A 56,481-nucleotide genomic window follows, 5' to 3' on the forward strand; every position below is an offset into this window, starting at 1 on the left:
ATCGCCGCCGCCACCAGTGCGGCGCCCAGGGCGTACGCGGCACCCTCCAGAGGGCCGAAGATGGCACCCGCGGCGAGTGTGATGAAGGTCCGGGGGACCAGCACGACCAGCAGCAGCGCGCCGCCGAGGACCGCCGCCACCGGGGCGAGGTCGCCCAGCCGGTCGGCCAGCAGCGGCAGCTGCGCCGGATCCGGCCGGGGCACCAGGAGCAGCAGCAGCCCGCAGGAGCCGATCAGCAGCACGAGCAGGGCGAACCGGGCGGCCGACGGCTGCCGGAGCAGCCGCCGGACGGCACGGATCATGCCCGGGCGGCGGCCACTGCGGAGCGGCGCTCGTTGCGGAGCCGGTCGGACCAGGTGTCGTCCAGCGGTGGGAGCTGGTGCGCCCCGGTGGCCCAGCGCAGCAGCAGGTCGGCCAGGGCCGGATTGCGGGCCAGCGCCGGGCCGTGCGAGTAGGTGCCCAACAGCTTGCCGCGCCACGCGCCCTCGGTGGCACCGTCGTTGCCCACGCCTGCGGTGATCCGAGCCAGCGGGGAGACCTCCGGGCCGAGGTGGGTGCGGCCGCCGTGGTTCTCGAAGCCGGTCAGCGGGGGCAGACCCAGCCGGGGGTCGATCTCGCCGGCCAGCTCGCCGACAGCCCGGCTCTCGCCCCGGTCGGACTGCAGGTCCAGCAGCTCCAGGCCTCGGCACTGCACGCCCTTGGCGAAGAAGGAGGTGCCGAGCAGTTGGTAGCCGGCGCAGACGCCGAACACCACCGAACCCTGGGCGACCGCCCGGTGCAGACCACCGTCGGCGAGCAGCCGCTGCGCGCCCAACGCCTGCGGGCCGTCCTCGCCGCCGCCGACCAGGTAGATGTCGGCGGTCGCGGGCAGCCGCTGGTCGGAGCGGACCTCCACGACCTCGACCGGCATGCCGCGCTGGCGGGCCCGCCGGGCGAGGATCAGCGCGTTGCCCCGGTCGCCATAGGTGGAGAGCAGGTCGGGGTAGATCCAGACGATGCGCAGACTCTCAGATGACACGGTCCAACTCCCCTCGGATGTCCTGGAACGCGGTGTAGTTCGCGATGACCTCCAGCCGCCCGGGCGGGACCGACCGGATCGCGTCGTCGAACGTGCGTACGTGCTGGAACGGCACGTCGTTGATGTCCAGTCGGACCGCCAGGTCGTACGCCCGGTCGCCGGTGATCAGCACCTGCCGGCCGCGGAGCGGTGCGAAGTCGACGTCGAAGAGCCAGGAGGTGTCGAGACCGTCGGGGTCGCGCGCGTTGATGGAGAGCAGGGTCGGCGCGTCATCGGCCATGTCGAAGGCCTCCAGCCAACTGGCCGGGTTCTTGGCCAGCAGCAGCCGGATGTTGCGCCCGTCCTTGTCGACCTGCGCGTAGCGGCCGGCGACCGAGGTGACGATGCCCAGGCGCGACACCGCGTCGACCGGCCGAACCCCGAACTCCGCGGCCACGGCCAAGGCGGTCGCCGCGTTGCCGAGGTTGACCTTGCCGGGCAGCTGGAGGGAGACCTTGTGCCAGGCGCCGGTGGGGTCGAGCACCCCCTCGTCCTCGACGACCCACTGCGGCTCCGGTCGGCGCAGCGGACAGCCGGTGCACCACCACTGGTCCCCGGAGCGCTGGATGGTGGAGCCGCACTCCGGGCAGACCCAGGAGTCGTCGTGCCAGCGCTGGCCGGCGCTGAACCAGGTGACGTGCGGCGGGTTGATGCCGCGGGCGGGGTCAGCCGGAGGGGTGGCGGCCCAGACCACCAACGGGTCGTCGGCGTTGGCCACCACCCGTACGTTGGTGTGCCGGACCAGTGCCGCGCGCCAGAGCTGCGCCATCATGGCGACCTCCTTGGCGCGGTCGAGCTGGTCGCGGGAGAGGTTGAGCAGCGCGACGACGTGCGGCTCGGTCGCCTCCAGCACCTGGGCGAGGTAGTGCTCGTCGACCTCCAGCACCGCGTACGGGGTGCTGCCGGCCTTGGCCAGTGCCGAGGTGTGCCCGCTGGGCATGTTGGCGCCGAACGAGTTGGTGGCGACCCGGCCGAGCACGCCGACCGCGGCGGAGGTCAACCGGGTGGTGGTGGTCTTGCCGTTGGTGCCGGAGACGAGCGCGATCGCACGCCCGGCCGACAGGTGGGCCAGCAGGTCCGGGTCGATCTTCAGGCCGATCCACCCGCCGATCACCGAACCGTCGCCACGGCCGGCGGCCCGGGAGAGCGCCGCGGCGGTCCGTGACACGGAGCTGGCCACCTTGGCCCGTAGGGGCATTTTCGCGTCCGTCACGCGAGCGAGGTTACCGGACCGCCCGCCCCTCCAGATCGCCGCCGACGGTGAACCGTTCGGCCGTGGTGGCCGCGCGGGTGGCCGGGTGGGCGTCCACCGGACGGAGTCGATCTATGTCGGAAAGCGGACCACGCCGGAGGGGTGCCGTGCCCCTCCACTGCGCTCCACCCCTTGTGACGTGCGGTTTTGCCGTCCGATCGGGCGCGCCACGCGGGCGAATCTGGTTGCAGGTGGAGGGAAGTGGAGTAGAGTGGGGACCAATGGTGAGGCCGGGAGGGCTCACCGGCCCGGGGGGTCAGCGGCGCCGCGAACGCCGCTCAGGGGCAAGGGGGGTAGGGCCGTGTTTCTCGGCACCCACACTCCGCGCCTGGACGAAAAGGGCCGGTTGATCCTTCCGGCCAAGTTTCGGGATGAGCTGGCGGGGGGTGTCGTGGTCACCAAAGGGCAGGAGCGCTGTCTCTACGTTTTCCCGACCCCTGAGTTCCAGCGAATCGCGGAGCAGTTGCGCGCGCAGCCAATGACGCACAAGGCGTCCCGGGCCTACAGCCGGGTCTTCTTCGCCAGCGCGCACGACGAGGTTCCGGACAAGCAGGGTCGGGTGACCATTCCGGCCCACTTGCGGGCGTACGCCGCGTTGGACCGCGAGCTGGTGGTCATCGGCGCGAGCACGCGGGTGGAGATCTGGGACAAGGTCGCCTGGGAGACCTACCTCGCCGAGAGCGAAGACGACTTCGCCGACATCGAGGAGGGGGTGCTGCCCGGCGGTCTGTAGGGCGGAACTGCGCCCGACGTACTGCGAGATCTCCAGCCGCTTTCGAGTTCCTGGCATCCCTTCCCCGGTGCCAGGCGCACGATCCAGTCATCGGGCGAGAGCCCGGTGCCCGGCGGGAGCGGATGGGGATCTGGCAGTACGACGGCAGCGCCGTCCGACGGCAGGCGCACGAACGAGAACGGACGTTTCAACCAGTGGGGGTCAACATGGGGGAGTTGCGCGGCACGCACGTGCCGGTGCTGCTCGAGCGGTGTCTCGAGCTGCTGGCCCCCGCGCTGGGTCGAGGCGGCCGAACGGTCCACGTCGACGCCACGCTCGGCCTGGCCGGGCACGCGGAGGCGGTGCTGGAGGCGCACCCGGAGACGGTCCTGATCGGGCTCGACCGGGACACCGAGGCGCTCGCCCACGCGCGGGTCCGACTGGCCCGGTTCGCCGATCGGGTGCATCTGGAGCACGCCGTCTACGACGAGTTGCCCGATGTGCTCGACCGGCTGGGCTATCCGGGCATCGACGGGATCCTGTTCGACCTGGGTGTCTCGTCGCTGCAGTTGGACGCGCCCGACCGCGGGTTCGCGTACGCCCAGGACGCGCCACTGGACATGCGGATGGACCAGACCCGGGGGGTGACCGCCGAAGAGGTGGTCAACACCTACGCACATCCGGACCTGGCCCGGGTGCTGCGGGTCTACGGCGAGGAGAAGTTCGCCGGCCGGATCGCCTCGGCGATCATCCGGGAGCGGGAACGCGCCCGGATCACCTCGTCCGCGCTGTTGGCGGAGTTGGTTCGGGACTCGATCCCGGCGCCAGCCCGACGAACGGGTGGGCACCCGGCAAAGAGAACGTTTCAGGCTTTACGGATCGAGGTAAACAGAGAGCTGGCAGCGCTGGAGACAGCGCTGCCGTCCGCACTCGACGCACTGACCGTGGGCGGTCGCATGGTGGTCCTGTCCTACCACTCCCTGGAGGACCGGCTCACCAAGGCGGCGCTCGCGGACCGGGTCCGCAACAAGGGCCCGATCGACCTCCCGGTCGAGCTTCCCGGGTCGGGTCCGACGTTCCGGCTGCTCAGCCGGGGCGCCGAACTGGCCGGGGAAGTGGAGGTCACTGCGAACCCGCGCGCCGCCTCGGTGCGGCTGCGGGCAGCGGAACGGCTCGACCCGAACGCGACTGAGCAAGGGCGGACCGACCGCGAACGGTCTCGCCGAAGGGTGAAGGGAATGCACCAGCCGGGCACGGGGTCCGCCTGATCCGTGGGGGTCAGGGGGCATCGGGACGGTAGAGGGACGGATGTTGAGGGGGAGGGGACATGAACATTGACAAGCGCGACCGCCGGGACGTCACCGGCGGCGGGCAGCGCACACCGCGGTCGGGGGGCCGGACCGCGGCGGAGCGGGCTCCGCGCGTGGAGAACCGTACGCCACGCATCGATCCAGTGAACCGGCAGGGGGAGACTCGCGCCCGGGGGGCGCGCGAGTTCCCGACTCAGGGCACCGCCGCGCTGCGGCCGGCCGAGAAGGCCGCCAGCGTCGTCAGCGCCCGCCCGCCCCGGCTGCGGGTGGCGCCGCCGCCGCCGGTATCGGTGCCGCGCGCGCCGTTCGCGGCGCTGATCGTGGTGCTGGTGGTCGGTGGGGTGCTGGGCATCCTGGCGGTCAACACCAAGATCAATGAGAACGCGTTCCGGCTGGAGCGGCTGCAGCAGCAGCAGGCTCGACTGGACCTGGAGAAGCAGCAGTTGGACAAGCAGATCGCCGATGCCGAGGCGCCGGGCAACCTGACCGCCGAGGCGCGGCGGCTGGGCCTGGTCGACGCCGGCGAGCCGGGATACATCCGGCTGCCGGACGGCAAGACCATCGGCGTGCCGCAGCCGGCGACCGGCCAGCCGTCGGTGACCAGCCAGGGTGCAGGAGGCTGACCCGTGCCACCAAGGTCGGACGAGCCGCGCCGGGACCCCAAGGGGACCCGGCGCGGTTCTTCGCGTGACACCAGCCCCACCGACGGGGAGCCGCGCGCCGGCGAGCCGGGTATCGGGGGCATTTCCGGCGCTCGGGCGTACACCCCGAGGGGCCGGACCGTCCGCGAGGAGCGCGGCACGCCGACGCGGAGCGGGGGCGCCGAGCAGCGGCGTACACCGCGCAGCACCCGTTCCGGCGACCCGTTCCGGCCCGCGTTGCAGGTGCTCGACGGCGGTCGGGCCGCTGCCCGCGCCGGTCGGCGCGACGCCCCGGCCGCCGGACGTGGCGGCGTGGTGCGCACCGTCGCGCCGCGCAAACCCCGTGGCCCAGGCGTCGACGAGCCGCCGCCGCGCCGCCGGACCACACCGCGCGCGCCGCGCCGTACCGACCGCCCGGCGGCCCGTCGGCCGTCCCGCAAGCCACCGCGGCCACCGAAGCTGGCCGACTCGCGGCTGCGGCTGCGGCTGGGCACCGCGCTCGCCCTGACGCTGTTCGCCACCATCGGGATCCGGCTGATCTTCCTTCAGGCGGTCGACGCTCCGGCGTACGCCGGGGGCGGCGTCGCCGATCGCACCCGCACGGTCGAGCTGCCCGCGCCGCGGGGTGCGATCTACGACAGCACCGGCGCCCCGCTGGCCCGTAGCGTCGAGGCGCGGTACGTGTTCGCCGACCCGACCAAGGTGAAGGACCCGCCCGCCACCGCGAAGGCCCTCTCCCCGCTGCTCGGGATCCCGGCGTCGAAGCTCGTCGAGCAGATGAAGCCTCGCAAGCTGGAGAACGGCATCGCGTCCACGTTCGCCTACCTGGCCCGGGGCGTGGAAATTCCGACAGCCAAGCGGGTGCAGGCGCTGGAGCTGCCGGGGATCGGGGTGCACCGTGACGAGCGCCGGGACGTGCCCGGTGGTGACCTGGCGGCCAATCTGATCGGCTTCACCAGCCAGGACATGGCCGGGCTGGAAGGGCTGGAGGCCCGCTACGACGACCTGCTCGCCGGGCAGGACGGCAAGCGGGTGTACGAGGCCGGCCTCGGTGACCTCGCCGCACCGATCCCGGGCGGTTTCAGCCGGACGACTCCCGCCAAGCCGGGTAGCTCGCTGGCCCTCACCATCAACCGTGACCTGCAGTTCCGGACGCAGCAGATCCTCAGCACGGCGATGGCGCAGCAGCGCGGCGGCACCGGCGTGGCCGTGATCATCGAGATTCCCTCCGGTGCGGTGCTGGCGCAGGCCAGCAATCCCACCTACGACGCCGCGAAGCCGCTGCCCAGCGATCCGGTCGCCCGCGAGGACGCGGCGACCAGCTTCGTCGTCGACCCCGGCTCGATCCACAAGGCGATCACCTACGGCGCGGCGTTGCAGGAGGGGGTGATCACCCCGGACACCACGCTGCCCATCGCCAACAGCATCAAGATGGGCGACACCTGGTTCTCCGACACGCACCCGGCCAACGGCAAGCGGATGAGCGTGCCGGGAATGCTCGCCTACTCGTCGAACGTCGGCACCATCACCATCGCCGAGAAGCTCGGCCGGGACCGGTTGATCGACTACCAGAAGCGGTTCGGGCTGGGTAAGCCCACCGGCGAGGGGATGCCGGGAGAGGCCAGCGGGCGGCTGTTGCCGGCCGACGAGTGGAGCGGATCGTCGCACGGGTCGGTGCCGATCGGGCACAGCGTCGACGCCACGCCGCTGCAGATGGCCGCCGCGTACGCCGCCATCGCCAACAACGGCACGTACGTGCAGCCGCACCTGGTCAAGGAGGTGATCGGCCCGGACGGCAAGCACACGCCCGCGCCGGCCCCGGTGACCCGGTCAGTGCTCAGCCCGCAGAACGCGGCGGCCCTGCGCACCATGCTGGAGGCGGTCACCACCGTCGACCGTGCCACCGGCCTGGCCGCCGCCGTCCCCGGCTACCGGGTCGCGGGCAAGACCGGCACCGGGTGGCGGCTGGTGGACGGCAAGAAGCAGCCCGGCGAGGTGTCCTCCTTCATCGGCATGGCGCCCGCCGAGAACCCCCGGTACGTGATCGCGGTCTTCGTGTACGCGCCCGGTGGCGGGGGCGCGGCGATCACCGGGCCGGCGTTCCGCGACATGATGCAGTTCACTCTGCGTCACTACCGCGTACCGCCGTCCGCGGGCGGTTCCGCACCCAAGTTCGTGGTCTATCCGCGCTGAGCAGCGACGGCGGGACATCATCGGTGAGTGCCGACGAACCACCGGGGCGGCTGTGCGGCCAGAACCGGACGACCGGGTAGGGTCTGACGCCGTGCCCGGCAATCCACGTCCACGTACCGTGACCGGAGTCCGGCTCGGTGATCTCGCCGTCCGCCTCGCCGTCGACCTCCCGGCGGACGCCGCCGGGGTGATCGTCACCGGGGCTACCCACGCCAGCCAGGAGGTCCATCCCGGCGACCTGTACGCGGCGCTGCCCGGTGCCCGTCGGCACGGCGCGGAGTTCGCCGCCGGCGCCGCCGAGGCGGGTGCCGTGGCCCTGCTGACCGACCCGGCGGGTGCGGAGCTGGCGGCGGGGATCGGCCTGCCCGTCCTGGTGGTGCCCGACCCGCGCGCCGTGCTCGGCGAGCTGGCCTCGGCCGTGTACGGCGACCCGACCGCCGGTCTCACCATGATCGGGGTGACCGGCACCGCCGGAAAGACCTCCACCGCGTATCTGGTCGAGTCGGGGCTGCGGGCCGCCGGCCACACCACCGGGTTGATCGGCACGGTGGAGACCAGGCTCGGTGATCTGGTGATCGACAGTGTGCGCACCACCCCCGAGGCGACCGACCTGCACGCCATGCTGGCCACCGCCCGTGAGCGTGGGGTCACCGCGGTGGTCATGGAGGTCTCCAGCCATGCGCTGGCCATGGGCCGGGTGGGCGGTGTCCGGTTCGCCGTCGGGGGTTACACCAACTTCGGTTCCGATCACCTGGACTTCCACGCCGACAGCGACGACTACTTCGCCGCGAAGGCCCAGCTCTTCGACGGGCGCTGCGCGATCGAGGTGCTCAACCATGACGACCCGGCGTTGCGGCCGCTGCTCAAGCCGGCGACGGTCACCTACTCGGCGGCCGGTGACCAGGACGCGACCTGGTGGGCCGACGGCGTGAGCGGCGAGGGGTACGCCCAGCGCTTCACCGCGCACGGCCCGGACGGGGTGGTCCTGTCCACCGGGGTTGCGCTGCCCGGCCGACACAACGTGGCCAACGCGCTGTTGGCCATCGCCGCGCTGGTCGGTGCCGGGGTGGACCCGGCTACCGCGGCGACCGGGGTGGCCGCCTGCGGTGGCGTACCGGGCCGGCTGGAGTTGGTCGACGTCGCCGCTCCGGTGCGCGGGGTGGTCGACTACGCGCACAAGTCGGACGCGATCGTGGCCGCGCTGGCCGCGCTGCGCGAGCTGAGCGCCGGCCGGTTGATCTGTGTGATCGGCGCCGGCGGAGACCGGGACCGGGGTAAGCGGCCGGTGATGGGCGCCGCAGCGGCGGAGGGAGCCGACGTGGTGCTGGTTACCGACGACAACCCGCGTACCGAGGAGCCGTCGGAGATTCGCGCCGAGGTGCTCGCCGGGGCGTACCGGGCCGGCACGGCCGCCCGGATCATCGAGGTGGCCGGCCGTCGTGCCGCGATCGACGAGGCGGTTCGGCTGGCCGAGCCGGGTGACGTGATCGCGCTGCTCGGCAAGGGGCACGAGCGGGGCCAGGAGGTGGCGGGCGAGGTGTTTCCCTTCGACGACAGCATCGAACTGGCCGACGCGCTGCGGGCCCGCTTCGGGGATCTGGCGGGTCAGCGGTGATCGCGCTGAGCCTGGCCGAGGTGGCCGCGGCGGTCGACGGGCGGCTGGTGGCCGTCGACCCGGACACCACCGTCACCGGTTCGGTGGAGTTCGACTCGCGAAAGGTGGGGCCCGGTTCGCTCTTCGTGGCCTTCCCGGGGGAGAAGGTCGACGGGCACGACTACGCGGCGACGGCGGTCCAGGCCGGCGCGGTGGCGGTGCTCGGCAGCCGTGAGGCGCCCGGCGTGCCGATGGTGCTGGTGAACGACGCCCTGACCGCGATGGGTCGGTTGGCCCGCGCTGCGGTGGACCGACTGCCCGGGTTGACCGTGATCGGCGTGACCGGCTCCTCCGGCAAGACCACCACGAAGGACCTGATCGGTCAGCTCACCGCCCGACTGGGGGCCACGGTGGCGCCGCCCGGCTCGTTCAACAACGAGCTGGGGCACCCGTACACCGCCCTGCAGGCCGGGCCGGACACCCGTTACCTGGTGATGGAGAAGGGCGCGCGGGGGGTGGGGCACGTGCGTTACCTGTGCGAGCTGGTGCCGCCCCGGATCTCCGTGGTGCTCAACGTCGGCACGTCGCACATCGGCGAGTTCGGTTCGCAGGAGGCGATCGCCGTGGCCAAGGGGGAGCTGGTCGAGGCCCTGCCACCGGACGGGTTGGCCGTGCTGAACGCCGACGACCCACGGGTGGACGCGATGGCGAGTCGCACCGAGGCCCGGGTGGTCCGCTACGGCGAGGCGCCGGACGCCGACGTGCGGGCCGAGGACGTCACGCTGGACGAGCGGGGGCACGCGTCGTACACCCTGGTCACCCCGGAGGGGCGCGCGCCGGTGCGGCTCGGGCTGACCGGCCGTCACCAGGTCTGGAACACGCTCGCCGCGGCGGCGGTCGCCCGGGAGCTGGGCATGCCGCTGGCCGAGCTGGCCACGGCGCTCGGCGAGCTGGGGCTGGTCTCGACCCGCCGCATGGACGTCTTCGATCGGCCCGACGGCGTGACCGTCATCGACGACTCGTACAACGCCAACCCGGCCTCGATGGCGGTCGCGGTGCGGGCGCTGGCCAGCCTCGGCGAGGGGCGGCGTACCGTCGCGGTGCTCGGTTACATGGCCGAGCTGGGCCCGTTCGAGTCCGACGGCCACGCCGAGGTCGGCCAACTCGTGGCCGAGCTGGGTGTCGACCGGCTGCTCGTGGTGGGCGAGCCGGCCGCGCCGATTCACGAAGGCGCGACAGCGGTAGCGAACTGGGGAGGAGAGTCGGTGCTGCTCACCGATCAGGCGGCGGCCATCGAGGTGCTGCGGGGCGAACTACGACCAGGTGACGTCGTCCTGGTCAAGGGCTCCCGGTACCGGACGTGGGAGGTGGCCGACGCCCTGCGCGCCGACGCCGCTGGGGAGTCAACCCGATGAGGGCTGTCATCGTCGCCGTCGGGGTGGCCTTCATCGTCTCGCTCTTCGGCACCCCCATCGCGATCAAGGTGTTCACCCGGCTCAAGGCCGGCCAGCCGATCCGGTCCGACGGCCCCGCCATGCACCAGACCAAGAAGGGCACGCCCACGATGGGTGGCGTGGTCTTCATCCTGGCCACGGTGATCGCGTACGTGGCCGGCCACCTGGCCCTGACCACCCTGCCGGACGCGCAGATCGCCCAGGTCGAGCCGACCATCACCGCGCTGGTGCTGCTCGGGCTGATGGTCTTCTCCGGCGCGGTCGGCTTCCTCGACGACTTCCTCAAGGTGCGCAAGCGCAACAGCGCCGGTCTGAACAAGCGCGGCAAGCTGTTCGGCCAGATCCTGGTCGGCGCGGTCTTCGGTGTGGTCGCGCTGTACTTCCCGAGCACGATGACCGACGCGACGGGCCTGGCGACCAACACCGAGACGGTGGGCAGCACCACGCTGAGCTTCATCCGGGACATCAACGTCCTGGAGGTCAGCAAGGTCGGCGCGGTGATCATCTTCATCTTCGTGGTGATGGGCGCGACGAACGGCGTCAACCTCACCGACGGCCTGGACGGTCTGGCCACCGGCGCCTCGGTGATGGTGCTCGCCGCGTACGCGCTGATCGCGTTCTGGCAGTACCGGCACTGGTGCGCCGACCCGAGCTACACGCAGGACTACTGCTACGCCGTGCGCGACCCGTTGGAGATCGCGCTGATAGCCGGAGCGGCGGCCGGGGCCTGTGTGGGCTTCCTGTGGTGGAACACGTCCCCGGCGCGGATCTTCATGGGCGACACCGGGGCGCTGGGGCTGGGCGGCCTGATCGCCGGCATGGCGATGTCCACCCGTACCATCCTGCTGCTGCCGATCATCGGCGGGCTCTTCGTGATCATCACGATGTCCGTGGTGATCCAGATCATCTCCTTCAAGACCACCGGTAAACGTGTGTTCCGGATGTCGCCCCTGCAGCACCACTTCGAGTTGGCCGGCTGGAGCGAGGTCAACATCGTGGTGCGCTTCTGGATCATCGCCGGCATCGGCGTAGCCATCGCCCTGGGCCTCTTCTACAGCGAGTTCCTCGCCAACATGACCTGACCCGTTACCCCACCCCCGCGCCCTCCACCCCCCACCCCCGCGCCCTCCACCCCCTGCCCCCGCGCCCTCCACCCCCTGAGCGCGTCGATCTAGGGCAAGTTGCAGTGGTTGAAGATCAGCTAGCAGCAATTCTCCCTAGATCGGCGCGGGCCAGGACGGGCGAGCGTGGGGCGACGGCGACACGCCGAGAGGGGCGTTGCGGTGGGCGCATCCGGGCAGAGCGGTGATGATGGGCAGATGGGGGAGGAACAGCGCACCAACGCGGCCGACGCGACACGATCGGTGCGTGATCCGGTGGCGGAGGCCAAGGCCAGCCCGCGGCCCGGCGGGTCCGCCCAGCCGGGATCCGAACCACCACCGCAGGAGCCCACGACCGGTGGCTTGACCGCCGTGCGCGGGATGGACGCGGCCGGCGGGCTCGCCGCACTACGCGGCCTGTTGGACCGGCCGCTGGCCTCCTACTACCTGCTGATGTCCAGCGCCGGCCTGCTGCTGCTGATCGGGCTGACCATGGTCTTCTCGGCGACCAGCGTGAAGGACTACGCCGAGGACGGCAACGCCTCGGCCTCGGTGACCAAGCAGGCCATCTTCGCGGTGATCGGCATCGGGGCGTTCTGGGTCTGCCAGCGCCTGCCCGCCAGCACCTACCGATCGCTGGGCCGGCCGCTGCTGTTCACCTCGATCGCGCTGTTGCTGCTGCTCAACCTCCTGCTGGCCTACGCCCGGCTGACCAACCAGAAGTCGGCACAGATCGGCCCGATCGAGGCGCGGCTGCTCTGGCTGTTCATCGGCGGGATCCAGGTGCAGCCCTCCGAGTTGGCCAAGTTCGCGCTGGTGTTGTGGGGCGCGCACCTGATCGCCCGCAAGGGTGCCGCGCTGGGTTGGTGGCGGGAGTTGGCCACCCCGCTCTTCCCCGTGATGGGTCTGCTCTTCGTCCTGGTCGGCTACAACGACGTGGGCACGATGCTCTGCCTGTTGGCCCTGGTGGTGGGTCTGCTCTGGGCCGCCGGCGTACGGATGCGGGTCTTCGGCGCGCTGACGGTGGTCGGTCTGCTCGGCGTCGGCCTGCTCATCGCGGTGGCCTCGCTGGGTGCCGGCTCCGGCGAGAGCGGCGAGGAGAACTACCGCTTCGCCCGGCTGGCCAATTTCCTCAGCCCGCCGGACCCGGAGACGTGCAAGCTCGACGGCTGCCTCCAGTTCTACCAGGGTCGACTGGCCATCGAGCACGGCGGCTGGTTCGGCGTCGGGCTGGGCAAGGGCAGCCTGAAGTGGGACTGGCTGCCCGAGGCGCACAACGACTTCATCTTCGCGATCATCGCCGAGGAGTTGGGCGTGATCGGGTGCGTCGTGGTGCTCAGCCTCTTCGCGGTCCTCGCGTACACCGGGTTGCGGATCGCCCGGCGGGTCGACGACCCGTTCCGCCGGCTCGCCGCCGCCGCCGTGACCACCTGGCTGGTCAGCCAGGCCGTGATCAACATCGGTGGGGTGGTCGGGCTGCTGCCGATCACCGGCCTGCCGCTGCCGTTCATCTCCGACGGCGGAAGTGCCCTGGTCGTGACGTTGGCCGGGATCGGGATGCTGGCGTCCTTCGCCCGCGCCGAACCCGATGCGGCCAGAGCACTGCATGCCCGTCCGCCGGCCCGGTGGGTCCGACTACTCTGGGCCCCGTTGCCGCCGCTTCCCGGCCGGCGCCGCCGAGCGGCGACGCCGCCCGCTGGCCGAGGGTCCGTGCCCCGGTCCCGCGAGCGGCGCCACGACGATCAGGCCGTGCCGCGCGGGGTCCGACAGGACCGGAGCCGCAGGGGTACGGCGAGCGAGAGGAGACGCTGATGGGTCCGCTGCGTTCGGTGGTGCTCGCGGGAGGTGGCACCGGGGGACACATCTACCCGCTGCTCGCCTTCGCCGACTGCCTGCGCCGACACGACCCGGGCGTCCGGATCACCTGCCTCGGCACACCCAAGGGCATGGAGAACGAGCTGATCCCGCCGCAGGGCTACGAGCTGCGGCAGATCCCGGCGTACCAGCTGCCCCGGTCGGTCAACATGAACCTGGTCCGTACCCCGGGCCGGATGTGGACCGCGGCCCGCGCCGCGGGCAAGGTGATCGACGAGGTACGCGCCGACGTGGTCGTCGGCTTCGGCGGGTACGTCTCGGTGCCGGCCTACCTGGCAGCCTGGCGCCGCGAGCTGCCCATGGTGATCCACGAGGTGAACGTGCCGCCGGGCGTGGCCAACCGGCTGGGCATGAAGTTCACCAAGAACATCGCCGTCGGCTTCCCGCACCAGCCCAGCCAGGCCGAGGCGCTGCGCGACGCCACCGTGGTCGGGGTGCCGCTGCGCCGCTCCATCGCCGCGCTGGACCGCTACGCGCTGCGCAACGCCGCCCGCGCCCACTTCGGGCTCCGCCCGGACCTGCCGGTGCTCTTCGTCGCCGGTGGCTCGTCAGGCGCCCGGTCGATCAACCTGGCGGTCTCCGGGGCGGCCAAGGAGCTGGCCCGCAACGGCGTGCAGGTGCTGCACGTGATGGGCGCCCGCAACGAGCCGGTGCCGATCCCCACCGATCTGCCGGTGCCGTACGTGACGCTGCCGTACCTGTCCGAGATGGAGCTGGGCTACGCCGCAGCCGACCTGATGCTGGCCCGGGGCGGGGCGATGACCGTGGCCGAGGTGGCCGCGATCGGGCTGCCCACGATCTTCGTGCCGTATCCGCACAGCAACCAGGAGCAGAAGCGCAACGCGCTGCCCGTGGTGGAGGCCGGCGGCGGGCTGCTGGTCGACGACGCGGAGCTCACCCCGGACTGGTTGGAGCGCACCGTCATTCCGCTGATCCGCGACCCGCAGAGGCTGTACGCGATGGGTGCCGCGGCGTCGGCGTACGGGCGGCGCGACGGTGACGAGGCGCTGCGCTCCTTCGTGATCGAGGCGGTGGCCCGATGACCGCGCAGTTCACCCCGGCCGGCACGCTCACCGCCGAGGACCTGGGTGCGGTTCACCTGATCGGGGTGGGTGGGGTGGGCATGCTCGGCGTGGCCCGGCTGCTGCTCACCCGGGGCATCCGGGTTTCCGGCAGCGATCTGCGTGAGTGGCCCTCGCTGGCGGGGCTGCGGGCGCTCGGCGGCACCATCTACCTCAGCCACGAGGCGACCAACCTCGACGGTGTGGACACGGTCGTCTACTCCTCGGCCATTCCGCAGGACCACCTGGAGCTGGTCGAGGCGCGTCGGCGCGGCCTGCGGGTGCTGCACCGCTCGGAGGCGCTCGCCGCGGCGATGACCGGCCGTCGGGCGGTGGCGGTCGCCGGCACGCATGGCAAGACCACCACCACCTCGATGGTGACGATGGTGCTCCAGCAGGCCGGTGTGGATCCGTCCTTCGTGATTGGCGGGGAGATCTCCGAGGTCGGCTCGGGCGCCCACCACGGCACCGGCGAGCACTTCGTGGTCGAGGCGGACGAGAGCGACCGCTCGTTCCTCATCTACCGCCCGTACGTCTCGATCATCACCAACGTCGAGGCGGACCACCTGAACACCTACGGCGACTACGCGACGCTGGAGGCGGCGTTCGTGGAGTTCGCTCGCCTCACCGACCCGGACGGGTTCATCATCACCTGCGCCGACGACCCGGGCAGTCGGCGGCTGGCCGAGACCCTGCGTGCCGAGGGGCGGCGGGTGTTCACGTACGGCGAGGCGGCCGACGCCGACCTGCGGCTGACCGAGGTCGTCTCCTCCGCGCGTGGTGTGCGCTACCTGGCCGCGATCGACGGCCGGTCGCTGGGCGAGTTCCGGCTGCCGGTGCCGGGGCGGCACATGGGTCTGAACAGCGCCTCCGCGGTGCTGACCGCGTACCTGCTGCAACTGCCGCTGGAGGCGGCGGAGGCCGCGCTGGCGGTCTTCCCCGGTGTGCGACGGCGCTTCGAGCGCAAGGGCACCGCGGACGGTGTGTTGGTCTACGACGAGTACGCCTACCACCCGACCTCGATGACGTTGGCGATGCAGACGCTGCGCGAGGTGGCCGGGGAGGGGCGGCTGATCGTCGTCTTCCAGCCGTACCGGCTGTACCGCACCCGCGACTCACAGGCGGACATCGCCGAGGCGCTGGCCATCGCCGACGAGGTGGTGCTGCTGGAGGTCTTCGGGCCGGGTGAGCTGCGCCAGCCCGGCGAGGGCTCGGCGGCGCTGATCGAGGCGGTTGCCCTGCCCGCGGACCGCAAGGTCTTCGTCGACTCGTGGGAGGCGGCGCCGGTCGAGGTGGCCCGTCGGGCCTGCCCGGGGGACGTGGTGGTGACCATGGGCGCCCCGCCGATCTCGCTGATGGGTGACGAACTGCTGGCCGCCCTGGGTGGGCGTACCGCCGGGTCCGCACCGACCGGGACCGTCGACCCGGTGGCCACCGCCCCGGCGATCGGTGATCCGGTGCCCGGTGGGGCCACGGCCGGCGGCGACGGAGCGGCCCTCGGTGGCACCGCCGCACCCGGCGGCACGGCGCCCACGGCCGGATGAGTCCCGGCCCGGCCCGAGGGCGGACCAGCGCCGCCGACGGCGGCGCACCGCGCCGCGGTCCGGCCCGGCGTTGGCAGCTGGTCCGGGCGGGACGGGACGCGGTACCGCCCTCGACCCGCCGGTTCATGGCGCGTGCCCGGCAGCGTCGCATGCGTGCGGCGCTGCCGTGGGCGGTGGCCGCCGGTGTGCTCGCGCTGGCCGGGCTGATCGCCTGGACGGTGCTCGGCACCGGGCTGTTCGGCGTCCGTGAGGTGACGGTGGACGGCGCCAAGCTGGTCACTCCGGTGCAGGTGCGCGACGCGGTGGGGGTGCCCGACGGGGTGCCACTGGCCCGGGTGGACCTGGCCGCCGCCGCCCGCCGGGTCGGCGCGCTGCCGCCGGTGGAGCGGGCCACGGTGTCCCGGGACTGGCCCGGCACGCTGGTGGTGCGGGTGACCGAGCGGACCCCCGTGGCGGCCGTGCCGCAGGGGGAGGCGTTCGCCCTGATCGACCGGACCGGGGTGGCGTTCCGGACGGTGGATCGACGCCCCGCCGGGCTGCCGCAGGTGACGGTGGTCCGTCCGGCCGCCGACGACCCGGGCACCCGGGCCGCGCTGGAGGTGCTCGTCGCGCTGACCCCGCAGCTCCGTGCGGAGCTGGTGGACGTGAGCGTGGAGGGGTTGGCCCGGATCAGCCTGCGTCTGCGGGGGGACCGGACGGTGGTCTGGGGTGACGCGACCCGGGGTACGGACAAGGCTCGGGTGGCCACCGCACTGCTCGATGAGGACACGGATCGGATCGACGTGAGCGCACCGGACGTGGTGACCTTCCGCTGACCGGGGAGCGTGCGGAAACGTGACCCGTCGCGCTCCGGTCGGCGACACGCCGGGCGGGTCCTTGGCTCATCGCGCGGCGGCGCTTACGTTGCCCCGAAGAGGATCAGTGGTTGACATAACTGTAAGCCTCTAGTAGAGGGTGAGGGTTCACCTCTGATCCTCGCTGGTGACAGCTGTCGTCGGCCACTGGGCTGGCCACGCCGTACCCGGTCGGCCGAAGCCAATCTCGAAGGAAAGGACCGGAGATGACACCTCCGCACAACTACCTGGCGGTCATCAAGGTCGTCGGCATCGGGGGTGGCGGCGTCAACGCCGTCAACCGGATGATCGAGGTTGGGCTCAAGGGCGTCGAGTTCATCGCGATCAACACCGATGCCCAGGCGCTGCTGATGAGTGACGCCGACGTCAAGCTCGACGTCGGCCGTGAGCTGACCCGCGGTCTGGGGGCCGGGGCCAACCCGGACGTCGGTAAGAACGCCGCCGAGGACCACCGCGACGAGATCGAAGAGGTGCTCAAGGGCGCCGACATGGTCTTCGTGACCTGCGGCGAGGGCGGCGGCACCGGCACCGGCGGCGCCCCCGTGGTGGCGAACATCGCCCGCAAGCTCGGCGCACTGACCATCGGCGTGGTGACCCGACCGTTCTCCTTCGAGGGCAAGCGCCGCCAGGTGCAGGCCGAGACGGGAATAGACGAACTCCGCAACCAGTGCGACACGCTGATCGTCATTCCGAACGACCGGCTGCTGGCCCTGGGTGACCGCAACATCAGCATGATGGACGCGTTCCGCACCGCCGACCAGGTGCTGCTCTCGGGCGTGCAGGGCATCACCGACCTGATCACCACCCCGGGTCTGATCAACCTGGACTTCGCCGACGTCAAGAGCGTGATGAGCGGTGCCGGCAGCGCGTTGATGGGCATCGGCAGCGCCCGCGGGGAAAATCGCGCGGTCGAGGCGGCCGAGGCGGCCATCTCCAGCCCGCTGCTGGAGCAGAGCATGGACGGCGCACGCGGTGTGCTGCTCTCCATCGCCGGCGGCTCCGACCTGGGCCTGTTCGAGATCAACGATGCTGCCCAGCTGGTCACCGACGCGGCCCACCCGGACGCCAACATCATCTTCGGCGCGGTCATCGACGACGCGCTCGGCGACGAGGTGCGCGTGACGGTCATCGCGGCGGGCTTCGACGGTGGCACGCCCGCGTACAAGGCGGCCGAGCCGACCCGCAAGACCAACACCAACCAGCCGGCGCAGCAGAGCACCCCGGCGCCTGCTCCGGCCACCATGCCGGCTCCGGCCCAGTCGCCCCGTCGGGTGCTCTTCGACGACGTGGACGTTCCCGACTTCCTCAAGAACGGGTCCTGAGCACCGCCGATGACCGACAGCTCAGCCACGGTACGACCGGACCGGCGCGCCGAACTCGCGGCCGGCCTGGCTCAGGTCCGGTCCCGGATCGCCCACGCCTGCGAAGAGGCCGGTCGGGATGCCGCCGAGGTCACGATGATCGCGGTGACCAAGACCTACCCGGCCAGCGACGTGTTGGCGCTGGCCGGGCTCGGGGTGACCGACATGGGGGAGAACCGCGACCAGGAGGCGGCCGGTAAGGCCGCCGAGGTCGCGGCTGCCGGGGTGAGTCCCCGCTGGCACTTCATTGGTCAGCTGCAGCGCAACAAGGCCCGCTCGGTGCTTCGGTACGCCGACGTGGTGCACTCCGTCGACAGTGTTCGGCTGGCCCGGGCGTTGGCCACCGCGGCCGCGGACCGGGAGCTGCCGTTGGACGCCCTGGTGCAGGTCAGCATCGACGGCGACGCGGCCCGAGGCGGTGCGCTGCCCGGGTCGGCCGACCCGGGGGCCGGGCTGGAGCCGGTGGCCGAGGCGGTGGCCGACGCGCCGGGGTTGCGACTGGCCGGGCTCATGGCGGTGGCGCCGCTGGGTTGGGAGCCGGACCGGGCCTTCGCACGACTCGCCGAGGTCGCCGAGGCGTTTCGGGCAGTCCATCCGGGAGCGACCGCGCTGTCCGCGGGGATGAGCGGAGATTTCGAAATCGCGATCCGATACGGCGCGACACATGTCCGCGTCGGTAGCGCGTTGCTCGGAATGCGTCCCACGCTGCGGTAGCCTGACCGCAGACAAGCAAATTACATCAGTGTTGTTTCAGGGGCGGCGTCTCCTAGTCGGGGGTCGTGGCGTGCGACGCGAATCGCGCGCCGGGGGATTGCCGTTCCGGTCCGATGGGCATGGTTGTCCACTCGCGACGGGCGACACGGCACGGGGGCGCGTGCCGCACGGCGGACGGAAGGGCGCGGGATGGGTGCACTGCGCAAGGCGGGGGTCTGGCTCGGTCTGGTCGAAGAAGACGACGAGCGGGCCTACGACGACGGTGGCTACGACAAGGGTGGCTACCGCGACTCGCGTTACCGGCAGAGCCGGTACGCCGAGGAGTTCGCCGACGAGGACGAGGACGACACCGAGGAGCCGCCGGCTCCCCGGCCGCGCGCCAGTGAGCGGGGTCGACTCTCCGAGCGGAACGGGCGGTTGAGCGAGTCCGAGCGCGGCGACGGTGAGCGTCCGGAACGGGCCGAGCGGTCCAGCGTACGGTCGATCACCCGGTCGTCGGCTGGCGAGACCTCCGGCGCGCTGACCTACCACACCCGGGACAATCTTGCCCTCGCGCCGCAGGTCACGTCGCGTGAGCGGGCGATGCCCGAGGAGGAGCAGCGCTACCAGATCACCACGCTGCACCCGACCACCTACCGGGAGGCGCGCACCATCGGTGAGCACTTCCGCGACGGCGTTCCGGTGATCATCAATCTCACCGAGATGGATGAGGCCGATGCCCGCCGTCTGGTGGACTTCGCTGCCGGTCTGGCGTTCGGCCTGCGCGGTACGATCGAGCGCGTGACCAATCGGGTGTTCCTGCTCTCACCGGCTAACGTCCAGGTCACCGCAGAGGACAAGGCCAAGATCGCTGAGGGCGGCTTTTTCAGTTTGAGTTGACCCCGCCCGACCCGAGGGACGTCGCTGACCGTGTTGTCGATCTTACTGCAAGTGCTGTACCTGATCCTTTATGTCTTCCTGCTCGTTCTTCTGTCCCGGTTCGTGTTGAGCGCCGTCCTGCAGTACGGCCGTCGCTGGCAACCGGGGCGTGGAGCATCGGCAGGATTGGAATCCGTGTGGAGCGTCACTGATCCCCCTCTCAACGCGTTGAGGCGTGTGATCCCTCCGCTGCGAATTGGTAACGTGAGCATCGACCTGGCCTCCCTTGTGCTCCTGGTTATCCTGTTCGTGCTGATGGAGTTCGTGTTAGGGCCGTCGATCAGGGCATCTGCCTGATGACCGACGCGCTTTCGCGGCCGCAACTGACCCGAGGAGTTTCGATGCCGCTGACCCCGGCCGACGTCCACAACGTCGCCTTCAAAAAGCCGCCGATCGGCAAGCGGGGGTATGACGAGGAGGAGGTCGACGCCTTCCTGGACGAGGTTGAGCGCGAGCTCGCCCGTCTCATCGAGGAAAACAACGAGCTGCGCGCCCAGGTGGAGCGCGGCGGCCGTGGCGGTGCCCCCGCCGGCCCCGGCGGCGACGCCCGACTGGCGGCGGAGCTCAATGACGTCAAGGCCCAGCTGGACCGGGTGCAGCGCGACAAGTCGGCGGCCGAGCAGGCTGCCCGCGCGATGCAGGCCGAGCTGGAGCAGGTCCGTGCGACCGGCGGCCCGGCCGGCGGTGCCACCGGTGACGGTGAGCAGCAGGCCCTGCGCGTCCTGATGATGGCCCAGCGCACCGCCGACGACCACGTGTCCGACGCTCGCCGCGAGGCCGACCAGCTGCTGTCCGAGGCCCGTGGCAAGGCCGAGGAGGTGACCCGGGAGGCGCGCGCGAAGGCTGACGCCCTTGAGCGGGACGCCCGCCAGCGGCACCAGGAGGCCATGGGCGGCCTGGACGCCAAGCGCACGGCGCTGCAGAAGCACATCGAAGAGCTCAAGCAGTTCGAGCGCGAGTACCGCACCCGGCTCAAGGCGTACCTGGAGAGCCAGTTGCGTGACCTCGACGGTCGCGGCCAGGGCCTTGAGGCGGAGATGACCCGCTCCGAGGCAGGCCGGGTCGCTGGCGGCAACGGTCTGGCCGCTGCGGGTCTCGCCGGTTCGTACGGCGGCGGCGGGCGCTCCGGCGCCCTCGAAGCCGGACGCTGAGCACCAGCCGGCGATCGTTGTCCGCCAATGGTGACGGTCGCCGGCCTTGCCTGGACGGTACGACGCGGCGGGGGTGAGCCGTGATAGTCGCAAGTCTCCTGCTCATCCTCGTCGCGGTGGTCCTGCTGGTGCTCGGCCTGGCCGGCGGTTCCAGCTTCATGTTGATCATCTCCATCGCGGCCAGTCTGCTGGCCGCCGTGGCGTTGGTGGTGGGCGCCCGCCAGGCAGCCGCCAACCGCGCTACGGCGGACCCCGGCCGGACCGGCTGGCGGCACCCTGACGCACCCCGCACGGCCAGCCAGGCCACGCCGGGTGTCGCGTACGGGCCACCGCTGGTCGAGCCGGAGGTGCCGGTCCAGCACATGCCCACGACGGTCGGTACCGGCGGCACCGGGTGGCGGCAACCACCCGCGCCGCCGGTCGACCACGCGCCGCCATTCGACGAGGTGCCGCCGTTCGACCCGCGCGTCGACGACGCGCCGCCGTTCGACCAGGGGTCGCCGTTCGACCAGGGGTCGCCCTTCGTGACTCCGACCGACGACGCCTCCTCTCGCGCCAGGCCCGTCAGCCCGGCGTCGCCGTTCGCGGCGTCGACCGATGACGCCTCCCGCTTCGGCGCGCAGGCAGCCGAGGAGCCGGCCGAGCAGCCGGTCACTCCCGCCGAGGCAGCCCGGGTGGCTCGACTGCCGGATGCCGTCGAGGTGGTGGACGGTCGCCCCCGCTACCACCTCGCCAACTGCCCGCACCTGCTTGGCCGGGTGGCCGAGACGCTGCCGGTCGCCGAGGCCGTCGAGATCGGTTTCACTCCGTGCGCTCAATGCGCGCCAGCCACCGTCCTGCTCGCCGACGCCCGGCCGATCTGAAGCGGGCACCGGTGCCCGCTCAGGACACGCTCACGGTGGCGGTACGGGTGAAGCCTGGCGCCTCCCGGGACCGGGTGGGTGGCCGCTTCGATGGACCGCACGGGCCCGCCCTCGTGATCGCGGTGCACGACCCGGCTGTCGACGGTCGGGCGACCGAGGCGGCCCGCCGGGCGTTGGCCGGCGCCTTGGGCGTTCGACCCGCCGCGGTGTCACTGCGTGCCGGCGCTGCCAGTCGGGACAAGCTCTTCCTCGTCGATCGGCCCGGCCCGGAGCTGTCCGAGGTGCTGCGCCGACTGCGCGACGGATCCGCCGAGTGAGGAACGCCCAGGCCAGGCAACCGTGACGCCCGGGTTGGATATCGCGCTGCTGCTCGGTGCGGCCGTGCTGTTGGTCGCGGTGGGTGCGGTCCGGCTCTCCACCCGTCTCGGCGTGCCCAGCCTCCTGGTCTATCTGGCGCTGGGCGTGGCGATCGGCGAGGGCGGGCTGGGCATCCGCTTCGACGACGTCGAGCTGACCCGGGCCCTCGGCTTCTGCGCGCTGATCGTGATCATCGCCGAGGGCGGCCTCACCGCCCGGTGGACCACCCTGCGCCCGGTGCTCGGGTTGGCCTCCGCGCTCTCCACGCTCGGGGTGGTCGTCAGCATCGTGGTGGTCGGTGTCGCCGTGCACCTGCTGCTGGGGCTGGACTGGCGGTTGGCCCTGCTCTACGGCGCGGTGCTCTCGTCCACCGATGCGGCGGCCGTCTTCGCCACCCTGCGTCGACTGCGGTTGCCGCCCCGGCTGGTGGCGACGCTGGAGGCCGAGTCGGGCATGAACGACGCCCCGGTGGTGCTGCTGGTGGTGCTGCTGTCCCATCAGGGTTGGTCGCACCCGTGGTGGTTCGAGGTCGGGCTGGTCTGTTACGAGCTGGGTGTCGGTGCGGCGGTGGGCGTGGGTGCGGGTGTCGCCGGCACCTGGGCGCTGCGCCGGGCCGCGCTGCCCTCGGCGGGGCTCTACCCGATCGCCGCGGTGGGCATCACCGTGCTGGCGTACGCCGCCGGGGCGGTGCTGCACGCCTCGGGGTTCCTCGCCGTCTACGTGGCCGGGGTCCTGCTCGGCAATGCCCGGTTGTCGCACCGGCAGGCGATCCTCGGCTTCGCGGACGGGCTGGCGTGGCTCGCCCAGATCGGGTTGTTCGTGCTGCTCGGGTTGCTGGTCTCGCCGGGCCGACTGGCCGCGGCGGTGCTGCCTGCGGTGGTCGCGGGGCTGGCGCTGGTGCTGCTGGCCCGGCCGCTGTCGGTGGCCGTCTCGGCGGTGCCGTTCCGGGTCGGCCTCCGAGAACAGGCGTTCCTGTCCTGGGCCGGGCTGCGTGGGGCGGTGCCGATCGTGCTGGCCACCATTCCGCTCTCCGAGCGGGTGCCCGGCGCGGAGCGCCTCTTCGATGTGGTCTTCGTGCTGGTGGTGATCTTCACACTGGTGCAGACCGGGACGCTGGGGCCGTTCGCCCGCTGGTTGCGGGTCACCGCCCCGGCCGAGGCCGCCGAGATTCATGTGGAGACCGCCCCGCTGGAGCGGATGCGGGCCGACCTGCTCCAGTTGGAGGTGCCGCCGGGCTCACGGTTGGCCGGCGTGCACGTCGACGAGCTGCGGCTCCCGCTGGGCGCCTCGGTCACCCTGGTGCTGCGCGGCGGGGTGGGATTCGTGCCCGCACCGGACACCCGCCTGAAGACCGGCGACAGCCTGTTGATCGTGGCGACCGTCGGGGTGCGGGACGCCGCGGAACGGCGGCTGCGGGCGGTCAGCCGGCGGGGTCGCCTGGCCCGATGGTTTGGTGAGTACGGGGATGAGGTGGTCGGTTGATCTGCTAGCGTTCCTTTTGCCCCAGTTCGGCAAGGCTAGGGGCTGATAAGCGGTACGACGGTGCGGCACGTTGTCGGACGCCTGTACGTTCCGTATTCTTGCCAACCTCCGGAGTGCGCGGCCATCGTCGCCGCGCGCCCCTTTTCGTACATGGGGGACGCCTTGGTCGGCGCCCCCTGACCAGGTGCCGCGGACCGCGCGGCTCCCCGGCCGAGGGAGCGACTCATGGCGAAGCCAGCCGACACCAGGACCGCCGGGCGCAAGCCGGTGGCCAGGGCCACCCGCAGCACCGCGGAGACCGAGAAGATCCGGGCGGCGCTGGCGGCGCGGCGGGACGAGCTTCGCGCCGAGTACGATCAGACGCTGAGTGAGATCACCGAGCTGCAGCGCGATCGGCTGACCGACTCGGCCGGGGACGACCAGGCCGACACGGGCACCAAGACGCTCGAGCGGGAGCAGGAGATCTCTCTCGCCAACAGCATTCTGGAACGGATCACGCAGGTTGAGCGCGCTCTGGAGCGCCTCGACGAGGGTGGTTACGGCTGGTGCGAGCGGTGCGGCAACCCGATCCCGGTCGAGCGCCTCGCCGCCTTCCCGTCGGCCACCCAGTGTGTGACGTGCAAGCAGCTGGAGGAGCGGCGCTGAGGTCCGTTCCCCGGCGGTGATGAGACGGTGAGCGATCACCGCCGAGATTGTCGATGGGGAGCGCATGACCGCAGTACCGTCCGCCGAACCCGGCCGCACCGACCCGGGCGGCGGCAGACGCCGGCCCCGGGCCGTCGCGATCCTCGCCGGAGTCGCCCTGGTGGCCCTGCTGGCCGACCTGGTCACCAAGCACCTCGCGCTGGCCGCGCTGACCGACCGGGAGCCTGTCCGGCTGCTCGGCGGGCTCGTCTACCTGAGCCTGACCCGCAACAGTGGTGCCGCCTGGAGCATCGGTGCGGACCACACCTGGATCTTCCCGCTGATCACCATCGGTGTGGTCGGCTGGATCGTCTGGATGGCACTGCGACTGCGCTCGCTGCCCTGGGCGATCTCCCTCGGCCTGGTGCTGGGTGGCGCGCTGGGCAACCTCGTCGACCGGATCTTCCGGGCACCCTCCCCCTTCCACGGGCACGTGGTCGACATGATCAGCCTGTTCGACCCGTACGGCCAGGTCTGGCCGGTGTTCAACCTGGCCGACAGTTCGCTGGTCTGCGGCGTGCTGCTGGCCGTTCTGCTGGAGCTGACCGGCCGCCAGCGTGACGGCCAGCGGGTCGGCCGCGACGGCAAGCCCACCGACACGAGCGCCGCCACCCACGGTGCCGACCAGAGGGAGCGGGCATGACCTCCGCGTTCGCCGCTGGCGGCGACCACCGTTCACTGCCCGTCCCGGACGGCCTCGACGGGATGCGACTCGACCAGGCGGTGTCACGTCTGTTCGGGCTCTCCCGCACCGCCGCCGCGGCCCTGATCGATGCCGGGGACGCACTGGTCGACGGTGCCGCCCGGCCCAACTCGCACAAGGTCAAGGCCGGCTCGTGGCTGGACGTCACGCTGCCGGCGCCGGTCGCACCGCCGACCGTGGTGCCGCAGGCGGTGCCCGGCCTGCGCGTGGTGTACGCCGACGACGACATCGTGGTGGTCGACAAGCCGGTGGGCGTGGCCGCGCACCCCAGCCCGGGCTGGACCGGCCCGACGGTGATCGGCGCCCTCGCCGCGATCGGGCACCGCATCTCCACCAGCGGCGCCGCCGAGCGGCAGGGTGTGGTGCACCGGCTCGACGTGGGCACCACCGGGATCATGGCGGTCGCCAAGAGCGAGCACGCGTACACGGCGTTGAAGCGGGCCTTCAAGTACCGCGAGGTGGACAAGGGCTACCACGCGGTGGTGCAGGGGCACCTGGACCCGCTGCGCGGCACCGTGGACGCGCCGATCGACCGGCACCCCACCCACGACTACCGCTGGGCAGTGGTCTCCGGCGGCAAGCCGAGCATCACCCACTACGACACGCTGGAGGCGTTCCCGGCGGCCAGCCTGGTCGACGTCCGACTGGAGACCGGCCGGACCCACCAGATCCGGGTGCACTTCTCCACCCTGCGGCACCCCTGCGTGGGCGACCTCACCTACGGCGCCGACCCCACCCTCTCGGCCCGCCTCGGCCTGGCCCGACAGTGGCTGCACGCTCGCGAACTGAGCTTTCTGCACCCCCGAACGGGGGACGAGGTCCGGTTCGTCAGCGACTACCCTGACGACCTGGACCGTGCGCTCCAGATCCTGCGTGACTGAGCGGCGACCGCCCGACACCGATCCGACGAGGGGATCCCGCCCGTGCGCGCCGGCAACCTGCTGCGGCAACTGGACCAGCGGCTGCTGCCGCCGCTGACCCGGGCCGTGGCCCGGCTGGGCGACCGGTCGGCGAGGTCCGGGGTGCTCACCTGGGCCGCCGTGCTCTCCGCCGCGGCGGTGCTGGGCACCGCGGTCTGGGCCGCCGACGACACTCCGGTCGGTGACCGGACGGTGGGTGAGGTGACCCGGGTCGGGGTGACCGACGGCGACTCCGTCCCCGGCTACCTGCGGTCCGCCGCGGCCGACCTGGCCGGGCTGCCCGCGTCCGCCCCGGCCACCGGGGACGGGACGTATGCGCTGGTCACGCTCGACGCGTACCTGCCGCCGCAGCGTCTGGCGGCGGTGCTCGGCGACGTGCCGGTCTCGACCGTCTTCGGGCGGGTTCCGCTGCCCGGGCGTCAGACCGAGATCGTCAAGATTCCCGCGCTGCGGGTGCCGGACGACGTGGTCGCGGGGATGGCACAGGTGGCGACCCGCAAGGACACCGAAGCCGCCGACTACCGGGCCAGGGCCGCCGCGGTCAGCGGTGTTGGTGCGGACGAGCGGGAGTTGCGTGAGCGGTACGCCAGCGGCGCAGAGGTGGCCGCCGCCGAGGCGGAGGCGTACCGCGCGGGCTGCGCCTGTGTCTACGCGGCGGTGGTACGGGCGACGCCGGTGGCGCTGCGCGGCGTGGCCGCCCGGCCGGACGTGCGGGCGGTCGACCCTGCCCCCGAGGTGTACCGACTGGACCGCACGGTCTTCACGCCGCCACTGCCCGAGCAGCGCGACGTGGTGCGCCCGCCGGCCGACACCGGGCCGAGCCCCGAGCCGACCCCGGACGGGCGGTCGGAGCCAACGCCGGCCGCACCGACGCCCTCGGCGTTGATGGGCGAATCGTCGGAACCCGCACCGGTCGTGACGATCCCGTCACTCGAGCCGTCGTCGGCGGAGCCCACCGAGCCGGCACCGCCGAGGGTCACCACCTCCCCGGACACCATCGGCGCCGAGCCGCCGGCGCCCACGTCGTCGTGATCTGCGTCGGCTGGTGTGCGTTCTGAGGTGTGGTCCGAATAGGGTTTGGTTCGTAGCCTGTCAGACGGAGATCGATGGCGCTGGGAGGGCGGGCCGTGGAGGGCAGTGAGACCGGCTGGGGCCGGCCGGCCGAACCAGCGCCGCGGTGGCGCGCGTTGTTGGACCGCGCCCGGCTGGGCGGTCGCGGCGCGGAGCAGACCGAGCCGGACCAGCGTGCCGACGAAGCGCCGCCGGATCCTCTGCCACGGCGTGCGGCCCCGAATGGCTACGCCGGGCGGGCGCCGGCCATCGGGCATCCGGCCGAGCTGTCGTACGGTGCGGAGCCCCCTTACCGGGCCGAGGCGACCTACCGCGTCGACCCCGCCTACCGGGCTGAGCCGGGCTATCGGGCGGAGCCGGATTATCGGGCTGAGCCGGGCTATCGGGCAGAGCCGGATTATCGGGCTGAGCCGGCGTACCGGACCGAACCGGGCTATCGCGTCGAACCGGGCTATCGCGCTGAGCCGGATTATCGCGCTGAGCCGGGCTATCGCGCCGAGCCGGATTATCGGGCTGAGCCCGATTACCGGGCGGAGCCGGAATATCGGGCCTCGCCGGGCTACCGGCCGGAGCCGACGTACCGGGCCGAGCCTGAGCCGCCACCACGCGGCCCCGAGCCGGTCCAGTCGCGCTACGCCGTGTTGGACAACGGCTACCGGCCGGGCGACCCGCCGGTGGAGTCGCGGTACGCCCTGCTGCAGAGCGGCTACCAGCCGGAGACCGGCTACCCGGTGCCCGTGCCGCCGCCCCCGCCGGTCGCACCGCCGCCAGTCGCACCGCCACCCGCCCCTCCAGTCGTACCGCCACCCGCCCCGCCGGTCGGCTCGGCCATCGCCGAGCGCGCCTATCCCGCCCGTATCGAGTGGCGCTCGCAGGGCGTCGACCAGGAGCAGGAGCGGGCCAACGGGGTGCTCCAGCGGGACCTGGGCACGCCCCGGGTCTTCGCCTTCGCCAACCCCAAGGGCGGGGTGCACAAGACCACCGCCACCGTGCTCGCCGCGGCCACGGTCGGCAGCGTCCGCGGGCAGGGCGTGCTGGCCTGGGACGACAACGAGCTGCGCGGCACTCTCGGGCTGCGCGCCGGTAGCGCCCGGCACGCCCGGACGATCCGTCATCTGATCACCGACCTGGCCCAGATCGAGATCCTCGAGGGCGAGACCCTGCTGGATCGGCTGGACGACTACCTGCGGCACGCCTCCGACGGCTCGTACGACGTGCTGGCCGGCGAGGAGAGCCCGCGCTTCGCCCAGCGACTGGACCAGTTCACCGTCCGGCGTGTGCTGGAGTTGCTGCGGCGCACCCACGACGTCGTCTGCGTGGACACCGGCAACAACGTGGAGAGCCCCAACTGGCGCACGGTGATGCAGGCCGCCGACCAGTTGGTGGTGACCACCGTGCCCCGTGAGGACGCGGCGTTCAGCGCGGACTGGATGCTCGACCTGCTGCACGAGGAGGGCATGGGCGAGTTGGCGGACAACGCGATCACCCTCATCTCCTGCCCGACCCCGGGTCGCTCGGCGTTGCAGGAGGATCTGGAGCGGCACTTCGCCACCCGCACCCGTGGGGTGGCCGTGGTGCCGTACGACCCGGCGCTGGAGACCGGGTCGTCGATCGAATACCACCAACTCCAGCCGGAGACCCGGCAGGCGTGGTTGCGGGCGGCGGCGATGATGGTGGAGCCGTTCGCCCGGTGAGCGGGTCTGCCGCCACCTCAGCCCCGGCCCCGCACCGGGCCTGAGAGGATCATCGGGTGAGCCCGGACAACCCCGACCCTGAGCGGCCCGCCGACGAGCCCGAGCGGCCCGCTCCGCCCGGCCGGTCGGGGGCGACCCCGCCGTCGGCCGAGCCTGACTCGCCGGCCGAGCTCGACCCGCCGGATGCCGCACCCTCGACGGCGTACCAGAGCTCGCTGGAGCTGAGCTTCGACGAGCCGCGTCGCCCGCTGCGTGTCGCGGCGACGGTGTTGGGCGTCGTGCTCGCGCTGGCGGTGCTGGGTGTGCCGTTCGGGCTGCTCTGGGCCGTGCTCGCGCCGGACACGCCGGTGCTCAAGACCGCCGAGGGGGCGATCTACACCGAGCCGCAACCGGAACAGCCGATCGCCGCGGACGGGTGGTTCAGCCTGCTCGGGCTCGCCTTCGGGCTGCTCGTGGCGCTCGCCCTGTGGTTCGTGCTGCGTCGGCGGCGCGGCCCCGTCGGGCTGCTCGCCGCGGTGCTCGGCACGTTGGTCGCCGCGCCGGTGGCCTGGCAGGTGGGGCGGCGGGTCGGTCTGGCCACCTTCGAGCGGCTGCTGGCCACCGCCCCGGCCGGGCAGGCCTTCACCAAACCCGCCGACCTGCGGGCCGGTGGGGTCGACTGGCTGCTCGGCGTGCTGCCGGTGCCGCACGGCAGCCTGCTGCTGCCGGCGTTCGGCGCCGCGATCATGTACACCCTGCTGGCCGGCTGGTCGCGTTGGCCAGGGCTGCGCCCGGAACCTGACCCTGCGGGTTTCAGTTGGGTGTCGGCGGAGACGCCAGCTCCGCCAGCGGCACCGGAACCGCCCGCACCTGACGCAGCAGAGCCGCCTCGCGGTTGAGCAGCCGCAGCTCGGCGCGGAGCCGGGCGGCGGTGTCGTCGATCGCCAGCAGCCGTTGCCGGTCGTCGACGGTGAGCGCCGCGGTCGCCGCCACCAGGTGGGAGAGCACGGTCGGGTCCTCCGGCAGTTGCTCGGAGATCTCCTCCGGGTCGGAGCGGATCAGGCCGAGGTATTGCCGGAACACCGCGATCACCCGGGCGGCCAGCAGGTCGGCGACCTCGTCCGGCCCGGCGGGCTCGGGCAGCCACTCGACGTCGGCGGTGAGGTAGGGCGTGGTGCTGTCGTCGACCTCGGCGATCCGGAAACGGCGTCGGCCGACGGTGACGATGTCGAAGCCACCGTCGGCCAGCTCGGTCACCTGGCGCAGCTCGGCGGTGCAGCCCACCTCGTGCAGCGTGATCTCGCCCACGTTCGGTGTCGCGTGGGCGCCGGACCCGGTGGACGCGACCTCCCAGCCGGCCTGGATGGCCACCACGCCGAACTCGCGCGGGGCACCCTCGGGCAGGTTGACAAGGTGTCGGACCAACGCTCGGTAGCGCTCCTCGAAGATGTGCAGTGGCAGCACCAACCCGGGAAAGAGCACCGTTGCGAGCGGGAACACCGGCAGCCGTGCGGTCACATGGTCGAGCCTAACCAATCTCGCCGCCGTGGGCGTGGCCCGGCTCACCGTCTCGGCGACCGGGCGGCTCGGGTGGCCTCCGGACCGGCCGCCTAGACTCGCAAGGGTGCTGAATCGGATCGACCTGCGCAACGGTCTCGGTGACCCGCGCCGCCTGCTGCCCCGTGCCCAGCTCGACGTGTCGGTTGCCGTCGAGCGGATCCGACCTCTGGTGGAGGCGGTCCGGGAGCATGGGTACCCGGCGATCCGGGAGGCCAGCGAGCGATTCGACGGCATCTCCCCGGAGGTGCTGCGGGTGCCGGTCGAGGCGATCACCGAGGCCGAGGGGGTGCTCGACCCGAGTGTGCGCGCCGCGCTGCTGGAGTCGATCGCCCGGGCTCGTCGGGTGCACGACGACCAGCGGCGCACCGACCACACCACGCAGGTGGTGCCCGGCGGCACGGTCACCGAGCGGTGGCTGCCGGTCGACCGGGTAGGCCTCTACGTGCCCGGTGGCCTGGCCATGTACCCGTCGACCGTCGTGATGAACGTCGTGCCCGCCCAGGCGGCCGGGGTGCGCTCGCTGGTGGTGGTCAGCCCGCCGCAGAAGGACAACGGTGGCCTGCCTGACGCCCGGGTGCTCGCCGCGTGCGCGCTGCTCGGCGTCGACGAGGTGTACGCGGTGGGCGGCGCCCAGGCGGTGGCGATGCTGGCGTACGGCGCGGCGGTCGACCCGTCGGGTGAGCTGCGGTGCGACCCCGTCGACCTGATCACCGGCCCCGGCAACATCTGGGTGACCGCCGCCAAGCGGCTGCTGCGCGGCGTGGTCGGCATCGACGCCGAGGCCGGGCCGACCGAGATCGCCATCCTGGCCGACGACATGGCCGATCCGGCGCACGTCGCCGCCGACCTGATCAGTCAGGCCGAGCACGACCCGCTCGCCGCGAGCGTGCTGGTCACCCCGTCGCTGGCGCTGGTCGAGTCGGTCGAGCGGGAGCTGGCCCGGCAGGTGCCGGAGACCAAGCACACCGAGCGGGTGACCACGGCGCTGACCGGTGAGCAGAGCGGCGTGGTCCTGGTCGACGATCTGGAGGCGGGGCTGCGGGTGGTCGACGCGTACGCGGCCGAGCACCTGGAGATCCAGACGGTCGACGCCCGGGAGTGGGCGTTGCGGGTCCGCAACGCCGGGGCGATCTTCGTGGGCGCCTGGTCCCCGGTGTCGCTCGGCGACTACTGCGCCGGCTCCAACCACGTGCTGCCCACCGGCGGCTGTGCCCGGCACTCCTCCGGACTGTCCGTGCAGTCCTTCCTGCGCGGCGTGCACCTGATCGAATACACGGAGGCCGCGCTGCGCGACGTGGCCCCGCACGTGGTCACCCTGGCCACCGTGGAGGACCTGCCCGCGCACGGCCAGGCGGTTCAGGCCCGCTTCCCGGGAGGGACGGCATGACCAACCTGGACGATCTGCCGATCCGTGACGACCTGCGGGGGCTGTCGCCGTACGGTGCGCCGCAGCTGGACGTGCCGGTGCGGCTCAACACCAACGAGAATTCCCACCCGGTGCCCGAGCCCGTGGTGGAGGCGATCGGCAAGGCGCTCGCGGCCGAGTTGCGCGAGCTCAACCGATACCCGGACCGGGACGCGGTGGCGCTCCGCGCCGACCTGGCCGACTATCTCGGGCACGGGCTCACGGTCGAGCAGGTGTGGGCGGCCAACGGCTCCAACGAGATTCAGCAGCAGCTGCTCCAGGCGTTCGGCGGGCCGGGGCGCAGTGCGCTCGGCTTCGTTCCGGCGTACTCGATGCACCCGCTGCTGGCTCTCGGCACCGGCACCCGGTGGGTGCCCGCCGCGCGCGGCGTCGACTTCGGGTTGACCGCCGACGAGGCGGTCGCCCAGGTCCGCGAGCACCGGCCCGACGTGGTCTTCCTCTGCTCGCCGAACAACCCCACCGGCACCGCACTGGACCCGGCGGTGATCGCCGCGGTGCTCGACGCCGCGCCCGGCATGGTGATCGTCGACGAGGCGTACGCCGAGTTCGCCCGGCCCGGGACGGTCAGCGCCCTCGCGGTGCTGCCCGGCCACCCGCGGCTGGTGGTCACGCGGACGATGAGCAAGGCCTTCGGCTTCGCCGGCGGGCGGCTGGGTTACCTGGCCGCCGACCCGGCGGTGGTGCAGGCGGTGCAGTTGGTCCGGCTGCCGTACCATCTCTCCGCGCTGACCCAGGCCGCCGCGCGCGCGGCGGTGTCCCACCGCGATGCCCTTCTCGGTACGGTGAGCGCGATCATGGCGCAGCGGGACCGGATCGTGGCGACGCTGCGAGAGCGCGGGTTGCGGGTCGCCGACAGCGACGCCAACTTCGTGCTCTTCGAGGTGGGCGGCGACCAGACCACCGTCTGGGACGCCCTGCTGGCACAGGGGGTGCTGGTCCGCGACGTCGGCCTGCCGGGCTGGCTGCGTGTGACCGCCGGCACCCCCACCGAGACCGATGCCTTCCTTTCTGCAATGGAGACTGTGCAGTGGGAGCGCGAGGAGTGAGCTTGCGAGCCCCGCAGTCGCGACCGAGAGGCAAGAAATGAGCCGGACCGCCCGGGTGGAGCGGATCACCAAGGAGACCAAGGTTCTCGTCGAGATCGACCTCGACGGCACCGGCACCGCCGAGATCAGCACCGGCGTCGGTTTCTACGACCACATGCTGCACCAGATCGCCCGGCACGGTGGCTACGACCTGACCGTGCGCACCGTGGGTGACCTGGAGATCGACGCGCACCACACCATCGAGGACACCGCGCTCGCCCTGGGCGCCGCGTTCGACCAGGCGCTCGGCGACAAGGCCGGCATCCGGCGGTACGGCTCGGCGACGGTGCCGATGGACGAGGTGCTGGTCCGGGCCGCGGTGGACCTCTCCGGCCGGCCGTACGTGGTGCACGACGAGCCGGTGCTGGCCCCGTACATCGGGCCGGTGTACGCGACCAGCATGACCCGGCACATCTGGGAGTCCTTCGGTCAGGCGGCCCGGGTCACGCTGCACGTCGACGTGCTGCGGGCTGCCCGGCCGGGCGGTCACCCGGACGCGCACCACGTGGTGGAGGCGCAGTTCAAGGCGGTCTCCCGGGCGTTGCGCGAGGCCACCGCGATCGACCCGCGCGCGGCGGGCGCGATCCCGAGCACGAAGGGCGCCCTCTAATGGGAGCCGCGTTGCCGACGTTGTTGCTGATCCTGGCCGGGGTGCTGGTGGGCGGCACCTGGTCGCTGTACCGCCAGGGTGCGCCGAAGCCCGCCGTGGTCATCACCGCGCTGCTCGCGGTGCTCGCCACGGCCGCCGGGGTGCTCCGGCTGATCCCGGGGTCGGGCTCGTGACCGCCGACGTGGTGGTGCTCGACTACGGCTCGGGCAACCTGCGTTCGGCGGAGCGGGCGTTGGCTGCCGCCGGCGCGAGCGTACGGGTGACCGACGATCTGGCCGTCGCGACCGCCGCCGATGGTCTGGTGGTGCCGGGGGTGGGCGCGTACGCCGCGTGCATGGCGGGGATCGAGGCGCTCGGCGCCGGTCCGGTGATCGCCGAGCGGGTTGCCGCCGGCCGGCCGGTGCTCGGCATCTGCGTGGGCATGCAGGTGCTCTTCGAGCACGGCGACGAGCACGGTGTGGTGACCAAGGGGCTCGGGCTGCTGCCCGGCGGGGTGACGCGGCTGGCCGCCACCCGGTTGCCGCACATGGGATGGAACACGGTCCGGGCACCCCGGGAGTCGGTGCTGTTCGCCGGGCTGCCGGAGCAGAGCCGGTTCTACTTCGTCCACTCGTACGCGATGGGCGACCCGGCGGCGCTGGCCGCTGCCGGTGCCACGGTGACCACCGCCCACCACGACACGGATTTCGTCGCCGCGGTGGAGCGCGGTCCGCTCTCGGCGGCCCAGTTCCACCCGGAGAAGTCCGCCGACACCGGTGCCGCGCTGCTGCGCAACTGGCTTGCCACGCTGCCCAGCGGTGACTGAGCGTCGTCGCCCGGTGCCCGACCGACGGGCGTCGCGGTGAGCCGGGAACGGGCCCGTCGGCGGGCGGTGCGTGAGGCGGAGCAGGCCCGGGAGCGAGCGGTCCGGCAGCGTCAGGTGGCTCGCCGGCAACGCCGCCGCGCGGTGGTCCGCCGGTTGACGCCGCGGGTGCGGCGGGGCCGCTCCGGGCGGCTGGCCCGGCACACCCGGGGTGAGCGGGCCGCGATCGTGCTGCTCACCGGTGCGGCGCTGCTTCTGATCTGGACGTTCGTCGACAACCTGGCGTTGCGTATCGCGCTGATCGTGCTGTTGCTGCTTGTACTGCCGGCGATCGTCGTGATCGCCCTGGGCCGTCGTACCTGATCGAGGAGAAGTGACCTTGAGTCTCACCCTGTTACCCGCTGTGGACGTCGCCGACGGCCGGGCCGTCCGGCTCGTGCAGGGCGCCGTCGGTAGCGAGAGCATCTACGGCGACCCGTTGGACGCCGCGCTGGCCTGGCAGCAGGACGGCGCCGAGTGGATTCACCTGGTCGACCTGGACGCGGCGTTCGGTCGGGGCACCAACGCGCACCTGCTCGCTGAGGTGGTGCGCCAGTTGGACGTGAAGGTGGAGCTCTCCGGCGGCATCCGGGACGACGAGTCGCTGCGCGCGGCGTTGGGCACCGGGGCGGCCCGGGTGAACATCGGCACCGCCGCTCTGGAGGACCCGGTCTGGTGCGACCGGGTGGTCGGGGAGTACGGCGACCGGGTCGCCATCGGGCTGGACGTGCGTGGTCGTACCCTCTCCGCGCGTGGTTGGACCCGCGACGGCGGTGACCTGTTCGAGGTGCTGGAGCGCCTCGACAAGGCGGGCGCGAGCCGGTACGTGGTCACCGACATCACCAAGGACGGCACCATGCGGGGGCCGAACCTGGAGCTGTTGCGCGAGGTGTGTGCGCGTACCGACCGGCCGGTCATCGCCTCCGGTGGCGTGTCCACACTCGACGACCTGCGGGCGTTGGCCACGCTGGCGCCGCTCGGGGTCGAGGGTGTGATCGCCGGCAAGGCGCTCTACGCGGGTGCTTTCACCGTGGCCGAGGCGCTGCGCACGCTGGCCGAAGCGTGACGACCACCCGGCTCGGCTCAGGTGGTCCGTGGGAGCAGCGGTACGGCTACTCCCGGGTCGTTCGGGCCGGTGACCAGGCCTGGACGGCCGGCTGCACGGCCACCGTGGACGGTCGGGTGGTGCATGTCGGTGACGCCGCCGCGCAGACCGCGCAGGCGTTGCGGATCGCGCTGGCCGCGCTCGCCGAGGTGGGTGCGGAGCCGGGCGACGTGGTCCGGACCAGGATGTACGTGACCGATCGGCTGCACGCCGACGAGGTGGGCCGGGCGCACAACGTGGTCTTCGGCGCGGTCCGGCCGGCGGCGACGCTGGTGGTGGTGGCCGGTCTGTTGGACCCGGAGCACCTGGTCGAGGTGGAGTTGGAGGCGTACCTCGGCGGTCGCTGAGGTCGGCCCGGCGGTGACTGTCGTCATGGCTGGCCGTCGGCCCGATCAGTTGTGCACAATCTAATTGTGGGCTACGGTTCACCGGTGACCGATGATCTGGTGCTGCGCCGGCAGGTGTGCTTCGCGCTCTACGCCGCGTCGCGCGCCCTGACCGACGTCTACCGGCCGATCCTCGACGAGTTCGGGCTGACCTACCCGCAGTACCTGGTGCTGCTGGTGCTCTGGGAGCGTCCCGACGACGCCCCCACGGTGTCCGAGCTGGGCGCCGAGCTGCGGCTGGACTCCGGCACGCTCTCCCCGCTGCTCAAGCGGTTGGAGGGGGCGGGCCTGGTGGTCCGGCGGCGGTCGGTCCTTGACGAGCGGCGGGTCGAGGTGGGCCTCACCGAGCAGGGCCGGGCGCTGCGGGAGCAGCTCTGCGACGTCCCGTTGCGGATCGCGCAGGCCACCGGGCTGGGCTTCGGTGAGCTTGTCGCGCTGCGCGACACCCTCACCCGGGTCACCGACACCATCCACCGACAGAAGGAGCAGTGACCATCATGCAGGTTCTCTACACCGCATCCGCGACCGCCACCGGCGACGGCCGGGACGGCCGCGTCGAGACCTCCGACGGCACGTTCGCCCTCGACCTGGCCGCGCCGAAGGAGATGGGTGGTGCCGGTGGTGCCGCGAACCCCGAGCAGCTCTTCGCCGCCGGCTACGCGGCCTGCTTCCACTCCGCGCTGCGGCTGGTGGCCCGCCGGGCCAAGGCCGACGTGACCGGCTCCGTCGTCGCCGCCGAGGTCGGCATCGGCCCGAACGGCAGCGGCGGGTTCGGGCTCACCGTGCAGCTCGTCGTCGACCTGCCCGCCGTGCCCCGCGAGACTGCCGAGCAGGTTATCGAGCAGGCTCACCAGGTCTGCCCGTACTCCAACGCCACCCGCGGCAACGTCGACGTCACGCTGACCGTCCGCGAGACCCTGCCCGCCTGACGTCGCGGCTGCCCCAGGCCCCCACCGCGGACGAGAGGACGACCACTCCGTGACCAGCAACCGCCAGATCCACCTGGCCAGCCGCCCCCAGGGCTGGCCCACCGAGGACAATTTCCGGCTCGTCGAGACCGACGTCCCGACGCCCGGCCCGGGCCAGATCGTGGTCCGCAACAAGTACATGTCCGTCGACCCGTACATGCGCGGACGGATGAACGACGTCAAGTCGTACGTGGCACCGTTCGCGCTCGACGCGCCGCTCGACGGCGCCGCGATCGGCGAGGTGGTGGCCAGCGAGGCGGCGGACATCGCCGTCGGCGACACCGTCCTGCACGGGCTGGGCTTCCGGGAGTACGCGCTGCTCGACGCCACCGCCGCCCGTAAGGTCGACCCGAGCCTCGCCCCGGTCAGCGCGTACCTCAGCGTGCTGGGCATGCCCGGGCTGACCGCGTACGCCGGGCTGCTGGAGGTCGCCGCGATGAAGCCCGGCGAGACGGTCTTCGTCTCCGCCGCGGCCGGCTCGGTCGGCAGCCTGGTCGGTCAGATCGCCAAGCTCAAGGGTGCCGGCCGGGTGGTCGGCAGCGCCGGCTCGCCGGCCAAGGTCGAGCGGCTGCGGGCGTTGGGCTTCGACGCCGCTTTCGACTACCACGACGGGCCGGTCCGCGAATCGCTGCGGACGGCCGCCCCGGGCGGCGTCGACGTCTACTTCGACAACGTCGGCGGTGATCACCTGGAGGCGGCTATCTCGGCCATGAACCTGCACGGTCGGGCCGCCATCTGCGGCATGATCGCGCAGTACAACGACACCGAGCCACCGGCCGCGCCGCGCAACCTGGCGCTGGTCATCGGCAAGCGGCTCACCCTGCGCGGCTTCCTGGTCGGCGACCACAGCCACGTCCGTCCGGCGTTCGTCCAGGACGTCGCCGGCTGGCTGCGCGAGGGCACGCTGTCCTACGACGAGACGATCGTGGACGGCATCGAGAACGCCCCGGCGGCGTTCCTCGGTCTGCTGCGTGGCGAGAACCTTGGCAAGATGCTCGTCCGGGTGTGACCCGGACCTCGTTTGCGGCGGTCGACCCGATCGGGTCGGCCGCCGTGCCATCTGCGGACGATAGGCTCGCGGCATGACGGTGGCGGTACGGGTGATCCCCTGTCTGGACGTGGACGCCGGGCGGGTGGTCAAGGGGGTCAACTTCCTCGACCTTCGCGACGCCGGCGACCCCGTGGAACTGGCTGCCGCGTACGACCGGGCCGGCGCCGACGAGCTGACCTTCCTCGACGTCACCGCGTCGTCCAGCGACCGGGGCACCATGCTCGACGTGGTGCGCCGCACCGCCGAGTCGGTGTTCATCCCGCTGACCGTCGGGGGTGGCGTGCGGCAGGTCGCCGACGTCGACACGCTGCTGCGCGCCGGGGCGGACAAGGTGGGCGTGAACACCGCCGCCATCGCCCGGCCGGAGCTGATCTCCGAGATCGCCGACCGGTTCGGCCGCCAGGTGCTCGTGTTGTCCCTCGACGTACGCCGGGCGCCGGGCGGCGGCACGCCCAGTGGCTTCGAGGTCACCACGCATGGCGGCCGGCGTGGCACCGGGATCGACGCGGTGCGGTGGGCGCACCGGAGCGCCGAGCTGGGCGCGGGGGAGATCCTGCTCAACTCGATGGACGCCGACGGCACCAAGGCGGGCTTCGACCTGGAGCTGATCGCCGCGGTGCGGGCCGTGGTGGACGTGCCGGTCGTGGCCAGCGGCGGCGCCGGCGAGGTGGCCCACTTTCCGCCCGCGATCGGCGCCGGTGCGGACGCGGTGCTCGCCGCCAGCGTCTTCCACTTCGGTGAGCTGACCGTGGCCGAGGTCAAGGATGCGCTGCGTCACAGCGGTCATCCGGTGCGCTGAGCCGATCAGTGCCCGCTGGAGTGCCCCTCCGGTGACCGGCGGGGCGTGGGGATCGAGCGGACGGCGTACTCCTGAACGGCCGCCGCGTGGTCGGCCTCGTCCAGGCTCCAGTCGGCACTGCCCGGCGCGTGCCGGCGGGTCAGCACACCCTGCACGGTGTCCACCATGGTCGCCACACCGGCGCGGGGCCGGGTCCGCCAGAGCTGCTCACCCTCGGCGGTGATCCGGAACCAGCCGTCGGCGACGCTGACCAGGCCGGCGCCGACCAGCCGCTGGACCGCGGCCTCCACCTCGTGTCGCTGCGGGATCGCGTGGTTGAGATGGTCGGCGGTGGAGAGCACGTCGGTCAGACGGACGCCCTCCGGCCGTCGACTGGTCGCGGACCGATGGTGCCGCCCGGCCCCGCTCGCGATGACCAGCGAGACGAAGATCCACGCGTCCGTCCAGCGCCAACCAATCTCCCCCATGCAGAGATGATGACGGCGCGCGTCGCGGAAGGGAACACCCACCCTCCATCTGGCGAGCTGCGCCACCACGGCGTACCGGCTCGCGGACGGTCGGTGAGGGTTCAGCCGGCGGGAGCGACCGGTGCGGCGGTGCCCGGCGCGGGCGCGTCGGCGTCCGATGTGGGCGGTGCCGGTGCGGCGCGTTCGGGCACCGCGAAGAGCGGCATGAAGAGTTGTGCCAGTGGGCCGATGGCCAGCGCGTACGCCACGGTTCCCAGGCCGACCGTGCCGCCGAGCAGCCAGCCCAGCGCCAGCACGGTGACCTCGATGACCGTGCGCACCAGCCGGATCGACCAGCCCGGCCGGCGGGCCACGAAGCCGGTCATCAGGCCATCACGGGGGCCGGGACCCAGCCGGGCGCCGAGATACATACCGGTGGCGGCGCCGTTGGCGACGATCCCGGTGACCAGTAGCACGATCCGCACCCCGAGCGGGCCGCCGGACGGCATCAGGGCCAGTGTGGCGTCCACCACCAGACCGATCACCACCACGTTGCTGACCGTGCCGAGACCTGGTCGCTGCCGCAGCGGGATCCAGAGCAGCAGCACCAGCGCGCCGACCGCGATGGTGACCGTGCCGAAGGAGAGCCCGGTCAGTCTGGACAACCCCTGGTGGAACACGTCCCACGGGTCGAGGCCCAGGCCGGAGCGGATCATCAGGGCCATGCTGACCCCGTAGAGGACCAGCCCGACGTAGAGCTGGACCAACCGCCGCACCGGCCGGTGCCGAAGATTGCCAATCAGTGCCATGCATGCCACCCTAGGTGCCAATCCTCGCGGAGGAAGAGGCCAATATCCGAGGAGTGGCCATGACGGGTGAGCTTCGAGGCGTCCAATTGGCCCGCCTGCTCGGGCAGTGGCACGCCCTGCCGGGCCGGCGGCGCAGCCCCGACTACGCCGCCCTGGCCGGCACGGTGCGCGGCCTGCTCGCCGACGGCCGGCTGCCGCTGGGCGTCCGCCTTCCCGCCGAACGGGAGCTGGCCGAGGCGCTGCGGATCAGCCGGACCACGGTCACCGCCGCATACCGGCAGCTGCGCGAGACCGGGCATCTGGCCAGCCGTCGGGGCGCCGGCAGCTGGACGATGCTGCCCGGCAACCACCGGGTGGCCAGCACCGGCCTGTGGACCCCGCTGGACGACCGCGAGATGATCGACCTCGGTGTCGCCGCGCTGGCTGCCCCACCGCAACTGCTGGCGGCCGCCCGAGCCGCCGCCGAGGATCTGCCCCGCTACCTGGGCGGCGCCGGCTATCACCCGACCGGCATCATCGAGCTGCGCGAGGCGGTGGCCGACGCGTACACCGCCCGGGGCCTGCCCACCTCCGCCGACCAGATCATGGTCACCAGCGGCACCCAGCACGCACTGGACCTGGTGCTGCGGCTCGCCCTGGCCCCCGGCGGCAGCGTGCTGGTCGAGTCCCCGACCTACCCCAACGCGCTCGCCGCGCTGGCCGGCCGGCGGGCCCGGATCACCACTCACGGCCTGGCCACCGACGCTGGCGGCTGGGAACCCGATCTGCTGCTGGGCAGCCTCCGGCAGACCCGGCCCAAGCTCGCCTACCTGATCCCGGAGTTCCAGAACCCGACGGGTCACCTGATGCCCGCGTCGCTGCGGGAGCGGGTGGTGGCCGCCGCCCACGCCGTCGGCACCGACCTGGTCATCGACGAGTCCTTTGTGGACCTTCCGCTGGACGGCACCGAGCTGCCACCCCCGGTGGCCACCTTCGACCGGCACTCCCGGGTGGTCTCGATCGGCGGGATGAGCAAGCCCTACTGGGGTGGCCTGCGGATCGGTTGGGTGCGCGCCTCCGCCCCGCAGGTGCAGCGGCTGGCCGCCGTCCGGGTGGGGGTGGACATGGCCAGCCCGGTGCTGGACCAACTGGTCGCGGTGCACCTGCTCGCCGACGCCGATGCCATCGTCGCCGACCGCCGCGTCCAGTTGGCTGCCCAGCGCGACGCCCTGCTCGGCGCGCTGGAGCACCGCCTGCCGGACTGGCGGGTCACCGTGCCGCGCGGCGGTGTGACGCTCTGGGCCGAGTTGGACGGCCCGGTCTCCAGCGCGCTGGCCCGGGCCGCCGAGGAGGTCGGCGTACGGCTGGCACCCGGCCCCCGGTTCGGCCTGGACGGCACCCTGGAGCGCTTCCTGCGGCTGCCGTTCACCCTGCCTGCCGCCGACCTGGTGGAGGCCGTGGGGCGGATCGCCGCGGTCCGCTACGACCTGGACCGCACCGGCCGGCAGCGCTGGCGGGAGCCGGCCGTCATCGCCTGAGTCGCCGCCGATTGCGACCGACCGGGACCGACCCCGGCCAGGTTGCCCCGAACCGGTCCGCGCTCGTCGCGGACCGCCCGAGAAAGGGTGAGCGGGTAGCGCCGCGGTCCACCGGTCTGCCGGGAACGTGCCTTCGGCCCGGTCGTGACTGCCACAATCTGCTGGTGGGCGAGGGTGGTGGGGTGCGCGGGGTCCAGCGGAGCGCGCCGGGCTCCCGGGCGACCCGCCTCGAACTCTTCTACGACCTGATCTTCGTCTTCGCCTTTCTGAACGTCACCACCGTCACCGCCGGCAATCCGACCGTTGGCGGCCTGATCCGGTGCCTGGTGGTGCTGGCACTGCTCTGGTGGTGCTGGACGGGTTTCGCCGTGCTGGGCAACCTGGTCCGTACCGACCAGGGCATCGTCCCGCTGGTCGGCTTCGCCACCATGGCCGCCGCCTTCGTGCTGGCGCTGAGCCTGCCGAAGGCGTTCGTCGACCGCTCCGGCGGGCTCCCGGGCCCGATCGTCTTCGCGGCCGGCTACTTCCTGGTCCGGATGAGCGAGACGTCGATCTTCATCTGGGCCGGTCGCCGGAACCGGGACCTGCGCCGACGCTGGCGACTGTTCGCCCTGCCGCCGCTGCTGGCCACGTCGCTCATCGTCGTCGCCGCGCTGCTGCCGCAACGGTTCTTCGACGGCGCAGCCGAGGGGGTGGTCCGGCTGGTGCTCTGGCTCGCGGCCCTGGCCGTGGAGTACGGGGCCGGGTTCACGCTGCGCGGCACCGGCTGGACGGTGCTCTCCGCCGGGCACTGGGCGGAGCGGCACGGCCAGATCGTCCTGATCGCCCTCGGCGAGGCCATCATCGCGCTCGGGCTCGCTCCCGGCGGCAGCGCGATTCTGCCGCTGACCTGGCCGGCGCTCGTCGCCGCGGTGCTCGGCGTCGCGGTGGCCGCGGCGCTGTGGTGGGCGTACTTCGACACCCTGGCGCTCGGCATGGAACAGACCCTGCACCGGACCCGCGACCCCACCACCCGCGCCGCCCTGGCCCGCGACACCTACACCTACCTGCATCTGCCGGTCATCGCCGGCGTCATCCTGTTCGCGCTCGGGCTCAAGGGGCTGATCCACGAGGGAGCCGACGTCAGCACGCCGAGCTGGGGGGTTCCGCTGCCGAACTTCGACCTGCTGGCGCTCTACGGCGGGGTCGCGCTCTATCTGCTCACGCTCATCGTGCTCGGCCGGAAAATGCTCGCCGCCCCCCGCTGGCCCACGATCGGCGGAATCCTGCTGCTGCTCGTGTTGGTGCCGGTGGCCGGTTCGCTGCCTGAGCTGTCCGCGTTGACCATGCTGGCCGTGGCCACCTGGCTGGCCGTGGGGGCGCAGACGATCGTCGACGCCCAGCGCCGGCGCGGGGTCCGCGAGGTGGCGCTGGCGGAGCAGCTCGCCGTGGAGGAGGACCAGACGAGGTGGCGGGGCCACCACCTGTGAGGGCCCCGTGCCGGCGGGAAGCCGGGCACGGGACCCTCGGTGGAATCAGAGCTCGGCGAGGGTGCCGGCGTACATCTTGTCGATCTGGGAGGCGAAGTTGCTCTCCACACCACGTCGCTTGATCTTCAATGACGGGGTGATCTCGCCGTCCTCGATCGTCAGGTCGCGTGGCAGGATGGCCACCTTCTTGATCGTCTCCCAGCGGTTGAGCTTCGCGTTGAGCTGGGCGACGTACTCCTCGACCATCGTCTGAGCCTCCGGCGAGGCGGCGATCTCGGTGTAGCTGCGCCCCTCCAGCGGGCCGCCGGCGACCCAGCCCTGGATCGCGTCCGGGTCCAGCGTGACCAGCATCGTGCAGAAGTTGCGGGCCTGACCGACGACGACCGCCTGCGAGGTGTACGGGCAGATCGCCTTGAACATCCCCTCGATGTGCGACGGTGCGATGTACTTGCCGCCCGAGGTCTTGACCAGGTCCTTCTTGCGGTCCGTGATCCGCAGGTAGCCCTGCTCGTCGAGGGTGCCGATGTCGCCGGTACGGAAGAAGCCGTCCTCGGTGAACGCGGCGGCGGTCTCCTCCGGCAGGTTGTGGTAGCCGCGCATCACCGGCCGACCACGCAACAGGATCTCCCCGTCGGTGTCGATCCGGCACTCCAGATCACCCATCGCCCGGCCCACCGTGCCGATCTGCAGCCCGGCGGGCGGGTTGACGAAGTTCCCGGCGCTGGTCTCGGTCAGGCCGTAGCCCTCGGAGATCGGCAGGTTCGCCGCGGCGAAGAAGGTGGCGATCTCCGGGCTGAGCGGCGCGGCGCCGGACACCAGCACCCGCATCCGGCCGCCCAGGCGGGCCTGGAGCTTGCTGAACACCAGCTTCTCGGCCAGCCCGTAGCGCAGCTTCAGCCCGCCCGGCACCGGCTTGCCGGCCTGCTCCAGGGTCACCTTCTCCTTGCCGACGCCGACCGCCCAGGCGAAGATCTTCGCCTTCGCGCCGCCGCCGGCCTGCGCGGTGGTCACCGCCCGGTTGTAGACCTTCTCGAACACCCGGGGAGCGCCGCACATCAGCGTCGGCCGGATCACCGACAGCAGGTCGACCAGCTTGTCCACCCGCCCGTCGACGTAGGTGGGCAGCCCGACGTGGATGGCGCCGCAGAGCAGCGTCTTGCCGAACGAGTGGGCCAGCGGCAGCCACAGGTACTGCAGGTCGTCGTCACGCAGCAGCCCGACCTCCTCCTGCGCCACGGCCTCCCAGCACCAGCCGCCGTGCAGCAGCTCGACGCCCTTGGGTCGGCCGGTCGTGCCGGAGGTGTAGATCAGGGTGGCCAGGTGGTCCGGGCCGATGCCGGCCACGAGCATGTCGATCAGATCGGGCTCGGCGGCCAGCGCGGCGGTGCCCCGCTCCTCAAGCTCGGCGAGCGTCAGTTGCGGAATCGCGGCGGCCGGGTCGACGGCACCGTCGAGGAGCACCACGTGGGTCAGCGCGGGCAGGTCGGCGCCAGCGATCTTCGCCGCCTGGGCCGGGTTCTCCGCGAACAGCACCCTCGACGCGGAGTCGGCGATGATGTACGTCGCGTCCGCCGGCTCGGTGGTCGGGTAGACGGTGGTGGTCGCACCGCCGGCGCACATGATGCCGAGGTCGGCGATCACCCAGTCGAGTCGGGTGTTGGCGAGGATCGCGACCGGGTCCTCCTGGCCGACGCCCAGGCCGTGCAGGCCGGCGGCGACCGCCTTGGCGCGCCGACCGACCTGGTCCCAGGTCAGCCAGACGGGCCCCGAGTCGTCGGGGGTCGGGGACGCAAACGCGTTTCGGTCGGGGGTGGCCGCCACGCGCTTGAGGAACATGTCCGGGATGGAACGGTACGGTACATCGAGAGCCATCGCTGTAGCCGCCTTCGGGGGTGGTGGCGTGACGATCGTCACGTCATGATGGTTACCGAAGAGTATTGCCTGGCACCGTGCATCGGCTAGCCCTGGTGATCGTCCGGCCGTCCCGTCCCACCAACCGGTACGGTCGAATCAGGCGTACCGGGCAGCCACGAGTGACCAGTCGTAGGTGGCCCGGACCCAGTTGCGTCGGGCAGCCAGCGCGTGGCGCATCCCGTCGTTCCCGCTGGCCAGCAGCGCTTCCTCCGCATCCAGGTACGTCGCCAACCCCTGGTTGAACTGGTTCGCCGCAGCCCGGAGCGCGGCCGCCTCGTCCGCGCCGCTGTCCTGGGCGATCACCGTCACCAGGTTGTGCGCGTCCGGGTCGGCCTGGCTCTCCTTGCCGTAGGAGAAGAGGTCGTTGCACCAACAGACCAGGTCCACCGCCAGCAGATCCAGGGCGAGCAGCGCCGGATCGGCGCGCTGGGCCGACCCGGGTGGCTGTGCCGATGCCAGGTCGGTCAGGGTGAGGCACGGGTGCACGCCGCCGATGTGCCGGCGCAGTTGGACGTACTCCGTCACCTCGGGCACGCGCCGACGCTCCCGGTTGCCCGCCTCCCAGAGCAGTGCCAGCAGGTACTCCCGCATCTGGCTGACGAACCGCAGTAGCAGTGCCGCACGGTCGTACAGTCGGGTCCGGCGGCACAGGTCGTGCAGCGCGTCACCCAGCGGCCCCACGGCGGGCGGTACGACATCGGGGTCGCCGCACCGGTCCAGCACGTCGAGCAGAGTGCTGATCGCCGGCCCCAGCCGGACCGGGTCGGCGCCGAGGCCGTCCTCGTCGCAGGCGTCGTCCATCACGAAGAGCCAACTGATCAGGTCGGTGAGCAGCCGCAGCCCGTCCACCGATCCGTCCGGGCAGGCGCGGCCCGCCAGGCCGGCGGCATCGGCCCGTTGCAGCCGATGCACACGATGGTTCGAATCGACCAGCCCGAACGCGCGCGCCCACTCGACGCTCTCGCTCGCCACCTGCTCCGTGGCCTCATGGCGCCCCGTGGGAAACGGGGGCTGCCGCAGCGCCGAGATCGCGAAACTCCGCACAGTACGCCCCCACCTCGTGCCGCCCGGCGCGGAACGGCGCGGTGAAGCGTACGGGAGCAGGTATCAGTGTGTGTCACTGGGTGTGGAAGTTCCACAATGGAATTGTGACCGTTCACGTGCCGATGGTCACATGCCCAGGCCGGCGGCGCGTAGTCGTCGCGAGGCATCCGTCGAACCGTCCAGTTGGACCCTCGCCACCCGCTGCCGGCCGGAGAGGAACAGCACCAGCTCGGCCGGGGCACCCACCAACCGCAGCGGTTCGCCACCGCGACCGACGGAGATCTCACCGTGACCGGGTGCCTGCAAGAAGAGGTCCGCCGGAAAGCGGCGCAGAGCCAGGCGAGCCATCGGGACCACACGCTTCCAGAGCGTGCTCTGCAGGCCGGCGGGAAGGTCGCGCGGCTGCCACCCGGAGCCGGCGCGCCGCACGTCCTCGTGATGGATGAAGAACTCCATCGTGTTGGCCAGTTCGTCGGTCAGCGGGTTGCTGACCGGGCTCCACAGCGGCGGTCGTCGCACCTGCGCCACCAGCTCGGGGTAGGGCCGCGCGGCGAGTTGCCGACGGACCCGTTCGGCGTAGCCGCGCAGCGGCGGCAGCAGGATCCCGCCCGCCGCGTCCGGGCGGCGCTCCCGTAGCACCAGGTGCGCGGCGAGGTCACGGGTCGCCCAGCCCTCGTTGATCGTCGGGGCGTCCGGCCCGAGGGCCAGCAGGAGATCGGCCAGCGCCTCGCGCTCGGCTCGGGCGTACCTCGGCATGGCCCGATCGTAGGCCCGCCGGCCCGCCGGCGCGCGACAGCGGTCGCCGGGTCGGCGTCCGCCGCTCGCCGCCGTCCGGTACGTGACGGTCGACATATCCGTTCCGGGTCGGCGGTGCCGGTCCGGACCGGTAAGGATGAGGGAGATAATTGCGGCTTACGGCGGGGGAGAGCGTGGCGAGCAGGACAAGTCGGGATGTGCTCAGTCGAGGGCTGGGCGTCCTGCGGCAGGCGATCCGCGAGCAGCCACGGATCTTCGCGGTGGCGGTCGTCGGCAGCGTGCTGTTCGGCGGAATGATCATCGTCAGTGCGCGGGTCGTCGGGACGGTCATCGGCGACGTGGCGCTTCCAGCCATCGCTCGCGGCGAGGTGGGCGCCGGCACCCTGGCGCTGGCCGCGACCGCTCTGTTCGGGATCAGCGTGCTGCGGGTGGCGGGCATCGTCGGCCGCCGGCTCGGCGCCGGCTACATGCAGTACCGCCTCCAGGCCTCCTACCGCCGCCGGGTCACCCGTCGGTACCTGGAGCTGCCGCTGTCCTGGCACCACCGCAACTCGACCGGCACCCTGCTGTCCAACGCCAACTCGGACGTGGAGGCGGCCTGGTACCCCATCGCGCCGCTGCCCTTCGCCGTCGGCACGGTGGTGATGCTGGTCGGCGCGATCGTCTCGCTCTTCGCCACCGACTGGGCGCTCGCCCTGGTCGGCCTCGCGGTCTTCCCCGCGCTGTTCGCGCTCAACGTCGTCTACTCCCGCCGGATGGCGCCCCGGCAGGCCCGAGCGCAGCGCCTGCGCGCCGAGGTCAGCGGGATCGCCCACGAGAGCTTCGACGGCGCCCTGGTGGTCAAGACGATGGGCCGCGAGGCCCAGGAGACCGCCCGGTTCGCGGACCGCGCCGGCGAGTTGCGCGATTCGTTGATCGCGGTCGGTCGGCTGCGCGGCGTCTTCGACCCGCTGCTGGAGACGCTGCCCAGCCTCGGCACCCTCGCCGTGCTGGTGGTCGGGGCGTTCCGGCTGCGCCAGGGCGCGATCAGCGTGACCGAGCTGGTCAGCGTGGCCTTCCTCTTCACCGTGCTGGCCTTTCCGGTGCGGGCCATCGGTTGGGTCCTGGCCGAGCTGCCGCGCAGCGTCGCCGGCTGGGACCGGGTCCGCCGGGTCCTCGACGCCACCGGCGAGATGGCGTACGGGCAGCGCGTGCTCGACCCTGCCAGCCCCGGCCCGGCCACCCTCACCTTCAGCGACGTGCACTTCTCCTACCCGCCCGCCGAGGCGCACCAGCCCGGCGTGCAGGTCCTCGGCGAGGTCGGCTTCACGGTGCCAGCCGGTCGGACGGTGGCCCTGGTCGGGCCGACCGGCTCCGGTAAGTCCACCATCGCCTCGCTGGCGGTGCGACTCGTCGACCCGGACTCCGGCGTGGTCGCCCTCAACGGGGTGGACGTGCGCGAGCTGACCGCCGCGTCGCTGGCCGGCACCGTGGCCCTGGTCGCCCAGGTGCCGTTCGTCTTCGACGACACGGTCCGCGCCAACATCGCCCTCGACCGGGCGGGCATCGACGACGAGGCCGTCTGGGCGGCCCTGCGGCTGGCCGAGGCGGACGGTTTCGTCGCCGCGCTGCCCGATGGTCTGGACACCATGGTCGGCGAGCGGGGCACCTCGCTCTCCGGCGGGCAGCGGCAGCGGCTCACCCTGGCGCGCGCGCTCGCCGGCCGGCCGCGCCTGCTGGTGCTCGACGACGCGACCAGCGCGGTGGACCCGCGGGTGGAGGCGGCCATCCTGGCCGGGCTGCGGTCGTCGACCGCTGAGCCGGGGGTGCCGGCCGCGTCGATCCTGGTGGTGGCATATCGCCGGGCCACCATCGCGCTCGCCGACGAGGTCATCTACGTGGAGCAGGGACGAGTGGTGGCCCGGGGCACGCACAGCGAGTTGTTGGCGACCGTGCCCGGCTACGTCGACCTGGTCACCGCCTACGAGCAGGCGGAGGTCGAGCGAGCGCAGGAGAGCCCATACGGCGACGAGGTCGCGCCGCTGCCCTCGGGCCTGGAAATCGAGGTGGACCGGTGAGTGCGAGGAGTGCAGCGAAGCGGAGCCCCGCAGTCGCGAACGAAAGGCCAGCCCGGTGAGTGCGAGGAGTGCAGCGAAGCGGAGCCCCGCAGTCGCGAACGAAAGGCTGGCCCGGTGAGTGCGACGACGGGGAAGACTGACGAGCCCGTGGTGCGGGAGGAGACGACCTGGCAGACCCTGCGCCGTGGTCTGGCGCTCTCGCCGGAGCTACGGACCGGCCTGGCCGGCACCTTGGTCCTGGCGTTGGTCTACATGGTCGGTCGGGTGGCCGTGCCGGTCGCCGTTCAGCAGGGCATCGACCGCGGCATCGTCGGTGGCCTGAATCTGGACGTGGTCTGGTCGGTGGTGGCGATCACCGCGGCGATCCTGACGATCACGACGATCTGCGGCTATCTGATGATGCGGCGGCTGTTCACGGTCAGCGAGACGGCGCTGGCCAACGTACGGACGCGGGCGTTCCGGCACGTGCACGACCTGTCGATGTTGCACCAGCAGTCGGAGCGGCGCGGCTCGCTGGTCTCGCGGGTGACCAGCGACGTCGACCAGATCACCCAGTTCCTCCAGTGGGGCGGGGTGATCCTGCTGGTCAACCTCGGTCAGCTGGTGGTCACCACGGCCGTCATGCTCGCGTACTCCTGGCAGTTGACCCTGGTGGTGTTGGCCGCGTTCCTGCCGGCGGTGTTCGTCATCCGGCAGTTGCAGCGCCGCCTCGGCACGGCGTACGCGACGGTGCGCCAGCGCACCGGCTCGCTGCTCGGTGCGATCGGCGAGAGCGTGGTGGGCGCCCCGGTGATCCGGGCGTACGGCGTCGCGGGGCGCACCGCGCGGCGGCTGGACGAGGCGATCGACGGTCAGCGTCTGGCGCAGCAGCGGGCGATCCGGATCAGCATCGTGGGCAGCTCGGTCGGCGAGTTGGCCGCCGGGCTGGCACTGGCCGGTGTGGTGGTGCTCGGGGTGACGCTGGGTGTGGGCGGCACGCTGTCGATCGGCCAGCTGACCGCGTTCCTGTTCCTGGTGACGCTCTTCATCCAGCCGGTGCAGATCGCCACCGAGGTGCTCAACGAGGCGCAGAACGCGATCGCGGGCTGGCGTCGGGTGTTGGACGTGCTGGACGTCGTCCCCGACGTGGCCGACCCGGGGGAGCAGGGGCGGGATCTGCCGGGCGGGCCGCTGGACATCCGGTTCGCCGGTGTGCGGTTCGCCTATCCGGGTGGCCCGCCGGTGCTGCACGACATCGATCTGGAGATCCCGGCGAAGAGCCGGGTGGCGGTGGTCGGCGAGACCGGCAGCGGTAAGACCACCTTCGCCAAACTGCTCACCCGTCTGATGGATCCGTCGGCGGGGGCGGTGCTGCTGTCCGGGGTGCCGCTGGCGGAGGTCCGGTTCGACTCGCTGCGCTCCCGGGTGGTGATGGTGCCGCAGGACGGGTTCCTCTTCGACGCGACAGTGGGGGAGAATGTCCGGTTCGCCCGGCCGGAGTTGACCGACGAGCAGCTGAGCGCCGCCTTCACCGAGCTGGGCCTGTCGGACTGGCTGGACGGTCTGCCGGCGGGCCTGGACACGCCCGTCGGCGAGCGCGGCGAGGCGCTCAGCGTCGGGGAGCGGCAGTTGGTCGCGTTGGCCAGGGCGTACGTGGCCGACCCGGACCTGTTGGTGCTGGACGAGGCGACCAGTGCGGTGGACCCGGCGACCGAGGTGCGGTTGCAACGCACCCTGGACGCGGTCACCCGGGGTCGGACCACCCTCGCGATCGCGCACCGGCTCTCCACGGCCCAGGCCGCCGACGAGGTGATCGTGGTGGACCGGGGTCGGGTGGTGCAGCGCGGCCCGCACGACGAGCTGGTCCGCGATGCCGACTCGACCTACGGCCTGCTCTACGCCTCCTGGCTGGAGCAGACCCGATGACGCGGTGGCGTTGCGCCCGCGCTGATGTGGTGGACGCCGAAGGTCGGGTGCTCTAGGCTCCGGGTTAGGTAAGCCTAACCTCTGAAGGAGGTCGCGCCCATGCGGCCAAACCCCGCCGAGATCGTTCGTACCCTCGTCGCCGGCCGGCTGCCCGGTCTCGTCCACCTGGCCCACCGGCCGGGCCCGCACCATGCCCGGCACGTGACCGACCCGGACGGGCGGGTGTTGCTGCTGGTCCCGGTGGCCAGCCACCTGGCCGCCGCGCTGCAACCGGCTGCCGGGGGCACCGACGTCGCGGTGGTGCTCGACGTCCTCGACCTGCCGCCCGCCGCCGGCGCGCCCGGTCTGGGTCGGGCATGGGTCTCCGGCTGGGCGGCTGAGCTGCACGGCGACGAGGCCCGCCACGCGGCGGTCGACTTCGCCGTGGTGGAGCCGACCGGCGACCTGCTCGACCTGGGCACCCGGTTCCGGCTGTACCGCTTCGAGGTGGTCGAGGTCCGCTGGGAGCGGGCCGGCGTCGTGCGACGGATCGACCCGGGGGAGTACGCCGAGGCCGAGCCGGACCCGGTGCACCCGGTCGAGGCGCGGCTGCTCGCCGACCTCGCCGAGCGCGACAGCGCCCAGGTGACCGAGTATCTGCGTCGGCAGCTCGGGTTGACCGAGCAGACCCCGGACGGGCCGCCCCGGGTGGTGCGCATCGATCGCTACGGGCTGGTGGTCGCCCTCGGACGACCCGGCGCCCGGCGTCGGATCCGGCTGGCCTTCCCGTGCCCCGTGGCCGACCCGACCGACCTGGCCCGGCTGCTGCCGCCGCTGCGCCGCCCCGCCGAGGCCCGCCCGCCAGGCTGACCGCCTCTAGGACGGCAGTGGTCCGGTGAGGTACCGCTGGATGGTGGGGCCGATCGCGGCGACCAGGGTCTCCGGGTCGGCAGAGGCGACCGGCTCCATCCGCACGACGTGCCGGATCATGGCCAGGCCGATCAGCTGGGTGGCCACCAGGGAGCCGCGTAGCGGCAGCTGGGCAGGGTCGACCTCGAGGTGATCGAGCACCCGGCGCAGCATCTGGGTGGTGACGAAGTCGCGCAGCAACCGAGCGGTCCACTCGTTGCTCACCGCGGAGCGCAGCAGCGCCTGCGCGGCGCTGCCGGCCGGGGAGTCCCAGACGGTGAGGAAGGTGCGCACCAGGCGCTCACCAATGCCGTCCCGGTCGCCGGCGAGCACCTTCGGCATCAGCTGACCGGGGTCGACCGGGAAGTTCATCGCGGCCAGGAAGAGTTGGTCCTTGCTGCCGAAGTAGTGGTGCACCAGCGCTGGATCGACTCCGGCGGTGGCGGCGATGGCGCGGATCGAGGAGGCGTCGAAGCCACGCTCGGCGAACGCCGTCCTCGCCGCGTCGAGGATCGCCTCCCGGGTGTCCGGGTTGCCGGGTCGCCGGCCGGTCCGCCGCGTCATCGCCACCTCGTTCGTCCACCTGGGGGCGCCGTGGGCCGGCCGGCCCACGGCGCCGCAGTTTCAGCCGCTACGCCGGCGCAGGGTGGCCGCCGCGAGCACCAGCGCCAGCACCACCGAGCCGAGCACCACCGCCACGTCCCGCCACATCCTGCCGGTCGGCTCGGCGTGGGCGCCGACCTCCTGTAACGCCTCGATGGCGTACGACAGGGGGAAGGCGTCACTGAGCGCCTGGAGCCAGCCGGCCATCTGGTCGCGGGCCACGAACAGCCCGCAGAGCAGCAGTTGGGGGACGACGACGACCGGCAGGAACTGTACTGCCTGGAACTCGGTGCGGGCGAAGGCGCTGCAGAGCAGCCCGAGCGCGACGCCGAGCACGGCGTCGATGACCGCGATCCCGATCACCAGACCGACACTGCCGGCCGTGTGCAAATCGAAGATCCAGTACGCCACACCGGCGGCGACCGAGGCCTGCACGGCGGCGGCCAGCCCGAACGCGATGCCGTACCCGAAGAGCAGGTCGAGCTTGCCCAGCGGCGTGGTGAGCAGCCGCTCCAGGGTGCCGGAGGTGCGTTCCCGGAGCATGGCGATGCTGGTCACCAGGAACATGATCACGAACGGGAAGATGCCCAACATCACCAGCGCGATCCGGTCGAACATCGTCGGCTGCCCAGGTGGGGTCGGCTGGTCGACGTACATGAAGTAGACCAGGGTGAGCAGGGCGGCCGGCACCACCACGAGCAGCGCGATGGTCCGCCGGTCGTGCCGGAGCTGACGCAGGATGCGGCCCGTGGTGGCCGCCAGGATCCGCGGATTCACGATGCCTCCCTGTTTCGCGACTGCGGGGCTCGCAAGCCCGGCTCGCCGGCCCGGATCAGTCGCAGGAACGCCTCGTCGAGGTCGTCCACGCCGGCGGCGGCGCGGATCGCGGCCGGGCTGTCGTCGGCGATCAACCGCCCCTGGCGGATCAGCAGCAGTCGGTCGCAGCGGGCCGCCTCGTCCATCACGTGGCTCGACACCAGCAGGGTGGTGCCGGCGGCGGCCATCGCGTGGAACTGGGCCCACAGATCGGCCCGCAGCACCGGGTCCTGACCGACGGTCGGCTCGTCGAGGATGACCAGCTCCGGCTCCCCGACCAGGGCGCAGGCCAGTGAGGCCCGGCTGCGTTGACCGCCGGACAGGGTGGCGACCAGTTGGCCAGCCGCCTCGGCCAGCCCGACGTCGCTGATCGCCCGGTCGGCCTCGACGCGACCCCGCCCGTGCAGGGCCGCGAAGTAGCGGGCGTTCTCCCGGACGGTCAGGTCCGCGTAGACGCTCGGCGCCTGGGTCAGGTAGCCCACCTGGTGCCGCAGCGCGGGGGCGCCCGCCGGTTGACCCAGCACGGTGACCGTTCCGCCGCTGACCACCTGCACCCCGACCACCGCGCGCATGAACGTGGTCTTGCCGCTGCCACTGGGGCCGAGCAGCCCCGTGACGGCGCCACGCTGGACGCGGCAGCTGATGCCGTCCAGCACCCGCCGCCCGCCCCGGACGACAACCAGGTCGCGGACGGCTATCGCGTCGTCCATTCCGCACCTCCAAGGAAACTCATCATGTGTTGAACTCAACGCTAGATGAAATGCTGCTGCCGGTGCAACGGTCAGCACCGACGGTCGGACCGCCTACCGTTGCGCCGAGCGCGAGAACGGGCAGTAGGCTCCGGACCGGACACCAGGTCCGCCAACGGGCATTGCGCGCTGATCGGACGTACGGCACGATGGCGCGGTGGGTCACGCTCCGTTACCGGATAGCGGTTTTCTTGAGGACTGGGCCGCGCGGTTGCGGCAGGCCGCCGAGCGGCCGGTCGTCGGCATCCTGCTGCGCGGCAGTCACGCCCGCCGCGCCGCCACCGCACACAGCGACGTCGACCTCGACGTGCTGGTCGGCGGCGCCCCGTACGCCGCCCGGCGCGCGTACCTGGCCGAATCCGCAGGCCGGGTCACCCACGTCTCGGTGGCCGCCCACGACGTGCGCTCCTGGGTGCACCGACTCGGCGAGCCGGCGGACTGGGCGTTCGGGCTGCCGGTCACCGCACCGGCGCGGCTGCTCTGGGCCGACCCGCACTGGCGGCCCCGGATCGATCTGCCGGTGCTCTGCCAGCCCGCCGAGCCACCCCGACTCGAAGAGCTGATCGCCTCGCTGGGTAAGGCCGCCGCCGCGCGGGCCGCCGACGACCGTCCCGGGGTCCGGCTCGCCGTCGCCGACCTGGCCCGGCTCTGCCCATCGGTCCTGCGCCCGGCCAACCCGTCGGTGCGGGTCCACTCCCGCCGGGCGGCCTTCGCGGCGGCCCTGGAACTGCCGGTGGCTCCACCCGGTTACCGGGCGGACATGCTGCTCTGCCTCGGGCTTCGCCCGGGTGCCACCGGCCAACTCTGGGCCGCCGCCGTCCGGCTGGTCACCGGCACACTGCCGTTGATCCGACCGTACGCCGAGGAGATCGCCGACACGGCCGGCGCGGACCTGGCCGCCGCCCTGGTCGACGGCCGGCTGGACCGTTACGTGGCCCAGCTGGCCCGGCCCGCCGGGCTCCCGCCGCAGCCCCTGCGGGAGCGGTCGCCGGTGCCCTCGCCGCGTGCGGGACAATTGGTCACTGTGCCCGTACCTGACGCGCCGGTGACCGGCGTTCCCAGCGATCCGACCGGTCCGGCCGCGCCCGTGCCGGCCCGTCCGTCCCGGCTCGACCCCGCCATCGCGGCCCGCCTGCGCCGCACCCCCGACGGTCTGGTCGCCGCCGTGGTCCGCGCGCACGAGACCGGCGAGGTGCTGATGGTCGCCTGGATGGACGACGAGGCGCTACACCGCACCCTCACCACCGGCCGGGCCACCTACTGGTCGCGCAGCCGACGCGAATACTGGGTCAAGGGCGCCACCTCCGGGCACCACCAGTACGTCCGCTCGGTCGCGCTGGACTGCGACGGGGACGCGCTGCTGGTGAGCGTGGACCAGGTCGGCGCCGCCTGCCACACCGGGCACCGGACCTGCTTCTTCACCGAGCTTCCCGTCACCACCCCGGAGTCTCGGTGAGCGCGAGGAGTGCAGCGCAGCGGAGCCCCGCAGTCGCGAACGAAAGGCAGGCTCGGTGAGCGTGGGGAGTGCAGCGCAGCGGAGCCCCGCAGTCGCGAACGAAAGGCAGGCTCACCCATGACCGACGGCACCGTCAGCCCCGACCCGGCCACCTTCACCGAGCTGGCCGCCCACTGGCGGGTGGTGCCGGTCACGCGGCGGCTGCTGGCCGACGCGGAGACCCCGGTCGGGGTCTACCGGAAGCTCGCCGGTGGGCCGGGCACGTTCCTGTTGGAATCGGCCGAGCAGGGCGTCGGCTCCGCCGGCATGGCCTGGTCGCGGTACTCCTTCATCGGCGTACGCAGCAGCGCGACCCTCATCGAGCGGGACGGGGTGGCGACCTGGCTCGGCCAGCCGCCGGCCGGGCTGCCCACCGAGGGTGACCCGGTGCGGGTGCTGCGGGAGACGGTGGCGGCGCTGGCCGGGCCGGTCGGGGACCCGTCCGACGGCCTGCCGCCGCTGACCGGGGGGATGGTCGGTTACCTCGGCTACGACCTCATCCGCCGCTTCGAGCGACTGCCCGAGCTGACCGAGGACGACCTGGGCGTGCCGGAGCTGGGCATGATGCTCGCCACCGATTTGGTGGTGCTCGACCATTACGACGGCTCGGCGATTTTGGTCGCCAACGCGGTGCTGCCGCCGCTGGACGCCCCGGACCGCGCCCCGCAGGTCGCCGCCGCGTACCACCACGCGGTCGGCCGGCTTGACGCCATGACCACCGCCCTGTCCCGGCCCATCCCGCCGATGATCTCCACCGTCGAGCGTCCCCCCGCCGGGGAGGTGCTCTGCCGTACGCCCGACGGCGGTTACCCGAAGGCGGTGGAGTCGGCAAAGGAGGCGATCCGGGCCGGCGAGTGCTTCCAGATCGTGCTCTCCCAGCGCTTCGAGAGGTCGACCCACGCCGACCCCCTGGATGTCTACCGGGTGCTGCGCACCAGCAACCCCAGCCCTTATATGTACCTGCTGCGCTTCGACGGGTTCGACATCGTCGGCTCGTCCCCCGAGGCGCACCTGAAGGTCACCGGCTCTGCGGACGGGCGGCGCCGGGCGCTGCTGCACCCGATCGCCGGCACCCGGCCGCGCGGCGGCACCCCCACCGCCGACGCCGCGCTCGCCGCGGAGCTGCTCGCCGACCCCAAGGAACGGGCCGAGCACGTGATGCTGGTCGACCTGGGCCGCAACGACCTGGGCCGGGTCTGCCAACCCGGCAGCGTCGAGGTGCCCGAGTTCGCCACGGTCGAGCGGTACAGCCACGTCATGCACATCGTCTCCACCGTCACCGGCACGCTACGTGACGACCAGACCGCGTTCGACGCGCTTGCCGCGACCTTCCCGGCCGGCACGCTCTCCGGCGCGCCCAAGGTGCGGGCCATGGAGATCATCGAGGAACTGGAACCGGTCCGACGCGGCCTCTACGGCGGCACGGTCGGCTACTTCGGCTTCGGCGGCGACCTGGACATGGCGATCGCCATCCGGACCGCGCTCATCCGCGACGGCCGCGCCTACGTGCAGGCCGGTGCGGGGGTGGTCGCCGACTCGGACCCGGCCGCCGAGGACGAGGAGACGCGGAACAAGGCTGCGGCCGTGCTGGCGGCGATCGCGGCGGCCGAAACGTTGCGGCCGGCTCGGTGAGCGCGA

55 protein-coding genes and 2 pseudogenes are annotated in these 56,481 nt (G+C 72.4%); 45 read left to right on the forward strand and 12 right to left on the reverse strand.

Annotated elements, in window-relative coordinates:
• The 3 genes and pseudogenes from ABZT18_RS21830 to ABZT18_RS21840 all read right to left on the reverse strand — a co-directional run.
• Positions 1-302, reverse strand: a pseudogene (locus tag ABZT18_RS21830) (TVP38/TMEM64 family protein); the annotation flags it as partial.
• Entirely contained in the window at positions 299-1,018 is a 720-nt protein-coding gene (locus tag ABZT18_RS21835) for a glutamine amidotransferase (RefSeq protein ID WP_354994857.1), read from the reverse strand. The pseudogene ABZT18_RS21830 and the gene ABZT18_RS21835, both read right to left, overlap by 4 nt.
• Positions 1,008-2,255 carry a MurT ligase domain-containing protein gene (locus tag ABZT18_RS21840; protein ID WP_354994977.1) on the reverse strand — a complete coding sequence of 416 codons (1,248 nt, stop codon included), beginning with the start codon at positions 2,253-2,255 and terminating at the stop codon, positions 1,008-1,010. The genes ABZT18_RS21835 and ABZT18_RS21840 overlap by 11 nt, the downstream gene beginning before the upstream one ends.
• Positions 2,256-2,610: 355 nt before the next feature.
• Between ABZT18_RS21840 and mraZ the strand changes: the two genes are divergently transcribed.
• From mraZ to ABZT18_RS21965, 25 genes are all read left to right on the forward strand, one after another.
• Positions 2,611-3,042 (forward strand): division/cell wall cluster transcriptional repressor MraZ, encoded by a 432-nt coding sequence (gene mraZ / locus ABZT18_RS21845; RefSeq protein WP_354994856.1) that lies wholly within the window; start codon positions 2,611-2,613, stop codon positions 3,040-3,042.
• Between the two features lie 206 nt (positions 3,043-3,248).
• Complete coding sequence (rsmH, locus tag ABZT18_RS21850) at positions 3,249-4,289, forward strand: 16S rRNA (cytosine(1402)-N(4))-methyltransferase RsmH (protein ID WP_354994976.1); 1,041 nt, start codon at positions 3,249-3,251, stop codon at positions 4,287-4,289.
• Positions 4,290-4,348: 59 nt separating this feature from the next.
• Entirely contained in the window at positions 4,349-4,954 is a 606-nt protein-coding gene (locus ABZT18_RS21855; RefSeq protein ID WP_354994855.1) for a hypothetical protein, read from the forward strand.
• Positions 4,955-4,957: 3 nt separating this feature from the next.
• A complete protein-coding gene (locus tag ABZT18_RS21860) occupies positions 4,958-7,165 on the forward strand; it encodes a penicillin-binding protein 2 (protein ID WP_354994854.1) in 2,208 nt (735 codons plus the stop codon).
• Positions 7,166-7,217: 52 nt separating this feature from the next.
• Entirely contained in the window at positions 7,218-8,780 is a 1,563-nt protein-coding gene (locus tag ABZT18_RS21865) for a UDP-N-acetylmuramoyl-L-alanyl-D-glutamate--2,6-diaminopimelate ligase (RefSeq protein WP_354994853.1), read from the forward strand.
• Positions 8,777-10,174, forward strand: a complete 1,398-nt coding sequence (gene murF, locus ABZT18_RS21870) for a UDP-N-acetylmuramoyl-tripeptide--D-alanyl-D-alanine ligase (protein WP_354994852.1) — start codon at positions 8,777-8,779, stop codon at positions 10,172-10,174. Before ABZT18_RS21865 ends, murF begins: the two co-directional genes overlap by 4 nt.
• Complete coding sequence (gene mraY, locus ABZT18_RS21875; protein WP_354994851.1) at positions 10,171-11,295, forward strand: phospho-N-acetylmuramoyl-pentapeptide-transferase; 1,125 nt, start codon at positions 10,171-10,173, stop codon at positions 11,293-11,295. Before murF ends, mraY begins: the two co-directional genes overlap by 4 nt.
• Before the next feature lie 399 nt (positions 11,296-11,694).
• Entirely contained in the window at positions 11,695-13,125 is a 1,431-nt protein-coding gene (locus ABZT18_RS21880; RefSeq protein ID WP_354994975.1) for a putative peptidoglycan glycosyltransferase FtsW, read from the forward strand.
• Positions 13,125-14,231, forward strand: a complete 1,107-nt coding sequence (gene murG / locus ABZT18_RS21885; protein ID WP_354994850.1) for an undecaprenyldiphospho-muramoylpentapeptide beta-N-acetylglucosaminyltransferase — start codon at positions 13,125-13,127, stop codon at positions 14,229-14,231. Before ABZT18_RS21880 ends, murG begins: the two co-directional genes overlap by 1 nt.
• The gene (gene murC, locus ABZT18_RS21890) at positions 14,228-15,793 is read left to right on the forward strand and encodes a UDP-N-acetylmuramate--L-alanine ligase (RefSeq protein ID WP_354994849.1); all 1,566 of its coding nucleotides are present in this window, start codon (positions 14,228-14,230) and stop codon (positions 15,791-15,793) included. The genes murG and murC overlap by 4 nt, the downstream gene beginning before the upstream one ends.
• On the forward strand, positions 15,790-16,608 hold the full coding sequence (locus ABZT18_RS21895) for an FtsQ-type POTRA domain-containing protein (RefSeq protein WP_354994848.1): 819 nt from the start codon (positions 15,790-15,792) through the stop codon (positions 16,606-16,608). The genes murC and ABZT18_RS21895 overlap by 4 nt, the downstream gene beginning before the upstream one ends.
• Positions 16,609-16,853: 245 nt before the next feature.
• Positions 16,854-17,969, forward strand: a complete 1,116-nt coding sequence (gene ftsZ / locus ABZT18_RS21900) for a cell division protein FtsZ (RefSeq protein WP_354994847.1) — start codon at positions 16,854-16,856, stop codon at positions 17,967-17,969.
• A gap of 9 nt (positions 17,970-17,978) precedes the next feature.
• Entirely contained in the window at positions 17,979-18,722 is a 744-nt protein-coding gene (locus tag ABZT18_RS21905; RefSeq protein ID WP_354994846.1) for a YggS family pyridoxal phosphate-dependent enzyme, read from the forward strand.
• 189 nt (positions 18,723-18,911) lie between these two features.
• The gene (locus ABZT18_RS21910) at positions 18,912-19,601 is read left to right on the forward strand and encodes a cell division protein SepF (protein ID WP_354994845.1); all 690 of its coding nucleotides are present in this window, start codon (positions 18,912-18,914) and stop codon (positions 19,599-19,601) included.
• 30 nt (positions 19,602-19,631) lie between these two features.
• Complete coding sequence (locus tag ABZT18_RS21915) at positions 19,632-19,937, forward strand: YggT family protein (protein WP_354994844.1); 306 nt, start codon at positions 19,632-19,634, stop codon at positions 19,935-19,937.
• Between the two features lie 44 nt (positions 19,938-19,981).
• Entirely contained in the window at positions 19,982-20,791 is an 810-nt protein-coding gene (locus ABZT18_RS21920; RefSeq protein WP_354994843.1) for a DivIVA domain-containing protein, read from the forward strand.
• Between the two features lie 80 nt (positions 20,792-20,871).
• Complete coding sequence (locus ABZT18_RS21925) at positions 20,872-21,654, forward strand: hypothetical protein (protein ID WP_354994842.1); 783 nt, start codon at positions 20,872-20,874, stop codon at positions 21,652-21,654.
• Positions 21,655-21,665: 11 nt separating this feature from the next.
• Positions 21,666-21,971: a DUF167 domain-containing protein gene (locus tag ABZT18_RS21930; RefSeq protein ID WP_354994841.1), complete on the forward strand. Its 306-nt coding sequence runs from the start codon at positions 21,666-21,668 to the stop codon at positions 21,969-21,971.
• Between the two features lie 22 nt (positions 21,972-21,993).
• Positions 21,994-23,493, forward strand: a complete 1,500-nt coding sequence (locus ABZT18_RS21935; RefSeq protein ID WP_355252356.1) for a potassium/proton antiporter — start codon at positions 21,994-21,996, stop codon at positions 23,491-23,493.
• Between the two features lie 225 nt (positions 23,494-23,718).
• The gene (locus ABZT18_RS21940; RefSeq protein WP_354994839.1) at positions 23,719-24,138 is read left to right on the forward strand and encodes a TraR/DksA C4-type zinc finger protein; all 420 of its coding nucleotides are present in this window, start codon (positions 23,719-23,721) and stop codon (positions 24,136-24,138) included.
• 64 nt (positions 24,139-24,202) lie between these two features.
• Entirely contained in the window at positions 24,203-24,820 is a 618-nt protein-coding gene (lspA, locus tag ABZT18_RS21945; RefSeq protein WP_354994838.1) for a signal peptidase II, read from the forward strand.
• Positions 24,817-25,761, forward strand: a complete 945-nt coding sequence (locus ABZT18_RS21950) for an RluA family pseudouridine synthase (protein ID WP_355252359.1) — start codon at positions 24,817-24,819, stop codon at positions 25,759-25,761. Before lspA ends, ABZT18_RS21950 begins: the two co-directional genes overlap by 4 nt.
• A gap of 42 nt (positions 25,762-25,803) precedes the next feature.
• On the forward strand, positions 25,804-26,832 hold the full coding sequence (locus ABZT18_RS21955) for a hypothetical protein (RefSeq protein ID WP_355252362.1): 1,029 nt from the start codon (positions 25,804-25,806) through the stop codon (positions 26,830-26,832).
• A gap of 74 nt (positions 26,833-26,906) precedes the next feature.
• A complete protein-coding gene (locus tag ABZT18_RS21960) occupies positions 26,907-28,565 on the forward strand; it encodes an AAA family ATPase (RefSeq protein WP_355252365.1) in 1,659 nt (552 codons plus the stop codon).
• A gap of 215 nt (positions 28,566-28,780) precedes the next feature.
• A complete protein-coding gene (locus ABZT18_RS21965) occupies positions 28,781-29,443 on the forward strand; it encodes a DUF2567 domain-containing protein (RefSeq protein ID WP_355252450.1) in 663 nt (220 codons plus the stop codon).
• Here the strand turns inward: ABZT18_RS21965 and ABZT18_RS21970 are convergent.
• Positions 29,358-30,062 carry an LON peptidase substrate-binding domain-containing protein gene (locus tag ABZT18_RS21970; protein ID WP_355252368.1) on the reverse strand — a complete coding sequence of 235 codons (705 nt, stop codon included), beginning with the start codon at positions 30,060-30,062 and terminating at the stop codon, positions 29,358-29,360. The two genes, ABZT18_RS21965 and ABZT18_RS21970, sit on opposite strands and share 86 nt — an antisense overlap.
• Positions 30,063-30,168: 106 nt before the next feature.
• Between ABZT18_RS21970 and hisD the strand changes: the two genes are divergently transcribed.
• The 12 genes from hisD to hisF all read left to right on the forward strand — a co-directional run bounded on the left by hisD (position 30,169) and on the right by hisF (position 38,375).
• Entirely contained in the window at positions 30,169-31,491 is a 1,323-nt protein-coding gene (hisD, locus tag ABZT18_RS21975; protein WP_355252371.1) for a histidinol dehydrogenase, read from the forward strand.
• Positions 31,488-32,576, forward strand: coding sequence for a histidinol-phosphate transaminase (locus ABZT18_RS21980; RefSeq protein WP_355252374.1), 1,089 nt, complete (start codon positions 31,488-31,490; stop codon positions 32,574-32,576). Before hisD ends, ABZT18_RS21980 begins: the two co-directional genes overlap by 4 nt.
• Positions 32,577-32,613: 37 nt before the next feature.
• A complete protein-coding gene (hisB, locus tag ABZT18_RS21985) occupies positions 32,614-33,225 on the forward strand; it encodes an imidazoleglycerol-phosphate dehydratase HisB (protein WP_204941261.1) in 612 nt (203 codons plus the stop codon).
• An 11-nt stretch (positions 33,226-33,236) separates the two neighbouring features.
• A complete protein-coding gene (locus tag ABZT18_RS21990) occupies positions 33,237-33,398 on the forward strand; it encodes a hypothetical protein (protein WP_355252453.1) in 162 nt (53 codons plus the stop codon).
• On the forward strand, positions 33,395-34,030 hold the full coding sequence (gene hisH, locus ABZT18_RS21995; RefSeq protein WP_355252377.1) for an imidazole glycerol phosphate synthase subunit HisH: 636 nt from the start codon (positions 33,395-33,397) through the stop codon (positions 34,028-34,030). Before ABZT18_RS21990 ends, hisH begins: the two co-directional genes overlap by 4 nt.
• 36 nt (positions 34,031-34,066) lie before the next feature.
• Entirely contained in the window at positions 34,067-34,390 is a 324-nt protein-coding gene (locus ABZT18_RS22000) for a hypothetical protein (RefSeq protein ID WP_354994828.1), read from the forward strand.
• 16 nt (positions 34,391-34,406) lie between these two features.
• Complete coding sequence (gene priA, locus ABZT18_RS22005; RefSeq protein ID WP_354994827.1) at positions 34,407-35,132, forward strand: bifunctional 1-(5-phosphoribosyl)-5-((5-phosphoribosylamino)methylideneamino)imidazole-4-carboxamide isomerase/phosphoribosylanthranilate isomerase PriA; 726 nt, start codon at positions 34,407-34,409, stop codon at positions 35,130-35,132.
• Positions 35,129-35,518 carry a Rid family hydrolase gene (locus ABZT18_RS22010; RefSeq protein ID WP_355252380.1) on the forward strand — a complete coding sequence of 130 codons (390 nt, stop codon included), beginning with the start codon at positions 35,129-35,131 and terminating at the stop codon, positions 35,516-35,518. The genes priA and ABZT18_RS22010 overlap by 4 nt, the downstream gene beginning before the upstream one ends.
• 84 nt (positions 35,519-35,602) lie before the next feature.
• Entirely contained in the window at positions 35,603-36,049 is a 447-nt protein-coding gene (locus ABZT18_RS22015; RefSeq protein WP_354994825.1) for a MarR family transcriptional regulator, read from the forward strand.
• A gap of 5 nt (positions 36,050-36,054) precedes the next feature.
• Positions 36,055-36,486, forward strand: coding sequence for an organic hydroperoxide resistance protein (locus ABZT18_RS22020; RefSeq protein ID WP_354994824.1), 432 nt, complete (start codon positions 36,055-36,057; stop codon positions 36,484-36,486).
• A gap of 49 nt (positions 36,487-36,535) precedes the next feature.
• Positions 36,536-37,534 carry an NADP-dependent oxidoreductase gene (locus ABZT18_RS22025; RefSeq protein ID WP_355252383.1) on the forward strand — a complete coding sequence of 333 codons (999 nt, stop codon included), beginning with the start codon at positions 36,536-36,538 and terminating at the stop codon, positions 37,532-37,534.
• A gap of 73 nt (positions 37,535-37,607) precedes the next feature.
• Positions 37,608-38,375: an imidazole glycerol phosphate synthase subunit HisF gene (gene hisF, locus ABZT18_RS22030; RefSeq protein WP_354994822.1), complete on the forward strand. Its 768-nt coding sequence runs from the start codon at positions 37,608-37,610 to the stop codon at positions 38,373-38,375.
• A 5-nt stretch (positions 38,376-38,380) separates the two neighbouring features.
• Here the strand turns inward: hisF and ABZT18_RS22035 are convergent, their stop codons facing one another.
• Positions 38,381-38,842, reverse strand: a complete 462-nt coding sequence (locus ABZT18_RS22035; protein WP_354994821.1) for a hypothetical protein — start codon at positions 38,840-38,842, stop codon at positions 38,381-38,383.
• Between the two features lie 101 nt (positions 38,843-38,943).
• Positions 38,944-39,630, reverse strand: a complete 687-nt coding sequence (locus ABZT18_RS22040; protein WP_354994820.1) for a hypothetical protein — start codon at positions 39,628-39,630, stop codon at positions 38,944-38,946.
• A 59-nt stretch (positions 39,631-39,689) separates the two neighbouring features.
• Here ABZT18_RS22040 and ABZT18_RS22045 point away from each other — a divergent pair, with 59 nt between their 5' ends.
• Positions 39,690-41,147, forward strand: coding sequence for a PLP-dependent aminotransferase family protein (locus ABZT18_RS22045; protein WP_354994819.1), 1,458 nt, complete (start codon positions 39,690-39,692; stop codon positions 41,145-41,147).
• A 164-nt stretch (positions 41,148-41,311) separates the two neighbouring features.
• Positions 41,312-42,616: a low temperature requirement protein A gene (locus ABZT18_RS22050; protein WP_354994818.1), complete on the forward strand. Its 1,305-nt coding sequence runs from the start codon at positions 41,312-41,314 to the stop codon at positions 42,614-42,616.
• 45 nt (positions 42,617-42,661) lie between these two features.
• Here the strand turns inward: ABZT18_RS22050 and ABZT18_RS22055 are convergent, their stop codons facing one another.
• The 3 genes from ABZT18_RS22055 to ABZT18_RS22065 form a co-directional block, all read right to left on the reverse strand.
• The gene (locus ABZT18_RS22055; protein WP_354994817.1) at positions 42,662-44,488 is read right to left on the reverse strand and encodes a long-chain fatty acid--CoA ligase; all 1,827 of its coding nucleotides are present in this window, start codon (positions 44,486-44,488) and stop codon (positions 42,662-42,664) included.
• Positions 44,489-44,626: 138 nt separating this feature from the next.
• Positions 44,627-45,502, reverse strand: a complete 876-nt coding sequence (locus ABZT18_RS22060) for a terpene synthase (protein WP_354994816.1) — start codon at positions 45,500-45,502, stop codon at positions 44,627-44,629.
• A 198-nt stretch (positions 45,503-45,700) separates the two neighbouring features.
• Positions 45,701-46,330 carry a TIGR03085 family metal-binding protein gene (locus ABZT18_RS22065; RefSeq protein ID WP_354994815.1) on the reverse strand — a complete coding sequence of 210 codons (630 nt, stop codon included), beginning with the start codon at positions 46,328-46,330 and terminating at the stop codon, positions 45,701-45,703.
• Positions 46,331-46,503: 173 nt separating this feature from the next.
• On the opposite strand from ABZT18_RS22065, the gene ABZT18_RS22070 reads away from it, so the two are divergent.
• From ABZT18_RS22070 to ABZT18_RS22080, 3 genes are all read left to right on the forward strand, one after another.
• Entirely contained in the window at positions 46,504-48,387 is a 1,884-nt protein-coding gene (locus ABZT18_RS22070; protein ID WP_354994814.1) for an ABC transporter ATP-binding protein, read from the forward strand.
• A gap of 114 nt (positions 48,388-48,501) precedes the next feature.
• A complete protein-coding gene (locus ABZT18_RS22075) occupies positions 48,502-50,292 on the forward strand; it encodes an ABC transporter ATP-binding protein (RefSeq protein ID WP_354994813.1) in 1,791 nt (596 codons plus the stop codon).
• 99 nt (positions 50,293-50,391) lie between these two features.
• A complete protein-coding gene (locus ABZT18_RS22080; RefSeq protein WP_354994812.1) occupies positions 50,392-51,141 on the forward strand; it encodes a DUF2470 domain-containing protein in 750 nt (249 codons plus the stop codon).
• Between the two features lie 6 nt (positions 51,142-51,147).
• Here ABZT18_RS22080 and ABZT18_RS22085 read toward each other — a convergent pair whose 3' ends face one another.
• The 3 genes from ABZT18_RS22085 to ABZT18_RS22095 are packed head-to-tail and all read right to left on the reverse strand — an operon-like array spanning position 51,148 to position 53,309.
• On the reverse strand, positions 51,148-51,744 hold the full coding sequence (locus ABZT18_RS22085) for a TetR family transcriptional regulator (protein WP_354994811.1): 597 nt from the start codon (positions 51,742-51,744) through the stop codon (positions 51,148-51,150).
• Between the two features lie 60 nt (positions 51,745-51,804).
• Positions 51,805-52,560, reverse strand: a complete 756-nt coding sequence (locus tag ABZT18_RS22090) for an ABC transporter permease (RefSeq protein ID WP_354994810.1) — start codon at positions 52,558-52,560, stop codon at positions 51,805-51,807.
• Entirely contained in the window at positions 52,557-53,309 is a 753-nt protein-coding gene (locus ABZT18_RS22095) for an ABC transporter ATP-binding protein (RefSeq protein WP_354994809.1), read from the reverse strand. The genes ABZT18_RS22090 and ABZT18_RS22095 overlap by 4 nt, the downstream gene beginning before the upstream one ends.
• A gap of 559 nt (positions 53,310-53,868) precedes the next feature.
• Between ABZT18_RS22095 and ABZT18_RS22100 the strand changes: the two are divergent.
• The 3 genes and pseudogenes from ABZT18_RS22100 to ABZT18_RS22110 all read left to right on the forward strand — a co-directional run.
• Positions 53,869-54,192: pseudogene (locus tag ABZT18_RS22100) on the forward strand (phosphoribosyl-AMP cyclohydrolase); the annotation flags it as partial.
• A gap of 180 nt (positions 54,193-54,372) precedes the next feature.
• Positions 54,373-54,804, forward strand: coding sequence for a phosphoribosyl-AMP cyclohydrolase (gene hisI, locus ABZT18_RS22105; RefSeq protein WP_354994974.1), 432 nt, complete (start codon positions 54,373-54,375; stop codon positions 54,802-54,804).
• Between the two features lie 117 nt (positions 54,805-54,921).
• The gene (locus ABZT18_RS22110; RefSeq protein ID WP_354994808.1) at positions 54,922-56,475 is read left to right on the forward strand and encodes an anthranilate synthase component I; all 1,554 of its coding nucleotides are present in this window, start codon (positions 54,922-54,924) and stop codon (positions 56,473-56,475) included.
• Positions 56,476-56,481 lie beyond the last annotated feature (6 nt).

This window comes from Micromonospora sp. NPDC005291, assembly GCF_040607415.1.
In the GTDB taxonomy this organism is placed as follows: Bacteria; Actinomycetota; Actinomycetes; order Mycobacteriales; family Micromonosporaceae; genus Micromonospora.

Excerpts from the sequence above, each read along its gene's own strand:
- lspA (WP_354994838.1), top strand. The coding sequence starts at position 24,203 with ATGACCGCAGTACCGTCCGCCGAACCCGGCCGCACCGACCCGGGCGGC.
- ABZT18_RS22055 (WP_354994817.1), bottom strand. The coding sequence starts at position 44,488 with ATGGCTCTCGATGTACCGTACCGTTCCATCCCGGACATGTTCCTCAAG.
- ABZT18_RS21855 (WP_354994855.1), top strand. The coding sequence starts at position 4,349 with ATGAACATTGACAAGCGCGACCGCCGGGACGTCACCGGCGGCGGGCAG.
- ABZT18_RS21910 (WP_354994845.1), top strand. The coding sequence starts at position 18,912 with ATGGGTGCACTGCGCAAGGCGGGGGTCTGGCTCGGTCTGGTCGAAGAA.
- hisB (WP_204941261.1), top strand. The coding sequence starts at position 32,614 with ATGAGCCGGACCGCCCGGGTGGAGCGGATCACCAAGGAGACCAAGGTT.
- hisF (WP_354994822.1), top strand. The coding sequence starts at position 37,608 with ATGACGGTGGCGGTACGGGTGATCCCCTGTCTGGACGTGGACGCCGGG.
- ftsZ (WP_354994847.1), top strand. The coding sequence starts at position 16,854 with ATGACACCTCCGCACAACTACCTGGCGGTCATCAAGGTCGTCGGCATC.
- ABZT18_RS21905 (WP_354994846.1), top strand. The coding sequence starts at position 17,979 with ATGACCGACAGCTCAGCCACGGTACGACCGGACCGGCGCGCCGAACTC.
- rsmH (WP_354994976.1), top strand. The coding sequence starts at position 3,249 with ATGGGGGAGTTGCGCGGCACGCACGTGCCGGTGCTGCTCGAGCGGTGT.
- ABZT18_RS22035 (WP_354994821.1), bottom strand. The coding sequence starts at position 38,842 with ATGGGGGAGATTGGTTGGCGCTGGACGGACGCGTGGATCTTCGTCTCG.
- ABZT18_RS21840 (WP_354994977.1), bottom strand. The coding sequence starts at position 2,255 with ATGCCCCTACGGGCCAAGGTGGCCAGCTCCGTGTCACGGACCGCCGCG.
- ABZT18_RS21950 (WP_355252359.1), top strand. The coding sequence starts at position 24,817 with ATGACCTCCGCGTTCGCCGCTGGCGGCGACCACCGTTCACTGCCCGTC.
- ABZT18_RS22095 (WP_354994809.1), bottom strand. The coding sequence starts at position 53,309 with ATGGACGACGCGATAGCCGTCCGCGACCTGGTTGTCGTCCGGGGCGGG.
- ABZT18_RS21880 (WP_354994975.1), top strand. The coding sequence starts at position 11,695 with ATGGACGCGGCCGGCGGGCTCGCCGCACTACGCGGCCTGTTGGACCGG.
- ABZT18_RS21980 (WP_355252374.1), top strand. The coding sequence starts at position 31,488 with ATGACCAACCTGGACGATCTGCCGATCCGTGACGACCTGCGGGGGCTG.
- ABZT18_RS22020 (WP_354994824.1), top strand. The coding sequence starts at position 36,055 with ATGCAGGTTCTCTACACCGCATCCGCGACCGCCACCGGCGACGGCCGG.
- ABZT18_RS21920 (WP_354994843.1), top strand. The coding sequence starts at position 19,982 with ATGCCGCTGACCCCGGCCGACGTCCACAACGTCGCCTTCAAAAAGCCG.
- ABZT18_RS21960 (WP_355252365.1), top strand. The coding sequence starts at position 26,907 with ATGGCGCTGGGAGGGCGGGCCGTGGAGGGCAGTGAGACCGGCTGGGGC.
- murC (WP_354994849.1), top strand. The coding sequence starts at position 14,228 with ATGACCGCGCAGTTCACCCCGGCCGGCACGCTCACCGCCGAGGACCTG.
- murG (WP_354994850.1), top strand. The coding sequence starts at position 13,125 with ATGGGTCCGCTGCGTTCGGTGGTGCTCGCGGGAGGTGGCACCGGGGGA.
- ABZT18_RS22080 (WP_354994812.1), top strand. The coding sequence starts at position 50,392 with ATGCGGCCAAACCCCGCCGAGATCGTTCGTACCCTCGTCGCCGGCCGG.
- ABZT18_RS22085 (WP_354994811.1), bottom strand. The coding sequence starts at position 51,744 with ATGACGCGGCGGACCGGCCGGCGACCCGGCAACCCGGACACCCGGGAG.
- ABZT18_RS22045 (WP_354994819.1), top strand. The coding sequence starts at position 39,690 with ATGACGGGTGAGCTTCGAGGCGTCCAATTGGCCCGCCTGCTCGGGCAG.
- ABZT18_RS22110 (WP_354994808.1), top strand. The coding sequence starts at position 54,922 with ATGACCGACGGCACCGTCAGCCCCGACCCGGCCACCTTCACCGAGCTG.
- ABZT18_RS22040 (WP_354994820.1), bottom strand. The coding sequence starts at position 39,630 with ATGGCACTGATTGGCAATCTTCGGCACCGGCCGGTGCGGCGGTTGGTC.
- ABZT18_RS21940 (WP_354994839.1), top strand. The coding sequence starts at position 23,719 with ATGGCGAAGCCAGCCGACACCAGGACCGCCGGGCGCAAGCCGGTGGCC.
- mraY (WP_354994851.1), top strand. The coding sequence starts at position 10,171 with ATGAGGGCTGTCATCGTCGCCGTCGGGGTGGCCTTCATCGTCTCGCTC.
- ABZT18_RS21895 (WP_354994848.1), top strand. The coding sequence starts at position 15,790 with ATGAGTCCCGGCCCGGCCCGAGGGCGGACCAGCGCCGCCGACGGCGGC.
- ABZT18_RS22065 (WP_354994815.1), bottom strand. The coding sequence starts at position 46,330 with ATGCCGAGGTACGCCCGAGCCGAGCGCGAGGCGCTGGCCGATCTCCTG.